Origin of the sequence: Streptomyces sp. NPDC058198 (genome assembly GCF_042882605.1) — a bacterium.
In the GTDB taxonomy this organism is placed as follows: Bacteria; Actinomycetota; Actinomycetes; order Streptomycetales; family Streptomycetaceae; genus Streptomyces.
This window is the reverse complement of the sequence record NZ_JBHVVP010000005.1, coordinates 271243-327230: the sequence shown is the minus strand read 5'-3', so window position 1 is coordinate 327230 and position 55988 is coordinate 271243. Positions and strand designations below refer to the sequence as shown.

Genomic DNA, 55988 nt, shown 5'->3' with positions numbered 1-55988 from the left:
GCGCACGCCGTGGGCCTGCATCTGGACCGCGACGAACTGACCGCGGTCCTGGTGGACCTGGCGGGTCTGCCGGTCGCCGTACGGAGGATTCCGCTCGACCTCGGCGCGGGCGCGGAGCGGGTCGTCGAGGCGGCGGCGGAGCAGGTGGAGGCGGTACGGGGGGCCCGCGACCAGGGCGCCGGGGAGGTGCTCGGCGTCGGCGTCGCGATGCCCGGCCCCCTCGACCACGCCACCGGGGTGCCGCAGCGCGTCACCGGCTTTCCGCAGTGGGCCGGGTTCCCGCTGCGCGATGTCCTCGCCGCCCGCCTCGGCCTCCCCGTCGTACTCGACAAGGACACCAACGCCGCCACCCTCGGCCTCGCCCTGCGCGGTCCGGGCGACTCCTTCGCGTATCTCCATCTCGGTACGGGGCTGGGCGCCGGTCTCGTCCTCGGCGGTGCGCTCCACCGCGGTGAGCGCACCGGAGCGGGCGAGTTCGGGCATCAGGTCATCCAGCTCGACGGGCCCGTGTGCGACTGCGGAAACCGCGGCTGTATCGAGGCGCTCTGTCTGGCCGCGGTGGCCCGGGGTGATCTGGCGGAGGCGGCGCGGGTGCTCGGCGAGGGGGCCGCCAACCTCGTCGGGCTGCTCGACATCGACCGCGTCCTGCTCGGCGGCCGGACGATCGCCGCGAACGAGGAGTGTTTCGTACGGGGCGTGGGCGCCGTCGTCGCCGAACGCGCCCGGGGCGCGGGCGTCCCGGTGAGCGCGGCCGAGGGCGGCGCGCACCCGGTCGCGGAGGGCGCGGCGCAACTGGTTCTCGCACCGGTGTTCGGTCGCCGACGGGGCTCGGAGCTGGGCTGATGGAGTGTGTTTATGCGATTTTGTGGCCGTTCGCGGCCGTAGCGCCCAGCACAGACCGTCGGTACGTGGCAGCGTCAGGAGTCTGCTGACGGTCGACCGGGTCGGCCAGGCACCTGTGTTCCGACCGCTTCGCGCTTCGTGATCAGCAAAGGCCGTGCCGCCCATGCGCCTGCGTCATGCCCTCGCCATCGGAGTCACCGCAGCCGCGACGATCGCGCCGACGGTGGCGCTCGCGGACGGTGCCGAGGCCGAGTCCGGACGGTTCGGACCCGAGTCGGTTCCTGATGCCCCTCGGCAGTCGACGTGCGGCAAGACGTCGGATCCGAACCTTCCGATCAAGACCCGTATCCATGGCGGACCCGCCGCCTACCTGGCCGGGGGCGACACCGGGAACTGGAACATCGATCTCACCAACACCACCCGTGAGCCGTGCCGCACCATCTATCCCGTTGTCGTCCTCGTCGACCGGAACCACGAACTCGCCACCTCGCAGGTCACGTTGGAGATCGTGGACGGCGAAGGGCACCGGCGGCCCATGACGCTGGAGTCGACCGATCAGGACGAGATCATCGGCGTCCTGGATGATGGCTCTCCCGGATTCGCCGTACCGGCGGGCCGAACCGTCACCGTCCGCGCGCGGCTCGCCTTCGCCGCGCGTACGCCACCCAACAAGGTCCAGGTCAGTGCCGCGACCGTGCAACGGCGGGGTGACGACGGCGACTGGGTCGGAAGGTCCGACGCGTACCGCCTCACCATCGTGGACAACGCGGTAAAGGCAGACAGGGACAACGAGGTCGCCAGCGGCAGCGGTAACGCCGTCGCGGGCGCCACCCGCGCACTCGCCGGCACCGGCACGGGCCCCGGCGATCTCCTCGGCCGGCTGATCGCCGCCGGTGCCCTGCTGACGGCCGGCGCCGCCCTGATCACGGTCCTCCGCCGACTGCGCACCGAGCACCCCTGACCGCCCGCCCCGCCCGCCCCGGCCCCCTCACCCCTGCGCGTATTCCCTTGCCTGTCGCCCTGCATGGACGGCCGTACCGTCCACCGCGGGCCCTGGTTAGTCTGGGCGTGTCGGACAGTGTCGGACAGCGGATCATTGCCCACCGCAGAGCGGAGAACAGTCCCGTGGCAGAGCGCAAGCCGGTCGAATCCTGGCTCACCGACATGGACGGTGTCCTCATTCACGAAGGGATTCCGATCCCCGGCGCCGCCGAGTTCATCAAGCGACTCCGGGAGTCGGGCAAGCCCTTCCTCGTCCTCACCAACAACTCCATCTACACCCCGCGGGACCTGCAGGCCAGGCTCGCCAGGATGGGCCTCGACGTGCCCGTGGAGAACATCTGGACCTCGGCGCTCGCCACTGCCAAGTTCCTGGAGGACCAGCGGCCCGGCGGTACGGCGTATGTCATCGGCGAGGCCGGGATGACCACCGCCCTGCACGACATCGGCTACATCCTCACGGACCACGAGCCGGATTATGTGGTGCTCGGAGAGACGCGTACGTATAGCTTCGAGGCCCTGACCAGGGCGATCCGGCTGATCAACGGCGGCGCGCGGTTCATCTGTACCAACCCCGACGAGACCGGCCCCTCGGCCGAGGGGCCGCTGCCCGCCACCGGCGCCGTGGCCGCGCTGATCACGAAGGCGACCGGCAAGGCGCCGTACTTCGCGGGCAAGCCGAACCCGCTGATGATGCGGACCGGGCTCAACGCCATCGGCGCGCACTCCGAGACCAGCGCGATGATCGGGGACCGGATGGACACCGATGTACTGGCCGGTCTGGAAGCCGGAATGGAGACGTTCCTGGTGCTGACCGGGGTGACGACCCAGGCGGACATCGACCGCTATCCCTTCCGGCCCTCCTCGGTCGTTGACTCGATCGCCGATCTTGTCGATCGCATCTGAGCACGTCAGAGAGGGATACGGGCCGGTGGTCGCCCGCTGAGGATGCGAAAGACCGGCGCGCGAGTGAGTCTCTTGATCAGGAGGTTCACGATGCGTTCAGGTCCGCTCGCGCTCCGTGCCGCAGGGGTGGCGGCCGCATTGACGGCAGCCCCTGTCCTCGGCGCCACCGTCGCTCTGGCCCAAGACTCCGAGGTGGTCACCGGCACCCCGTCATTGGCACCGGCCGGCGGTACGGGGACACCGGCCGCGGACGAACGACCGGACGAACGGCGCGGTGAACGGCGCGATGAACGACCGGAGGAAGAGCCGGGTGAACGGGCCGACATCCTGGAGACCGGACCTGGAACCCCGCACGCCGTGATCGGCCTGGTCCTGGCGGGTGTGGCCGCGGTCGCCGTGGCCCTGAGGAGCGCGCGACGCCAGCGTACGGCCGCGCGTGACGCGGACTGATATGGCCTCCGGGGCGCGTCGCGCGTTCGCCGGCGCCGGCAGGCTCGCGGCCGGCGTGGCCTGGGCCGTACTGCTCCTCGCCCTGTGGTTCTGGGGCCGCGATGCCGTCGAGGGCCCCTTCGGCAACTCCGCTCCGACCATAGGAGATGTGGCGGCCGTCGGCCGTCCGCTGGGAGCGGCGCTGCCGCCGGCCCGCTCCCCGCTGAGGCCGGCGAAGCCGCAGCGGGTGGACGTCCCGGCGCTGGGGATCGCGGCGCCCGTCGAGGCCCGCGGGCTCGGTGGCGCGGGGGCGGCGGGTCCGCCGGCGCACGGGGCGCCGGACACGATCGGCTGGTACGGGACCGGCGTCGAGCCGGGCGCGGTGGGCACCGCCGTCCTGGTGGGCCGTGCCGACAGCGATGCCGGACCGGCCCTTTTCCACGGGCTGAGCTCGGCGCGGGTCGGCGGGAAGGTACGGGTGAACAGGGCCGATGGCTCGATCGCCGAGTTCACCATCGACGATGTGCGCGTCCTCGACCGGGACCGCTTCGACGCGAAGAAGGTCTACGGCTCCGGCCAGACGTCCCGCGCCGAACTGCGGCTGATCACCCGTGCCGACAGCGACGGCAGGACGGCCGGGTCCTCCTCGGTGAACGTCGTGGTGTCGGCGTATCTGACCGGCGTGAGCGAACCGCGCACCGGCTGACGGGGCACTGACCGCGCACCGGCTGACGGGTCGTCGGCCGCGCGTCCGGCCGGCGCCGCGCTTTCCGCCGGAGCCGCCGGAGCCGCCGGAGCCGCCCGAGCGGCTCGGACCGGTATGCCAGGATTGGTTTCGACCGGTCCTGTCCGGGCGAGACGCCGGGGGGCGGCCGCGGACACAGTGCACCAAGGGGGAGTGGATGTACGGCAGTTATTCCGGTCGTGTCCGGGCGGGGCTGAGCGCGGGGGCCGCCGCGACGGGGGCGGTGCTGCTGCTGGCGGGCTGTTCCTCCGGCGGTGACGGAGGCGATGACGCGAAGGCGCCGCCGTTGAGCCAGCGGCCCAAGGCGGACGTTCCGTACTGGGTCAACCCCGACGGCAGGGCCGCCCGGGAGGCCGCCGCGTACGCGGGCAAGGGCGACGACAAGAACGCCGGCCTGATCAGGAAGATCGCCGAACAGCCCGCCGCCGAGTGGATCGGCCCCGACAACCCGGAGGAGCAGGCCAAGGGCTTCACGGAAGCGGCCGCGAAGGCCGACCGGGACACCCTGCTGGTCCTCTACAACATCCCGCACCGCGACTGCGGCCAGTTCTCCAAGGGCGGCGCCGCGGACGGCGACGCGTACCGGACGTGGGTGGACAAGGTCGCGAACGGCATCGGCGACCGCCGGGCCACGGTGATCCTGGAGCCGGACGCCGTACTGCACCTGGTGGACGGCTGCACCCCCGACGCGTTCCACGAGGAGCGGTACGACCTGCTCAAGGGCGCCGTCCAGCGGCTCAAGCAGCAGCCCGCCACGACGGTCTACCTGGACGCGGGCAACGCCGGCTGGCAGTCGCCCGACGCGCTGTTCGGACCGCTCCAGCGGGCGGGCATCGCCGAGGCGGACGGCTTCTCGGTCAACGTCTCCAACTTCTACGCCACGGCGACGAGCAAGGACTTCGGCACACAGCTCTCGGCGAAGGTCGGCGGTAAGCCCTTCGTGATCGACACCAGCCGCAACGGCAACGGCCCGTACACCGGAGGCGGGGGCGACGCCGACGAGAACTGGTGCAACCCCCCGGGCCGCGCCCTCGGAGAACGGCCCACCATCCAGACAGGTGACCCCCTGGTCAAGGCCTACCTGTGGATCAAGCGCCCGGGAGAGTCGGACGGCGCCTGCAAGGGCGGCCCCAAGGCGGGTGACTGGTACCCGGATTACGCCCTGGCCCTGGCCCGCGACGCCACATAGCGAGCGTCCGCGTCTACGGGATCTCGACCCAGACGCCCTCGGACGGGGTGCCCTGGGTGTCGGTGACGAAGAGCATGTACCAGCCGGGCGGGACCAGGGCGGAGTTCTTCGGGACGGTGACCTCGATGCCGTTCGCGGTCCGCTTCAGGTCCAGGGCGATCGAGCGCTGTTCGACGTCGGTGACATGGGTGACCGCGCTCGGGCGCATCAGTTTCGCCGTCCTGATCGAGGCGGGGTCCTTGGTCTCGAAGGCGCCGGTGCCGCCCCGTTTCAGGGACTTCGGGCCGCCCGAGAGCGCCGGGCGTGAGTCACGGAACAGATAGGGCGGGGTGTAGATCTCGATCCGCTGCTCGAAGACGCCCGGCTTGGTGTTGGCGCGGTCGGCGTAGAGCGAGTCCGAGCCGAAGATCATGACCCGGCCGTCGGGGAGCAGGACCGAGCCCGAGTGGTAGTTGCGTCCCACCGCGGGGTCGGCCACCCGCTGGTACGTCCCCGACTCCGCGTCGTACATCCGCGCCTGGAGGATGTCGGAGCCGCCGCGTCCCCGGTAGTCCGCGGAGCCGCCGGTGACCAGCACGGAGTCGTCGGGCATCAGGGAGGCGCTCGGGTAGCGGGTGCCCTTGTCGAGTGAGGGGCCGTCCTGGAAGCGGGGCTCGGGGTCCTTGAGGTCGACCAGCCGGGACTTCTCGCTGGCCTTGTCCGACTCGCCGACCCCGCCCCCGCCGATGACCATGAACTTCTGGTCCTGGGCGGGCGGCAGCATGACCGTCGCGGAGGTCTCCATCCGGTCCGGGTCGCTCAGCCCCGGGATCTTGTCGAACTTATTGGTCTTCAGGTCCCAGATCCCCGGGGCGCGGCCGACCTCGGCCGGGCCGTAGCCGGCGTTGGAGCCGCTGTAGAAGAGCTTGCCGTTGTCCATCAGGAAGATCGCCGGGTAGGTGGGGAACTTCCTGATGATCCCGGTGTACTCCCAGGACTTGGTCTCCGGGTCGTAGATCTCGTCCTTGCCGGGGACGATCTGGCCGATCTCGTCGAGTCCGGAGAGGGCCAGGACCTTGCCGTCCTCGAGCGTGGTCAGCGTCGGGTACCAGCGGGCCTCCTTCATCGGGTCGACGGTGATGTACTTCTCCGCGACCGGGTCGAACTCGAAGGCCTCCCTGATGCCCTGGAAGTCCTTCTTGTCGAGCGCGAGCTTCTGCGCGATGCCGTAGACATTGCGGGCGTCGGTGCCCTTCATGCCCCGCACCCGGTAGTTGTCCTCGGTGCCGGTCTCGTACTTCGTGCCGGACTTGCGGGCCTCGACATAGATCCGGCCCAGGCCGGGTTCGGTCCGCAGGAACGCGCCGGTCTGCGGGTCGAAGATCTTCTCGGCCTTCTCGACGAGGACGGGGTCCTTGGAGACGAACGTCTTGCCGTTCTCCTTGCCGGTGAACATCGTGCCCGCGGGCAGGGTGATCGGCTTGTCCGGGTCCTCGTTGTGGACGATCATCAGGCCGCCGGCCTTGGTGACATCGCCCTTGAGCTTCTCGTACCGCTTGGTGCCGCCCGCCACCAGCAGCTTCCCGTCGGGCAGTTGGGTGTGCCCGGAGCAGAACATGTCCTTGGGCGTCGGGATCATCTTGTACGTGTTGGTCTCCGGATCCCAGAGCACCGACTCGAACTTGCCCGCGTCGAAGTTCTTCTGGTTGTTGCCGGAGCCCGCGATCAGCAGCACCTTGCCGGTGTGCAGCAGGGAGGCGTGGATGCTGTTGATCTTGAATTGGGCCGGTACGTCGAGGAAGTCCCAGTGGCCGTTCGCGGCCTTGTACTCGGGTCGGTTGATCTTGTAGTCGTGGTACTGCTCCGAGCCGAAGCGGTAGAGCGCCGGCCCGTTCACCCCGGCCACCACGAGGGCCACCGCGGCGCCTATCGCTATGCGGCGGGCGCGGTTCCTGCGGTGGTTCTGCCGGACGGGAATCGCGCTCATTTCTTACGTCCCCCAAGGGATATCCGCATGGTCTGGTCGTCGGTCGCCGGGCGTACGTGATCCTCGGCGCCAGGGCCCCGGCCCCCGTCATCAGGTCCTCGGACCTCGTCGCCAGGCCCTCGGCCCCCGCCGTCCGGTGCCGGCCGTCCGTCGCCGCGGTGGGCGCCCCGCTTCTTCTTCTTTTCCTGGCGCATGGACCAGCGCCAGACGAAGACCGGCGCCGCCGTGATCAGCATGGCCAGCGTCGCCCACGTGATCATCGCCGGGTGGTCGTGCCCGAAGTAGAAGGAGGAGCCCAGCGATCCACCGAAGACCAGGATGAAGAAGAGATGGATCCGGAACGTGCCGAAGAGCGTGTCCGGGCTGGAGGAGTCGCCCTTGGGCGTCACCACGAAACTGCTCTTGCGGCGCAGGACGGCGTCCATCAGGGAGCGGGCGTAGAGCGGCGCGGACATCGCCGACATCGCCATGCCGGCCAGCCCGCCGGAGCCCTCGGGCTCGTGCGGCGAGACGTTGTGGCGGCGGTTCCAGACGTACAGGCCGATCTGGAGGGCCGAGGCATTGCCGTACAGCATCATCCAGATCGCCGGGTCGATCTGCACACCCGAGGCGCCCATGCCCAGGAACAGCGCGCAACTCAGCGCCGCCAGGATCCAGTTGAGGGCCGACATCGGGTAAAAGATGATCATCATCGTGTAGTTGAAGAGCTTGCCGGGGGGCAGTGAGGAGAAGCCCCTCCAGTACTGCTTGAGGATCGTCTCGTACGTGCCCCGCGACCAGCGCAGCTGCTGCGTGAAGAAGTCGGTCCAGGCGGTCGGGCCCTCGCCGACGGCCAGGACGTCCGGGGTGTAGACGGAGCGCCACTTGTTGCCCGACCGGGGGTTCCTGGCGCGGTGCATCTCGAAGCCCGTCGCCATGTCCTCGGTGATCGAGTCGTACAGACCGCCGATCTGCTTCAGCGCCGTGATCCGGACGGCGTTGCTCGTGCCGACGAACATCGGGGCGCCGTACCGGTTGCCCGCGCGCTGGATCAGCGCGTGGAAGAGGAACTGCTGCGACTCGGCGGCCTTGGTGACGAACGAGTCGTAATTGCCGTACACCTGCGGGCCGATGACGAAGCCGACATCCGGGTCGCGGAAGTAACCGAGCATCCGCTCCAGGTAGTTGGGCATCGGCACATGGTCGGTGTCGACGGAGGCGAAGAAGTCGTACGCGTCGCCGTGCGCGTCGAGCCAGGCGTTGTAGTTGCCGTGCTTCGTCCTCGCGCGGTGCGCGCCCTTGGCCTGGTTCCACCTCGCGACGCCCTTGCGGGAGAAGTGGTGTACGCCGAGGCCGGCGCAGACCTCCTTGACGGCGGGGTCGTCGCCCTCGTCGAGCAGCCAGACGTGCATCAGCCCGCGGTGCCGGATCCGTACCGCGGCCTCCAGTGTCTTCGTCACCATGGCAAGGGGTTCCTTGCCCGGTACGAAGGAGGTGAGGAAGGCGACCCGGGTGCCGCTCTCCGGCACCACCGGGACGGGGTCACGCGCCACCAGCGTCGCGTGCGCGTTGGAGAGGACGTTCAGCGTCCGGAACAGCTCGATCAGTCCGATGGAGACGAGCATCACGATGTCGAGGACGAGAAGGGTGTCGTTCTTGAGGTTCGGGTCGCGCTCGGTCCAGTGCTGAGGCTGCATCAGCCAGGCGAAGAGCCCGAGCGAGAGGAGCGGCGCGGCGCCGAGCAGCAGGGCGGCCCGGATACGGTGCGGTTCCTGGGAGAGCAGCGAGCGGTACCGCACGGTGTACGGCTCGGCCGGGTCGGGCTGCGTGAGCGGTCCCGCGAGCCTGCTGTAGTGCTCGTAGTCGTACGTGGGCAGGGCCGGCCGGGCCGGCCTCTGGGGCCGCGGCCTCGCTCCACCGTCTCTGAGGTGCGAGGGTATCCGGAGCTGCGTGGTCCGGGACGCGTCGTCGTCCTGCCGGGCGCCGTCTGGCGTCGACGTCATGGGTCATCCCCCCGCACGCACGTTCGCTGCGTGATTGGTCGGTTGTTTCGTCCGGAATGGCCCCCCTCGGCCATCACCCCGGGCGCGTCAATTGCGGCCATCTTCCTCATGGACAGGAAGCGGCGGCCGTCCGGTTGCATGATGCCGGTCGCGCCAGGCACGCACGGACGGGGCACCCCCGCCCCCACCGGACCACCGTCGGGGCATCCCCTCGCGCCGCGTCCAACTGTTCGGATCACGTGCCCCATTGGAGTCAATGCGCTCAGGATAGGTGTGTTGGCGTGCATACGCCACGCTCCGTTTGAGCGCACGGAACGCGGGGTCGTCGGCGCCGGAACGAGCGAAGCCCCCTCACATGACGTGAGGGGGCTTCCACTGTGCGTGCGCCGCCAGGGACTCGAACCCCGGACCCGCTGATTAAGAGTCAGCTGCTCTAACCAACTGAGCTAGCGGCGCCTGCTGACCTGGAGAACTCTACCCGATCGGCGTGGATGGTCCCGACCATTTGATGGGTGTTGCGGCCTGTCGGATTGTCCTTTCGTACCTTCGATCCGTCAAAATGTGATTTGTCCGGACAGTTGAGGCGCCGGCGCCCGTGCGGCCGAGTCGAAAGATCTTGATAAGTGTGGAGGGGATCACATGACCGTCCCGGTCTTCGAGGAGTACGAACCCGCTCCCGACTGCCCCTGCGCCGGATGTGCCGAGCGGCGCCGCGAGCGGGCCAGGGGACTGCCGGTACGGGCCGGCGGTCACCCGGCCGCGCGCGGCGCGCGGCGGGCGCTGGTCCTGGCCACCGCAGCCGGGGTCGCCCTCGGCGCGACGGGCTTCGCACACGCGGACACGGTCGCCGGCCGGGTCGCCGACGTGGACACCGGCCGGGCCGCCGATCCGGACGTCAATCCGGATCCGGCCACCCCGCAGGGCGGGAGCGGTCCGCTGCACGGGCAGCCGCTGCCGGGCCCCGGATCCACCCCCCAGGCGCCGATGCTGCGCCCGTCCACCCGGGCCGACATCATCAACCGCGCCAAGCGGTGGGTGAACGCGAAGGTGCCGTACAGCATGGACACGTACTGGTCCGACGGATACCGCAAGGACTGTTCCGGCTTTGTCTCGATGGCCTGGAATCTCGTCGGGAACGAGTGGACCGGCAGCCTGGCCCAGTTCGGCGTGAAGATCGCGCGGGAGGACCTGGAGGCCGGCGACATCCTCCTCTTCCACAATCCGTCCGACCCGAACAAGGGGTCGCACGTCACGGTCTTCGGCGGCTGGACCGAGTACACGCACACCTATTACCTGGCGTACGAGCAGACCCAGCCGCACACCCGCTCGCAGTCCACGCCGCTGGCGTACTGGAGCAACTCCGACCTCTATGTCGCGTACCGCTACAAGGGGCTGAACGAGGGGCTCGACGGCAAGGGTCCTGGGGCGGGGACAGGGGCGGGGACAGGGACAGGGACAGGGGCGGGTCCGGGCACGTCGGCGGCATCGGCGGCGTATCCGGGAGCGGGGTCCTTCGGGCCCGGCGCCACCAACAAGCACGTCACACGGCTCGGCGACATGCTGGCGAGCCGGGGCGGCAAACGCTTCTACGGCCAGGGCCCCGGACCGCGCTGGGGCGACGCGGACCGGCGGGCCACCCAGGCGTTCCAGCTCGCGCAGGGCTGGCGGGGCACGGCGGCGAACGGCCTGCCGGGGCCGGCCACCTGGCGATATCTGGTGAACCACCTGGGCAAGGACATCCCGGCCGCGGGTAAGGCCGGGAGCGGTACGGCTGCGACCGGAGGCAGTGCGGCTGCGACCGGAGGCAGTGCGGGCGCGGGCGGGAACAGCGCGGGCAGCGGTACGGGTGGCGGTACGGGCAGCGGTACGGCGAAGACCCCGCCGTTCCCCGGCGCCGAGTTCTTCCGTCCCGGCCGGTCCAGCACGTACGTCGAGCAGCTCGGCAAGCAGCTCGTGAAAAAGGGCTTCGGCAAGTACTACGTCACAGGCCCGGGCCGGCGCTGGGCCGAGGCCGACCGGCGCAACGTCGAGGCATTCCAACGCGCCCAGGGCTGGCGCGGCACCTCGGCCAACGGCTACCCCGGGCCACAAACCTGGCGGCGACTCTTCGCATGACGGAGGCAAGGATGACGACGACCTCGCAATCGAACGACGACGGCAAGGCGTGGTGGGACGCCCTCGGGGTGCGCCCCGCGTCGGCCCCGGCGGACGACGAGCACGGGCCCCCGCACGACGCCCGGCAGAGACCGGAGACGTACGACGGCCCACCCCCTCGCGTTTCCGCTGACGCCCCGGACGCGCCCGTGTCGGCGCGGTCCGAGGAGGACGCGGGCGCGGACCGGTCGGCAGGTTCTGCGGGTCCGGTGGGTCCGTTGGGTCCGGCGGGTCCGGCGGGTCCAGCAGGTCCAGCAGGTGGTCCGGCAGATGCGGCAGGCGGTCCGGCAGTTTCGGCATCCGGCCCGGAGGCGGCAGAACCGCCGGTCGAAGAGGTGTTCGACCAGTTGGCGATGCCCCCGGTCTCCGGCCACGAGAGGTCCGAGGCGGGCGCGGCCCGGCCGGACGAGCGGAGGGCCGGGGGTGTCGCCGTGGCCGTGGTGACGGCCACGGCCGTGGCCACGGAGGGACCGGTCCGTACGGATTCCGGCCCGGCGCTGTTGGAACCGTCGGGCGGCGACGCACCCGCACGGCCGCCGGTGTATCCGGTGCCCGGTTCCGAAGCGACCGCTGATGCCGGGCCGACTCCTCCCGGGCCGACTCCTCCCGGTCCGGCCGATCCCGGGCCGACCGCCTCGGGGCCGGCCGATGCCGGTCCTGTCCTCGTGCGGGAGGTACTGATCGCCGGGGGCGACGCCCCCGCGCACGCCGTCCGGCCGGTGCGTGTGGTGAACGACCCTCAGCCCGCGAAGCTCTACGGCGAAGCCGCCTCGCGTCGGCGGGCACGCCCCGCCCCCGTCCGCCCCACTCCCGCCAACGACGCCCCCGTGAGCGCCGAACCGTCCGGTCATGGCGGCTCGCAGACGGCGGTGCCCGTCGTCCAGGACCACGGCGCCGCGGACGCCGGCCGCGCGCCGCGTGCGGACGTCGTCGCCGGGGCGCGGGCGACCGACGGCGCCCCGGGCCCCAGGGCGAGGGCGACCGAGCTCCGGGCCGAGCCCGAAGCGCACGTCGAGCCGGACACGTACGTCGAGCGCGAAGTGCATCCCAAGTCCGAAGCACCCGCCAGGCCCGAAGCGCGCCCCAAGCCCGAAGCACACGCCGGGCCCGAAGCACACGCCGGGCCCGAAGCACACGCCGGGCCCGAATCACGCCCCGAGCCCGAAGCGCGGCCCGAGCCCCAAGCCCATCCCAAGTCCGAAGCACACGCTGGGCGCGAGTCACGCCCCGAGCCCGAAGCGCACGCCAGACCCGAAGCACACGCCGGGCCCGAATCACGCCCCAAGCCCGAAGCGCATCCCAAATCCGAAGCACACGCCAGGCCCGAAGCCCATCCCAAGTCCGAAGCGCGCCCCGAGCCCGAAACACACGCCAGGCCCGAAGCTCGCCCCGAGCCCGACGCCCACGCCCGGTCAGGACCGTCGCCGACGAGCGGCGGCCCCGCGCCGGCGGCGGCCCGGGAGGTGTTCGTCAAGCCGAACACCGGTGGCCCTGTCCGTACGGCCGGTGGCGGCGAGACCCCCCGGTGGAGTCCGCTCATCGTGGGGGAGACCACCCAGGAGATCCCCGTACACCTCCTCTTCCGCGACGAGGCCAACGCCCTGGAGGCCGCCGGGGGCCCCACCAGACCGCCCGCCGCCACCCGGCGATGGGGGACCGGGGAGCAGCCCCGGATCCGGCGCGGGTCCGCCCCCGCTCCCGTGCCCGCCGCGCCGCCGCGCGCCGCGCCGCCCGTGGATCCCAGGCTCGCCGAGCGGCCCGGCCCGGTGCTGCCCGGCTGGGCCGCGGCGCTCGTCGGGTTCGCGGCGCTGCTCGTGTGTCTGGCGGTGGTGTCCTGGGCCGGGGCCGTGCCCGACGCGGTGACGAAGACGTTCCGGCTGCCCTCGAATCCGTACCACGGCATCGGGATCGGACAGTGGGCGCTGCTCATGTTCGGCGTGACTGTCATGCTCTTCGCCTTCGGCGGGCTCGGCCGCGGGCGGGTCGGCCAGGCTTGGGTACTGACGCTCTTCGGTGACTACCGGGGGAGCGTGCGCCGTACCGGACTGCTCTGGGTGAGCCCGCTGCTGCTGCGCCACCGGGTGGACGTACGGCTGCGGCACTGGCGCAGCGAGCCGCTGCCCGCGGTCGACTCGAACGGCACCGCGCTGCGGGTCGTCGTCCTGGTGGTCTGGCGTGTGAAGGACACCGTGCGCGCGGCCCTCGGTATCCAGGACTACGAGGAGTATCTGCGGGAGCAGGTGGAGGCGGCGATGGCGCGGGTGCTCTCGCAGCTGCCCGCCGACGCGTTCCACGACGAGGCGCCGACGCTGCGCAACGCCGAGGCGGTCGGTGACGCGCTGACCCGGATGCTGTCGGCGGAGTGCCTGCCCATCGGCGTCGACATCTTCTCCGCGCAGCCGACGCGGATCGAGTACGCGCCGGAGATCGCCACGGCGATGCAGCGCAGCCGGATCGCGGCCCTCGACGCCAAGCACCGGGACACCGTGCTGACCGCGGTGGTGGACGCCGTGGACGACACGGTGCACCGCCTGACGTCCCGTGGACTCGTCGAACTGGACGACTACGAGCGTAAAGCGCTGGTCAAGGACCTCACTGTCGCCTTCTACACAGGTCGGCAGGGGAACAACGAGAGATTGTGATTGGTCTGGACCGCGCTTGTTATGGACACGGTCAAGTTCCGTTAATACTCTAGGGCTTGGTCTAGACCGCAGATTGCTCTCCCTGCACGCGTGCAGTACGGCTCACCGAACTCCCCACGTTCTCTGGAGCGAAGCATGCGAAAGAAGATTGGCGCGGCCGTGGTCGGCCTTGCGGTCGCGGGCGTTTCCCTGCTCGCCACCGGCAGCGCAAGCAGCCATGGCTACACCGACAACCCCCTCAGCCGTCAGAAGCTCTGTGCCAACGGCACGGTGACGAACTGCGGCAACATCCAGTGGGAGCCGCAGAGCGTCGAGGGGCCCAAGGGCTTCCCGGCCGGCGGCCCCGCCGACGGCAAGATCTGCTCGGGCGGCAACAGCCAGTTCGCGCAGCTCGACGACCCGCGCGGCGGCACTTGGCCCACCACCAAGGTCTCCGGAGGTCAGAGCTACAACTTCCGTTGGCAGTTCACCGCCAGGCACGCCACGACCGACTTCAAGTACTACATCACCAAGAGCGGATGGAACCCGTCTCAGCCGCTCACCCGGGCGGCCCTGGACTCCCAGCCGTTCCTGACCGTGCCGTACAACAACCAGCAGCCGCCGGCAACGCTCTCGCACTCGGGCACGTTGCCGTCGAAGTCCGGCCGGCACATGATCGTGGCCGTCTGGACCATCGCTGACACGGCGAACGCGTTCTACTCGTGCTCCGACGTCCAGTTCTGAGCACGGAGCACTGAGTACGGATCACGGATCACTGAGCGCTGAGTTCTGAGCACTGAGTCCTGAGCGCTGAGTTCCGACCAGGTGGCCGACGCGTAGTCGGTCACCGACCGTAAGACCCCTCGGGGAGCGTGGTTCCGCCGGTCCGCTGCCGCGCGGTCCGCGCTTCCCGAGGCGCACTTCACTCCCGTACCCCGGCCGGCTCCACCGCCGTGATCCTCCGCGTGATTCCCCGCGAGATCACCGGCCCCGTCGACCGGGAACACATCGGTCAACTAGGGACGGACCCATCAAGTAGTGCCGTCTGATGATGTGTTCAGCGTACGAAGGGGTTTCCTGAAGCCGCGATTTGGGGGACCATTCCCGCGGCGGTCATCGCGCGTAGACCCGTGCGACAGCCGTGCCGTTCAGCCTTAGGGCGCTCCATGCCGCCGGGCAGGGAGCATCTCCCCCCATTTCCCTTCCGGAGGATTTCCGCCATGCGCCGACTTCTGGCTCTGCCGCTCGCCGCGGCCATACTCGCCCTTCCCGCCGCCCTGCTGACGGCCAGTCAGGCTGTGGCCGCGCCGGCCGACAAGCCGCAGGTCCTCAGCAACTTCACCCAGGGCACGGCCGGCAGCTACAACTCGTGGGTCGCGGCCCGCGGCAACCAGGGTGCCTGGTCGGCGTACGGCTTCGACTGGTCCACGGACTACTGCTCGTCGTCGCCCGACAACCCCTTCGGCTTCCCCTTCCAGACCGCGTGCGCCCGCCACGACTTCGGCTACCGCAACTACAAGGCGGCCGGTTCGTTCGACGCCAACAAGGGGCGGATCGACTCCGCCTTCTACTCGGACCTGAAGCGCGTGTGCTCGGGGTACTCCGGCGCGACGAAGGCCTCCTGCGACGCCACGGCGTGGACGTACTACCACGCGGTCGACATCTTCGGCGTGACGCCGATGGTGGACGGCAACAAGTCCGTCGTCTGAGACACGGACGCACGGACACACACGGACACACGAGTAAGGGCCCCTCGCTCTCGCGAGGGGCCCTTGCCCTGTCTGTGCGCCGCCAGGGACTCGAACCCCGGACCCGCTGATTAAGAGTCAGCTGCTCTAACCAACTGAGCTAGCGGCGCCTGCTGACTCGAAAATAATACCCGGTGCTCCAGGGTGCTACGGACCACGCTTCCTTGACGGGGTGAGTGGTCAGAGCACCGCGCCGAGGAACTCGCGCGTACGGTCGTGCTCCGGATCGGTGAACATCTTCTCCGGTGATCCGGACTCGATGACCTTGCCGGAGTCGAACATCATGACGTCGTCGGAGATGTCCCGGGCGAAGTTCATCTCATGTGTGACACAGAGCATCGTGATGTCCGTGGTGCGGGCGATGTCCCGCAGTACGTCCAGCACACCGGCGACGAGCTCGGGGTCGAGCGCCGAGGTGACCTCGTCCAGCAGCAGGACCTGCGGCCGCATCGCCAGCGCGCGGGCGATGGCCACGCGCTGCTGCTGCCCGCCCGAGAGCTGTGTCGGCTTCGCCTGGCACCGGTCGCCGAGGCCGACCAGGTCGAGCAGCTCACGGCCGCGCTGCTCGGCCTCGTCCCTGCTCAGGCCGAGCACCCGGACCGGGGCCTCCGTGACATTGCGCAGCACGTTCATGTTGGGGAAGAGGTTGAACTGCTGGAAGACCATGCCGATGTTCTTGCGCACCTCGCGGACATGCTTCTCGTCGGCGGGGAACAGCCGGTCACCGTTGACCGTGATGGTGCCCTCGTCCGGCTTCACCAGGGTCATCAGCAGCCGCAGGATCGTCGTCTTGCCGGAGCCGGACGGGCCGATCAGGGTGACGTGCCTGCCCGGCCGCACCGAGAAGCACAGATCGTCCAGGACGGTGTTCCCGCCGAACCGCTTGGTCACATTGTCGAAGCGGATCAGCTCGGCGGCCGGGTCGGGTGCGGGGGACGCGGCGGATATACCGGCGCTCTTGGCGGTAGGGGTGTCAGCGGACAAGACGACGCTCCAGGGCTCGCATGAGAAGAGAAGCCGGGTAGGCGATGAGGATGAAGGCCACACCGACCACGGTCAGCGGCTCGGTGTACTGGAAGGTGGTCGCGCTCTCCAGCCGGGACTGCTGGAGGATCTCCAGCACGCTGATCCCGGCGAGCAGCGGGGTGTCCTTCAGCATCGAAATGACGTAGTTGCCCAGCGCCGGCACGATCCGCCTGATCGCCTGCGGAAGGATCACCGACACCCAGGTCCGGCCGACCGGCAGGCTGAGCGCCGTGGCCGCCTCCCACTGTCCCGCGGGCACCGCGTCGATGCCGGCCCGGTAGACCTGTGCGGTGTACGTCGAGTAGTGCAGGCCGATCGCGATCGTGCCGGTGGTCAGCCCGGAGAACTGCACACCCCACTCCGGCAGGACGAAGAAGAAGAAGAACAGCTGCACCAGCAGCGGGGTGTTCCTGATGAACTCGGTGATGACGTTCACCGGCCAGCGGACGAAGCGCGTCGGGGCCCGGAATCCGATCGCCCAGACCAGGCCGAGCGTGAAGGAGAGCAGCGAGCCCAGCACCAGGACCTGCAGGGTGAGGAGCAGGCCGTCCCAGAAGCGTGGCATGAAGTCCGCCACCGCGGACCAGTCCCAGCCGTTCATCGGGCGCCTCCCGGCGTCGTGGCGATGCCGATCCCGGCCTTGGTCCTGCGTTCGAGGGACCGCATACCGCGGGCGAGGACGAACGCGATCACGAAGTAGATCACCAGCGTCACCGAGTAGATCTGGGCGCTCTCCTGCGTGGCCAGGCGCACCAGATAGGCGGCGAACGACACATCGGCCACGCCCAGCAGGGAGACCAGCGCCGTGCCCTTCAGCAGCTCGATGAGCAGATTGCTGAACGGCGGGATCATCTCGGGCACCGCCTGCGGCAGCATGATCAGCCGCATACGCTGCCAGGGGGTGAAGTTCAGCGCGATACCGGCCTCACGCTGCGCCGGTGCCACGGAGTTCAGCGCGCCGCGCACGACTTCCGCTCCGTACGCTCCGTACGACAGCCCCAGCGCCAGCACGGCCGCCCACATCGGGACGAGGGCCCAGCCGAACAGGCCCGGCATGACGAAGAACAGCCAGAACATCAGCACCAGTGCCGACGTGCCGCGGAAGATCTCCGTGTAGAAGCCCGCGAGGAAGCGGACGAAGCGCGAGCGGTGGGTGCGGGCCATGCCCACACCGAAGGCCACCGCGGTGGCCAGGGCGGCGCTGTACAGGGTGAGCTGAAGGGTGATCCAGATGCCGGGGAGTACCCAGTTGGTCCAGAGGCCGGCTGTCATGCGCACAGCTCCTCTGCGGTCAGTGTGGTCATCTCCGACTCGGTGAAGCCGAACGGCTTCAGGACGCGGAACAGCTCGCCGCTCTTCTTCATCTTGTGGATCTCGGTGTTGAAGGCGTCCCGCAGACCGGTGTCGGTGGGGCGGAAGGCGAAACCGCCGCCGTCGATCTTCTTCTTGCCGTCCACGAGTGGCGCGAACGGCTTGGTCGCCTCGGCCTTCCGGCTCTTCTTCACCACTTCACGCCCGGTGAGCGCGGTGCCGGCGAATACGTCGACCCGGCCGGACTCGACGGCGTTCAGCCCCGCGACGGGGTCCTGGAGAATGATGATCTCCTTCTCGGGGATGCCCGCGGATATCGCGTAGTCGATCTCCGCGTAGCCGGTGCCCGTGGCGATCTTCGCCTTGGCCCGCACCACGTCCTGGTACGAGTTGAGCCCCTTGGGGTTGCCCTTGCGCACGATGAAAGAGTCGAGCATCTGATACTCGGGATCGGCGAAGATGACCTGATCACAGCGCTCTTTGTTGATGTACATCCCGGCCGAGACGACATCGAACTGCTGTGAGTTGAGGCCGGGGATCAGCGAGGAGAAGTCGGTGGCCACGGGCTGTACGCCGCCGATGCCCAGCCGCTTGAAGATCACTTTCGCCAGCTCCACCGCCTCGCCGGTGAAGTCGCCCTGCTCGTTGATGAATCCGTACGGCGCCTCACCGGCGATGCCGAGCCGCACCGTACGTTGCGACTTCAGCCGGGCGAGCGTGTCACCGGAGGGAACTCGGCCGCAGCCGGCGGCGCCGAGGGCCCCCGCGGCGCCCAGCACCGCCGTGCCGAGCAGCACCGATCGGCGGCCTATGGGTCGTTTTGTGGTTCTTTCCGTGTCGTGCTCTGGTGGTGGAGCCATGGGCGCGCGGCTACCCGGCTCCATTCGGGATATGCACATCGGTTTGAGCCGATCATGTGCCCTTGACTCAACGGATCAGATGAGGACGATGAGGAGATGACCGACCGATTTGTGACTGTGTCGCTGGACAAGCGCGGGGTGCAGTGCACCGCGAAACTCCTGGATGACCGGGCTCCGGTCACCTGCCAGGCAGTGTGGGAGGCACTGCCACTGGGCTCGGACGTGTACCACGCGAAGTACGCGCGCAATGAGATCTACGCGCTGTTTCCGGCCTTCGCCGCCGAGGAACCACCGCTGGAGAATCCGACCGTGACCCCCATTCCGGGGGATCTCTGTTACTTCACCTTCTCCGACACGGAGCTGGGCACCTCGTCCTACGGCTATGACGAGAAGGCCGTCAGCGGCCGCCGCACCGTCGTGGACCTCGCCCTCTTCTACGAGCGCAACAATCTCCTGATCAACGGCGACATGGGCTGGATCCCCGGCATCGTCTGGGGCACGGTGGTCGACGGCCTCGACCGGATGGCCGAGGCCTGTCAGGACCTCTGGCGGGCGGGCGCCATCGGCGAGACGCTCAGCTTCCGCCGGGCGTAAAGACCCGCCCGCCCCTCGGCCCGCTTCCTCGCTCGCTCGCCCGCCCGCCGGCCCGCCGCTCAGCTGGCGGCCGGCGCCGGGATGCGCGCCGCGCCCGACTCGTACAGCGCGTGCGCGGCGCGCATCACCAGCGCGTCCGCGTGCCGGGCGCCGACCAGCTGAAGCCCGATCGGCAGCCCGTCCCCGTCGACCCCGCACGGCACGGTGGCGGCGGGCTGCTGGGTCAGGTTGAACGGGTACGTGAACGGGGTCCACGCCGTCCAGCGGCGCTGGCCCGAGCCGACGGGAGTCTCCCGCCCGGCCTCGAACGCGGTGATCGGCAGGGTCGGGGTGACCAGCAGGTCGTACGACGCGTGGAACCGGCCGAGGCGCCGGCCCAGCTCCATCCGCGCGTCCACCGCCGCCAGATAGTCCAGCGCGCTGTAACGCGCGCCCTCCTCGATGATCTCCCGCAGCCCCGGGTCGAGCAGCTCACGCTGCTCCGTGCCGAACGCCTGCACCAGCCGGGCCGCGCCGCTGAACCAGAGCGTGTGGAAGGCCTCCACCGGGTCATGGATGTCCGGGTCGGCCTCCTCGATGTACGCCCCCAGATCAGCCAGCCGGCTCACCGCGCCCCGCACGGCCGCGGCCACCTCGGGGCGCACCGCGACCTGCCCGCCGAAGGACGGGGAGTACGCGATCCGCAGCCCCTTCACGCCGTCCGTCAGCGCGCCGCTCATGGTCGCCGCCGGGGCCAGCTGCGACCAGTCCCGCCAGTCCGCGCCGCTGATCACATCCAGCAGCAGCGCGGCGTCCGCCGCGTCCCGCGTCATCGGCCCGGCGTGCGCGAGCGTGCCGAAGGGGCTGGACGGATAGAGCGGCACCCGGCCGTACGTCGGCTTGAGCGCGAAGATCCCGCAGAAGGACGCCGGGATACGGACCGAGCCGCCGCCGTCCGTACCGATGGACAGCGGGCCCGCGCCCAGCGCCACCGCCGCCGCGCTGCCGCCGCTGGACCCGCCCGAGGTCCTGGACAGGTCGTACGGATTGCGCGTCACCCCGTTGAGCGGGGAGTCCGTGACGCCCTTCCAGCCGAATTCCGGAGTGGTCGTCTTGCCGACGAGCACCGCGCCGTGCTCGCGCAGCCGCGCCACGGCCGGCGAGTCCTCGTCCCAGGCGCCCTCGGCCGATACGGCCCTGGAACCGCGCAGGGTGGGGCCGCCGCGCTGCAGGAAGATGTCCTTCACCGAGACCGGCACCCCGTCGAGCAGTCCCTGTGGCTCCTTGCCGCGCCACCGCCCGGCCGCCGCCTCCGCCTGGGCGAGCGCCGCCTCGGCGTCCACCCGGACGAAGGCATTGACCAGCGGCTGCACCGTCTCGATCCGTTCCAGCACCGCGCGGGTCGCGTCGACGGGCGAGAAATCGCCCTTCTCGTAGCCGGACAGGAGCTGCCGTGCGGTCAGGTCGGTCAGGAACGCGTGATCAGTCATGCATGGGGACGTACCCACGTTTCTTGTCCACCACGTTCGGGAGCGGCTTTCCGGCGGCCCAAAGTTCATACAAGTCAACGAATTGCTCGGCCAGCCGGTCGCGCCAGCCGACCGTGTCGCCGCTCATGTGCGGGGACACGATCAGACCGGGGACGTCCCACAGCGGACTCTGCGCTGCCAGCGGCTCCTGCTCGAAGACATCGAGCGCCGCGCCCGCGATCCACCGCTTGGACACCGCGGCGACGAGATCGTCCTCGACGACGAGCTGGCCGCGGCCCACATTGATGAAGTGCGCGGAGGGCTGCATCAGACCGAAGAGCCGCGCGTCGAACATCCCGCGCGTCGCGTCGGTGAGCGGCGCCGCGCAGACGACCCAGTCGGCCCCGGTGAGCAGCCGGTCCAGCTGGTCGGCTCCATGGACGCCGGGACGCGCCGTACGGCCGGTGACGGCCACCGTCACCCCCAGCGCCCGCAGCGTGGCGGCGATGGCGCGGCCGATCGGGCCCGCGCCGACCACGACCGCCTTGCTGCCCGCGACCCGCAGCCCCTCGCGATGGCGCCAGCGGCGCTGGCGCTGGAGCTCCAGCGTCCCGGGGATGTCCTTCGCCATCGCGAGGACGAGCCCTGCCACATATTCGGCGATGGGTTCCTCGAATATGCCCCGGGCGTTGGTGACGATTGTCTCGGAGTCGATCAGTTCGGGGCAGAGCAGCCGGTCCACCCCCGCGCTGGCGGTGTGCACCCAGCGGGGCCGCGGGCCCTCGCCGGGCCAGGCGTTCCGTACCGCGTCGGAGGTGAAATCCCACGCCAGCAGCACATCGGCGAGTGGGAGCTGAGCCGCGAGGCTGTCCTCGTCGGCATACTGGATCCGGGCCCGTCCGGTGAGTCGGCCGAGCCGCGGCGGCGGGTCCGCCTCCAGGACGAGCAGGGTGGGTGCTGGCATGGGGAAGAGCCCTTCTGCCGGTACGGTTCTGCCGGTTTGCCAGTGCGAATACGCTGGTCGGACGGGGTGAATCCGCCGGTTCGGCGGCGCCCGGGGCATTTCGCCCGGGAAAATTCCGTGCAACGTCTGAGATGCGCGGATTGACCAAGCTCGCACCTGGCTCCTACCGTCGTCAATAACAGGCTAAGGGGGCCAGACTTGCAAGTCTCCTTTCTCGGTGGACCGCAGCCGCAGCGTGGTGTCGGTGTGGTCGCCCCATTCGATTTCGCGCTGGATCGCGAGTTGTGGCGTTGGGTGCCCGACGAGATCTCGCTGCGGGTGACCAGAACGCCCTACGTTCCGGTCGAGGTCTCCCTTGACCTCGCCCGGCTGGTCAGCGAGCACGAAACGCTCGGTGAGGCGGTCAGGGCGCTCGGCGCGTCCGAGCCCGAGGTGATCGCGTATGCCTGCGCCTCGGGCAGTTTCGTCGGCGGTCCGGCCGGTGAGCGGGCCATGTGCGAGGCGATGACCCGGGCCGGCGAGGTGCCCTCGCTGACCACCTCCGGCGCGCTGGTCGAGGCGCTGGAGGAGCTCGGTGCCGGCCGTATCGCGCTGGTCACGCCCTATACGGAGTCGGTCACCCAGTCGCTGGAGGACTATCTCGGCGAGGTCGGGGTAACGGTCACGGGTCGCGCTTTTCTGGGACTGACCCGGCACATCTGGAAGGTGCCGTACCGCTCGGTCGTGGACATGGCGCGGCAGGCCGTCGTAGGGGCGGCCGACGCGCTCTTCATCAGCTGCACGAATCTCGCCACGTACGACGCGATTCCGCAGCTGGAGGCCGAGCTGAGGATGCCGGTGCTGTCCGCCAACCAGGTCACCATGTGGGCGGCGCTCCGCAGGCTCGGCGCGCATGCCGTCGGTCCGTACCAGGGGCTGCTGCTCGACCGGCCGGCGCAGACGATCCTGCCGATCCCTCCGGTGGAGGTGTTGCCGTCGGTGGAGGACCTGCCGCCGGTCGCTCCGATGGCGCCCATGGCACCGATGGCACCGATGGCGCCGGTCGGGCCCGCGCCGGTCGGACCGGCGCTGGAACTGCCGCCGGAACCGAAGCCGGATGAACAGGAAGGCTGGACATGACCACCGTCGGACTCCTCTATCCCGGGCACTCCGCCGAGGACGAATACCCGCGCATGGAGATGCTGCTCGGCAGCGGCTTCAGACTGGCCGTCGTCCACACCGACATCGGTGAGGACGCCCACCGCGTGGAGGCACTCCTGCGGATGGGCGCGCCGGAGCGGCTCGCGGAGGGCGTGGAGGAGATCCGGCTGGCAGGGGCCCAGTCCGTGGTGTGGGCCTGCACGAGCGGAAGCTTCGTGTACGGATGGGAGGGCGCGCACGAGCAGACGCGCGCCCTGGCCTCGGCGGCCGGGCTGCCGGCGTCGAGCACGTCGTTCGCCTTCGTCCACGCCGCACGGGAGCTGGGCGCGCGGCGGGTCGCCGTCGCGGCGACCTATCCCGACGATGTCACCGGGTATTTCACCGCCTTCCTGAAGGCGGCGGGGTTCGACGTGGTCGCGGACCGGGCCAGCGGGATCATCACGGCGGCCGAGGTCGGCACCTGGGGCTGGGAGCAGGTGCTCGAACTGGCCCGCGCGGGCGACCACCCGGACGCGGACGTCGTGCTGATGCCGGATACGGCCCTGCATACGGCGGGGTATCTGACCGAGCTGGAGGAAGCGCTCGGCAAGCCGGTGCTCACGGCGAACCAGGTGACGGTCTGGGAGGGCCTGCGGCTGGCGGACCGCCGGGCCTGGGCGCCGAAGCTGGGCACGCTGTTCGCGACCCGGGTCTAGGCCGTGTCCGCAAAGTAGCGCCTGGCCGGCGGTGGCGGCGGCTCTCCGTTACTGTCCACGCCTCCTCCCGGCAAGGCGGGCCGGGAGAAGGCGTGGAGGGAGATGTCAGCCCCCGTCATGCCCCTGCCACGACCGGACAGGGCCTAGGCTTGGGCGACCCGCTCGGCGATCCCCTTCTTGATCGTCACTTCAACCTTCATGCCGCCGTCCTTCGCGGCCATCTCCAGCTCCTCGGCGGTGCAGCTCTCCAACGCCGGAGTCTCGGGATCACCGCAGATCTCGCCGCCCTGGATCTGTGTGTCCTCGGCGAGGTAGAAGGGACGGCCGTCCACTTCCAGCTTGCCGGGTGCCAGATAGGTCAGCGTGCCGGTGACCGTACCGTCCTTACGGTTCTTGGCACTGGCTTCCGTGTCGCCGGCGCCCCCGCCCGCTCCGCCGACGATCTTGGTCGCTATGCCCTTCTTGATCTCCACCTCGGCCTTGACCGTCCCGGTCTGGGCCGCCTCCTCGGCCTCGGCGGGGGTGCAGCTCTCCACCGCCGGAGTCTCGGGATCACCGCAGATCTCGCCGCCCTGGATCTGGGTGTCCTCGGCGAGGTAGAAGGGGCGGCCGTCCACCTCCAGCTTGCCGGGCGCCAGATAGGTCAGCGTGCCGGTGACCGTACCGTCCTCACGGTTCTCGGCACTGGCGTCCGTGTCGCCGGCAGCATCGGCGGGGGCGTCCGCGCCGGAGGAAGCGCCCGCACTGGAGGAAGCGCTCGCACTGGAGTCGGCAGCGGAATCCTCGGGGCCGCACGCGGTGAGGAACAGACCGGTAGCGGCCAGGAAACCGACGGCGGCGAGCGTACGGGGACGGGTGCGGTTGAGCGACATTTGAGAGTGCCCTTTCGGCGTCGATTTCTTGTGACCTTAGCCCGCGAAACGCCGTACGCAGCAAGCCTGTTGGTCGGCGCCCGCCTCTGTTGCACAGCCGAGGTGAACCGGTGGTATCTGTTACAGGGCGCCGTTCCGCTGTGACCATCCAGAAGCACACGGGAGGGCTGCGGGCAGCCCTTGGGGAATAACCGGAGAGGCCCTCCTGTTGAAAGCGGTTCGTACTGTCTTCATGCGCAGGAGGGTCTGACCGGTGGACGACGCGAGTCGAGGCACGACGGACGCGATTCGAGGCACGGCGAACGGAACCGCTCCCGTACCGCTGTCCGTACTGGACCTGGTCACGGTGGGCACCGGCTCCACCGCCACCCGGTCCTTGCGGACCAGCGTGGAGCTGGCGCGGCTCGCCGAGCGCAGGGGCTACCACCGGCACTGGGTCGCCGAGCACCACTCCATGCCGGGCGTCGCCTCGTCCTCGCCGGCGGTGATCCTCGCCCATCTCGCCGCCCACACCGAGCGCATCCGCCTCGGCTCCGGCGGCGTGATGCTGCCCAACCACGCGCCCCTGGTGATCGCCGAGCAGTTCGGCACCCTGGAGGCACTCGCCCCGGGCCGTATCGACCTGGGCCTGGGCCGCGCGCCCGGCACCGACGGGGCGACGGCCGCGGCGCTGCGCCGCTCCGACCGGCTGAACGAAGGCGCCGACGACTTCCCTGAGCAGCTCGCCGAACTGACCCGCTTCCTGGACGACGACTTCCCGGACGGGCATCCGTACTCCCGTATCCACGCGGTCCCGGGACCGGTCCAGGGCCCCGCCGCCCGCCCGCCGATCTGGCTGCTCGGCTCCTCCGGCTTCAGCGCCCGGCTGGCCGGCGTGCTCGGACTGCCCTTCGCCTTCGCCCACCACTTCTCGGCGCAGAACACCATCCCGGCGCTCGACCTCTACCGCGACTCCTTCCGCCCCTCCGCGGTCCTCGACGCCCCCTACTCCGTCATCGGCGTCGCGGCCCTGGCCAGCGACGACGAACGCGAAGCCCGCCGCCAGGTGCTGTCCGGCGCCCTCTCCATGGTCCGCCTCCGCACCGGCCGCCCCGGCCTGGTCCCGACGCCGGAGGAGGCCGAGGCCTACCGCTTCAGCTCACTGGAGCAGGAGTTCGTGAACACCTGGCTCACCAACATCGTCCACGGCACCCCGGACGCGGTCCGCGACGGCCTCAACGACCTCCAGAAGCGCACGGGCGCCGACGAGCTGATGATCACCGCCAACGCCCACGGCGGCGAGGCCCGCCTCCACAGCTACGACCTGATCGCCGACGCCTACGGCTTCCCGGCCTGACGCGTCCGACTCGTCTGACTCGTCCGACCCGGCCTGGGCCGGCCGGCCCGCCCGGGGTGGGCGGGCCGGGGGTGTCAGGGGTGGGTGGGGGTGATGGCCTGGGGGTAGTGGAAGAGGGCGGTCGGGTCGTAGCGGCGTTTGATGTCGGTGAGGCGGGTGTAGTTGGCGCCGTAGTAGGCGTTCTGCCAGCGCCGCAGGTCGGGGTCGGGGAAGTTCACATAGGCGGCCGAGGTCTGCAGCTGGCGGCTCAGGGTGTGGTGGATCGCGCGCGTCTGGTTCACCAGCTCGTTCGACTCGGCGGTCGGGGTGTCCGCCGTCCAGCGGGCGCCGATGTCGATGACATACGTGGCGTCCCGATGGGGGTAGGCGGTCTCGCGCGGGCCCGGGCTGTCGCTGTGCGCGCCCATGGCGAACAGGGTGACGTAGCCGGTGCCGCGGGCCGGGCCGGGACGCCAGTTCCGTACCCACTCGACGATGCTCTCGACCGAGTGCCTCGGCAGCCACCGGTTGGGGACCAGTGACTTCGACGCCATGGCGCCCACTGCGGCCGCGGACATCAAATAGTCCTGGGCCGCCCAGAACTGGCGCTGCTCGATGAACTTTTTTACGGCTTTCAGCTCCAGCACACCGGCCAGGGCCTTCCTCAGCTGGTCCGCCGTGCCCAGCCGCTGCCCCAGGACATTGATGGTGCCCTGTCCGCTTCCGGGGTGGGAGAAGCCGACCCGGACGTCGAAGTCGCCCGCCCGGTCGTGGTCGAGGGTCTCCTGAAGCGCCGCCATCACGCGGACGCCGGCGTCGAGACGGAAGGTCAGGTCGAAGACCGTGGCCCGCCGGCCGCCGATGGGGACGGCGTGGAAGACGAAGCCGGTGTTGATACCGAAGTTGCCGCCCGCGCCGCCCCGGCAGGCCCAGAACAGATCGGCGTTCTCCTCGGCGCTCGCCCGCACCAGCTCGCCGTTGGCCAGCACCACGTCGGTGGCCTGGAGCCGGTCGCAGGTCAGGCCCCATTTGCGGTCGTTGAAGCCCAGGCCGCCGCCGAGCGTGAGCCCGGCCACCCCCACCCCCGGGCAGCGGCCCCCCGGGAAGTACAGGTTCGCGGCTCTGGCCGCGTACACGTCCGAGTTGGTGGCCCCGCCGCCCACCCGGAGCGTGCGGCTGCCGGTCACCTGTACCTGACGCATCCGGCGCAGCTGGATCAGCAGGCCCCGGGTCGTGGAGTAGCCCGCGTAGTTGTGGCCGCCCGAACGGGGCACCAGCGGGACGCCGTGCGCGGCCGCCCAGCGGACCGCGGTCTGTACGTCCCGCTCGGTCACGCAGGCCACGATTCCGGCCGGCCGGATGTCCGCGTACCGCAGATTGTCGGGCGGTGCCAGCCGTCCGTACTCGCCCTCGCCCGGCCGGTAGAGACCGGCCGCCGGGCTGAGGAGCCGGCGCAGTTCGCGCCAGGCGGCCCGCTCCGGCCCCCGCGCGGCGGCAGCGGAACCGGCAGCGGGAGGGGAGAAGGGAGATGAGGCGGGGGGTGTGAAGGGGGGTGCGGCCTGGGCCGTGGCGGGCGCGGCCACCAGCCCGGCCGTCAGTCCCGTCGCTGTCGCTCGCGTACCCAGGCGCAGCACATCACGTCGACTGGTCACAGTCGGAAGCCTTTCTTGAGTCACCCGTACGTCCGGGGTCTTCTCCGGGAGTACCACGTCAGCCAGGAATCTGCTACGCAGCGTGACCATCATGGCGAATTCGGGTGACACAAGGTCACCGGCACACCGGGCCGGTGCGGATCCGTCGGCTCAGAGCCTGTCGGGTGGCCTTCGATCGGAGAGCGGACGCGGTCTGGTGCGTGCGATTCCAAGGCGTCGGGATGTCCTCGTAGCGGAGCTACTAGGGCATTTCGGCAACGCGGGAAGCGTGCGTGCCAGGGCGTGGCCGCCCGATCAGAGGTCATCCGACAGGCTCAGGCTTCCAGCGGGCTGACGGCGATCATCTCCGCGATCCGCTCCGGTGCCACCGGGCGCGAGAACAGCCAGCCCTGCCCGGTGTCGCAGCCGATCCGCTGAAGCCGCGCCGCCTGGCCCGAGGTCTCCACGCACTCCGCGGTGACCGTCAGCCCCAGCCGGTGCGCGAGCTGGACCATGGCCTCGACGATCGTCTCGTCGGCCGGGCTCGGATGGACCCCTTCGTCGTACCGGAAGCCGCGGACGAACGAGCCGTCCAGCTTGAGGACCGAGACGGGCAGTCTGCTGAGATACGCGAGGTTCGAGTAGCCGGTCCCGAAGTCGTCGATCGCGATCCGTACGCCCATGTCGCTCAGCGCCTGGAGCGCCTGGAGGGGCCGGCCCGCCGAGCCCATCACCGCGGACTCCGTCAGCTCCAGTTGCAGCAGCTGCGGCGCGAGACCGGTCTCCGCGAGGATCTCGGCCACGTCCGCGACCAGATCGGAGTCCCAGACCTGGCGTACGGCGACATTGACGCTGACGAAGAGCGGCCGGACGCGCGGATGGTCCTTCTGCCACTGCCGGGCCTGGCGGCAGGCCGTACGCAGCACCCACCGGCCGAGCTGCACGATCGAGCCGTCCTCCTCGGCGATCCCGATGAACCGATTCGGCGCGAGGGTGCCGAACTGCGGGTGGTTCCAGCGGACCAGCGCCTCCACGCCCCCCACGATCCCGTCGGCCATCCCCACCAGCGGCTGGTACTGGAGTACGAACTCGTCGCGCTCGATGGCCGGGCGCAGTGACGAGGTGAGCGCCTGCCGGGTCATCCGGTGCGCGTTGCGCTCCGGGTCGAAGAGGGTCCAGCGGGCCTTGCCGTCGGCCTTCGCCCAGTACAGCGTGGTGTCGGCGGCCTGCATCAGACCGGTCGGGGTGGTGCCCGCCGTGCTCCGCTCCACGACCCCGATCGACGCCGAGACCGAGAGCCGCTGCCCGGCCAGATCGAAGGGGCGCTGGAGTGCGCTGAGCACGGAGCGGGCTAGGTCGGCGAGTTGCTCCGTACCGGTGGAGTCCTCGACGAGGATCGCGAACTCGTCACCGCCGAGCCGGGCGACCAGATGGCCGCCGCTGCGCGTGTATCCGTCGTGGTCGGCGCATTCGGTGAGCCGGCTCGCGACGGCGGCCAGCAGCCGGTCGCCGGTGCGGTGGCCGAGGGTGTCGTTGACGGCCTTGAACCCGTCGAGGTCGAGGTAGCACAGGCCGATCCGCCCTGTTCCGCCATCGCCATCGCCATCGCCGGTGCCGGGGCCGCTGCCGGTGTCGGTGCTGTCGCCGGGGCCGGCGCCGTCGGGGTGGGACGCGCCTTCGACGTACGGTCCGCCCTCCACGTACGAGGCGCCCTTGACCTGCGCCGAAGCCTCCAGCGCCGAGGCGAGCCGCTCGAAGAACAGCGTGCGGTTCGGCAGCCGGGTCACCGGATCGTGCATCTGGAGATGGCGCAGCCGTGCCTGCAGCTCGCGCCGGTCGCTGATGTCCGCGATCGACAGCAGCACGGTCGGGCTCTCCGGCACGGGCGAGACGGTGATCTCGGCCCAAAGTGCGTGCCCGCTGGAGTGCTTGAGGCGGCGGGTGCAGCGGAACCGGGAGCGCCGGCTGTCCAGCACCTCGCGGTAGGCGTGCCAGGTGCGGGGGTCGGATTCGAGGTCGACGAGATCGGCCGCGGCCTGAGCGGAGAGTGCGGCGGGCTCGATGCCGAGGAGCGCGGCGAGCGCGTCGTTTGCGCTGATGACCAGGCCCTCGCGGTCGAGAACGGCCATCGCCAGATGGGCGGCCCGGAACGCGGCGCCGTAGTCGCGCAGCTCGGCGGCGGTTCTACCGAGGGTATGACGCTCCGTGACCGGTGGCCGTACGGTGCCTGGCGCCGCGACTGTCGCGGAGTGCGGCCCTTCGGGGGTTCCGCTCACGGCTCGCTCCCGCGGTGCAGTGGTGTCGTACAGGGGTGGTCGGAACGGTCGGCCAGGGAAAGTGTGCCGATCATAGAGGGAGGCCGGGCGGCCATTCCAGCTCCGCGCACGGAACAGGACCGCGAAAAGCCGCGGGAATGTCGCCGGACGATCGTTTATGCCTGCCTGTGGCCCTGGGCGAGCCCCTCGTGATCGGTTGTGACTTTCCGTGATTCACCGGGGTGTCGCAGCACGGCGGACGCGGTCACCGCGGGCCGGGGATGTCGCGGGGCGAACGGGCGGGTGGCGGGCGGGTGGCGGGCTTCTCGGGGATATCCGGGCTCCTCACCCGTGTGGGGCAGCGGAACAGGGCGTCTCACCACAAACCAGCACAAGGTGGGTGAGGTGTCCCCCAACCGCAGCCGGAGGTCCATGTGGAGCGTCAGCAGCCACCCGGGGGAGTGGACCGGCCGCGCCTGCGCAGCGGCGCCGCCGCCCTCACCTCCCTCGTGGCGCTCGCCGCCACGTCCCTGGTCGCGGGGCCCACGCTGGCCACGGCCTCCGAAGGACCCTGCGCCCTGCCCCGTACCCCCGCCCATCACTCCCTCGGCCTCGACACCTGGAACACCGCCTACCCGCGCCCGGACCGTGACCTCGACGCGGTCATGGTCTTTCTCTCCTTCCCGGACTCCAAGCCGCTGACCGATCCGCGGGAGCTGGCGGCCGATCACTTCCCGGCCACCAGCCGCTTCTACGAGCGGGCCTCGTACGGGAAGTTCACGCTGCGGGCGCACCCCGAGCTCCAGTGGCTGCGGATGCCGCGCACCTCCACCTCGTACGGGATGCGGCGTGACTGGAACCCCAAGCGGCGCACGGCCTATCTGCGTGACGCGGTGAAGGCGGCCGATCCGCTGGTCGACTTCTCCCGCTACGACGTCGTCTACCTGGTCGCCGACCCGGACGCGCCGGGCGTCGACTCCGACGCCACGAAGGTGGTGAATTTCGAACGGCCGATGAGGGCGGACGGGACGGACATCAAGCGCATCGTCACCGTCTTCGAGCGGCATCCGCCGGACCGCAATGTCCTGGCCCACGAGAGCGGGCATGTCTTCGACCTGCCGGACCTCTACCACCGGCCGGCGGACGGCAAGGGCGACTGGGACACCTATGTCGGGGACTGGGACGTGATGGGCAGCCAGTTCGGTCTCGCGCCCGATCTCTTCGGCTGGCACAAGTGGAAGCTGGGGTGGCTGGACCGGCGGCAGGTGCGCTGTGTGGACCCGTCGGGTACGAGTCTGCTCACCCTGGAGCCGATCGCCGCCGCGCCGGCGGTCGGCGGGAGCAGCGGGACGAGGCTGGCGGTCGTCAGGACCGGCGAGGACACCGCCCTCGCCATCGAGGCGCGCGCCGCGACCGGCAATGACGCCCACACCTGCACCGAGGGCGTGCTGATCTACCGGGTGCGGAGCCGGACGGCGTCGGGCGGCGGGCCGGTCGAGGTGGTGGACGCCCATCCGCGCAGTGAGGCCTGCTGGGACCAGTCGGTGTACCCGCCGCTGGCGGACGCGCCGCTGGAGGTCGGCGAGACCTTTACGGTCCCGGGGGAGCGGACGAGGGTGGAGGTGGCGGACCGCACACCAGCGGGCGCCTGGACGGTCAAGATCACCCCGGGGGCGTGACACGAAAAAGCCCCTCGCGAGAGCGAGGGGCTTTTCCCGTCTGTGCGCCGCCAGGGACTCGAACCCCGGACCCGCTGATTAAGAGTCAGCTGCTCTAACCAACTGAGCTAGCGGCGCCTGCTGACGTCGTAGACCTTAGCACCCGGATCGGCGCGAGGAAAAATCGATATACGGAGGCCGGGTCCGGGGCCGTTTCAGGTGGTCAGGAGCGTGACCGCGGCCCTGGCGCGGGGTACGGCGCCGGCCCGGGGGCGGGGGGTACGTGCCGTCGCGCGGGCCACCCGCACACAGGCCCAGAGCAGCACGTCGGGCCCCGGCAGCCACGGATGGCGGGTGTCGGGGGCGACCACCCAGCGCGGCCCCGACGGGGCGCCGGCGGCGAGCGCCGGTACGGTCACCGCGTCGCCGGTGCCGTGACAGAGCAGGGGCGGTACGGCGCCGGCCCGCCCGCCGGGCCCTGAGTCGCCGGGTTCTGAGCAACCGGCTCCTGGGCTGCCGGGCCCCGAGTCGACAGGTCCGGAGTCGGCGGGCCCTGAGTCGTCAGAGTCACCGGGCCCTGAGCCATCGGCCCCCGGGGTGCCCCACTCCTCCCAGGAGAGCAGGGCCGGTAACCGCTGGGCGGTGCCGGGCGCGGCGAAGAGCAGCATGCGGCCGTGGTGCGCGGCGACCGGCCCGGAGCCCGGTCCTTCGGACCACAGCCGGTTCAGCATGCGGCGGCCGAAGATCGCCGGGACGTTCACCACATCGAAGGTGGAGCCGCAGGGCAGTACACCGGGAGCGGTCGGGTGCGCGGCCCACAGGGAGAGCGTGGAACGGGGATACGGTCCTGCGGAGGCGAGCCAGTCGGCGCCGGCCGCGGTGACCTGCGCGGTGTGATGGCGCCCCTCGTCACGGAGGAGGCTGAAGATGTCGGTGCGGCGTTCGTCGTCGCTCGTGCCGGGGGTCAGCGGGGATTCATCTCGTAGCCATACGCTCATGACACTCAGGTCTACCGGCAGTAACGGTTCTGTTCCGGAGAGTTCGCGGAAACCGGGACAGGGCAGGGCGGAGAGGCGTAACCTTCGCCCCGGCATATGCCATATGCCTGGCGCTCTGCCCCTCAGCGGGATATTCGGGAGCGGTCCCGGCGCTCGGGCCGGGACCGGCCACCCCCCTGATGAGGCACTACGTCCCGGACAGGCCGTCGCCGCGCAGCAGGTCCCGCCCGAACTCGACCATCTTCTTGGCATAGTCCTCGGTCCACTCCGCGCGCCGCGCGATGTCCGCGACCGTGAGCCGGTCGAAGCGGCGCGGATCGGCGAGCTGGGCGGCGGCGACCGCCTGGAACTCGACGGCCCGGTCGGTCGCGGCACGGAACGCGAGGGTCAGCTCGGTGGCTCTGGCCAGCAGCTCCGCGGGGTCGTCGAGGGATTCGAGGTCGAAGAAGTGCTCGGGGTCGGCGACCGCCTCCGAGGGCTCGAAGAGCAGCGGTGCGGGCCGTAGCCGCCGCTCGCTCCGCTCGGGATCCGGCATCTGATTCCTCCTGCTCGTGCGTGTACAGGCCCCTGGGCCACCGTCCATTGTCCCGCCCACCGCAAGTGGGCCTCCGGGGGCGTGCGACGCCCCGCGTGCGCGGGGGCCGCACGCGGGGCGGGAACCCCGGCGTCCAGCTGCCCCGCGTGCGGCCCCCGCCGCTCACGGCTGCAAGCTCACCACCCGCCGCTCACGGCCGCCAGCTCACCCGGTGCTCCGACAGCCGCGCCAGGACCGCGTGGTTCGCCTCCCAGCCGTCCGGGAACTTCACCGTGACCCCCAGCTGGACCGGCTCCGTCGACGGGTGCTCGTCGAGCAGCTCCGCCACGCCCGCGCGGCACACCACGACACAGGCGTGCCGGTGGCGGGAGGCGAGCACGCACAGCCGGCCCGTCTCCAGATGGAACGCCGTCGCGTCGGGCCGGCCGGAGAGCGGGTGCAGCACCACGGTGACATCGAACTCACGGCCCTGAAGCCGGTTCGCCGTGTCCACGGCGACCCCGCTCACGCCCAGCTCCGTGAGGGCCGCGCGGACCGCCGCCGCCTGGTCCCGGTGGGCCGTGCCGACCGCGACCCGGTCGGCGGTCACCGGCGCCGGGTCGGGGGAGCGCTCGCTCGTCGCCACGCCCCCGCGGTCCAGCAGCCTGCGGACCACCAGGGCCACGGCCCGTACCGCCTCGGGGTCCGTACGCGGCGTACGGCGGGCGGGCAGCTCCAGCAGCCCCCAGCCCGACTCGGCCGCTTCGTCGAGCACCCGGTCGGGGCCCGAGCCGTCGGACGCGACCCCGAACGTGAGCCGCCGGTCGCCGGGGCCCGTACCGCTGCGGAACGGGGTGTACGGGTAGAACGCATCCGACACGAGGGGCGCGGCGGACGCCGGCAGCCGCCAGGAGACGGGCAGCCGGTGCTGGGGCAGCTCGGGGTTGTGCGCGAGGAGCGTGGAGACCGCGCTCGCGGACGGGTCGTACGACAGCCCCGCCCACTGGTCCGCGCCCACCACGCTGAACGGGTCCAACTGGCCGGGGTCGCCGACGAACAGCGCGTGTTCGAAGAGGCCGGCGACGGCGAGCAGCGCGTCGGAACGCATCTGGTACGCCTCGTCCACGATGGCGTGCCGCCAGGGCTCGACGCCCTGCACATGCGCCCATTTCGCGGCCGTCGAGATGACGACGTCGAGGCCCGCCAGGTCCGCCGCCTTCGCGGACTTGCGGACGTTCGGCAGGTCGTCCAGCGCTTTGTCGTACGGGTCGGGGTCGTTGCTGTGCAGCCGGCCGACCGGCAGCCCGGGATCCTTCTCCGCGAGCCGCGCGACCAGGTCGTCCACCTGGGCGTTGGTCTGCGCGACGACCATCAGCGGCCGCCCCGCCGCGGCCAGTTCCCGGGCGGCCCGCACGACGAGCGTCGACTTGCCCGCCCCGGGCGGCGAGTCGACGACGACACCGCGGTGCGCGCCGTGCAGGGTGTCACGCAGGATCGCGTCGGTGGCACGGGTGGCGGCGGCGCCGGGGTCGAAGACGGCGCGGACGGGTGCGCTCGGGTGGGGTGCGGCCGTATGGGGTGCGGCCGGATCAGAGGCGGCCGGATCGGATGCGGCGGGCGCGGTCACAGGAAGTCCTCCTCGGTCACGGGGTCCGGGCCGGTGCCCGCGTTCTCGCCGGTGGCGTACGGGCCCGGAAGCGCATCCGGAACCGCACCTTCCGCACCTGGGGGCCCGCCGTGGGTCCAGGGCGTCTCTTCCGGGTCGGGCAGTTTCGGGCCGCCGCGCTGGTCGTGCTCGAAGAGCGTCCAGGCGATCCGCTCGCCCTTCTCCGGCACGGAGCCGGGCGCGGGCTCCTTGCTCCTGCCCATGCGGTCGGTCAGCCGCAGCACCAGCACGGCGCCCTCGCCCGACTCCTCGTACCGCACGAACTCCGCCGACTGCGGTTTGCCGTCCAGCGAGCGGTACACCTTCGTACGCTCGCCCAGATGCGGCAGGTCGTCGGTGCGGACGGTGACCAGCGGACGCGGCGAGGGGCGCTTGCTCTCGCTGTACGCCATCACCACCTCCGTCACCTCACTCAGGAACGCCTCCCCGGACAGCCTGCGCCCGGCGAGCACCAGCGGGTCGTCGAGCGCCTCCTGCGCCTCCAGCTGCGCCTGCGCCGTCTCGCGCGAGGCGAGCTTCTGCGCGGCGGTCACCGCGTCGTCCCTGCGCGGCTGCGGCGGCTCCCCGGCGCGCACCCGGTCGCGATGGCCGGTGAACGACCAGCGGTCGCGCGTCCAGCGGTCGGTGACCCGCGCCCCCTCCGGCAGCTCCCGCAGCAGATCCAGGCCGCGCCACACCGCGTCCCAGGTCGGCCGCATGACGCCCGCGAGCAGCCGGCGGATCTCCCGCTCGGCGGCGGTCAGCCTGGCCAGCTGCTCCTCCGCGCCCGGACCGTCCTCGGCCGCCGCGAGCGCCTGGCGGGCCCGGTCGTACCGCTCGATCGCGGGCGCCAGCAGCCTGTTGTCGAACGCCGGGTCCGTGGCGGGACCGGCCGGCGGACACACCAGCTGCCCGCCCCGGTCGCGCTCCAGCTCAGCCCGGAGCGCGGCCTCGGCGCCGGAGAGACTCTCCGGCGGATCGGTCCAGGCGAGCAGCGCGCCGAGGTGCTGGTCCTCCAGGCTGGACTGCCCCGTCGCCCAGTGACGGTTCAGCAGATCGGTCGTCGCGAGCAGCAGCGAGGAGCCGGGCACCCGGGCGCGCTCGCCGTAGTGCGTCAGCCAGCGGCCGAGCAACGGCACGCGCGGGGGCGCCGGATAGGGCGTGTCCGGGTCCTCCTCGGCGGTACGCCGGAACCGCATCGACCGCCCCAGCAGCCGGACGAACTCGATGCCTGGCCGGCTCGGCACGATCAGCTGCGGCGCCTCCACGCACAGCTCGACCTCGACCTTGACCCGCTTCCCGGTCTCCGGGTCGGTCTCGTTGCGCTCGGCCGGTTCGATCACGTCGGCGTACGCGTCCAGATACGGCAGCACGGCCTCGGCCAGCTCGCCGAGGAACGCGAACCGCAGATCGCGGTCGCGCGGCTGCGCGACGGTCAGCAGTCGGGGCGCGTCCCGGTCCGTGCCGACGAGCGCGCCGAGCGGGGCGCCGGCCTCGCCCGCGGTGGTGAGAGGCACGAGCACGAGCGGCCGGTCGGAGATCCGCCGGTGCCTGACGGTGGCCAGCGGCTGGGCCTGCCCGCTCGCCACGGCCTCCAGCCGCGCGAGCGTACTGATCAGCGACATCCGCCCTCGCCCTCCGTCCGGACCTGTCCCGGCACGCCGCCCCGCGCCGAAGCACCGGCCGCCCCCGCGCTCCCCGTGCCCCGCGCACCGTCCGGCACCCGCTTGCCGTCGGGCGGCCGCTCGCCGTCGGGCATCTGCGTTCCGTCCGGCACCCGCTCGCTGTTGCGCGGCCGCGCGCTCGCCAGGGCTTCCGCCCGCAGCTCCGCCGCCCTTCGCAGGGCCGCGACCGTCGGGTCCGCCGGGTCGCCCGCTTCGCCGTGGGCCGCCGCCAGGACCGCGGTGACCGTGGTCAGCCCGCCCAGTTCGCCCCGTACGCTCCGGCCCAGCGCCTCCACCGCCTCCGCGGTGCGGGCCCGGGCGCGGCAGTGGAAGGCCAGCTCGCAGGCGGCCAGGCACTCGGGGGCGTAGGCCGCGGAGACCGACTCGACGGCGGCCGTCAGCTGCTCGCCCGAGCAGTGGTCCACATCGAAGGTGGTGCCTTCCGGCAGCGCCGCCGCGATGTCCTCGATCCGGGTCAGCCTGGTCAGCTGACGGCGCGTCACCGACAGCTGCTTGCGTACGTCGACGACCGAGGCGGCCGGCAGATTGGAGAAGTCCTTGGGGCAGACCAGCAGGACGCGATGGCCCACCTCCGCGCCCGTCGTGCGGACGGCGACCCGCTCCAGCGCCAGCACATAGACCGCGGCCTGCCGCGCCGCCGCGCCCACCTTCGCCGCGTCCGCGGAACCGTCGATCATCGGGAAGGACTTGATCTCCACGACCGTCCACCGGCCGTCCGGGTGCACCACCACCGCGTCCGGCTCCAGATAGGCGGGCGAGCCCGCCACCTCGAGGGCGAGCAGCGGATGGTCCAGCAGCGCCCAGGCCCCCGCCTCGGTGGCCTCGCGCAGGGCCAGCGCCGTACGCGCCGTGCGCCCCTCGGGGCCGGCCGCCGACAGATCGGGGACGAGGACCTCACCGGGGGCGGGCGCGGGTGACTGCCCGCCGAGCCGCTCGGAGACCAGCCGCATCAGTTCCGTACCGCCGTCGGCCTTGACCTTGGCCTCGAACGCGTTCCCCCGCATGAACGCGAACTGCGACTGGCCGAACGGGGCGGGCGAGCCGAGCGCCGTCGCGAGCGCCGCCTTGTCGACCCCGGCGCCGTCCAGCAGAGCGCGCCGTCGGCAGCCGGGGTTCGCCGCGAGGGCGGCCAGCGCGCGGGCATCGAGCGGATGCGGCGCGACGGCCGGGCCGCGCAGCTCAGCGAGCCGTCGCCGGAGTGTCGTCTGCGGAGGAGGTGCTGGTGCGGGTCCGCTGCCCAGGGAATCGCTCACCCGCGGAAGTCTCGCATCCGCTGCTGACAATCGGGGATGTGCGGGGTGACGGGGACGTACCGGGCACCCGCTCGGCCTGGAAGCGGGCCGCGGCCCGTATCCGGTCGGCGGCCCGCATCGTGGGCCCGGTCAGCAGCGCCCCGGCGGCCATCACCGCGGCGCCCGCGACCGCGTCGAGGAAGTAGTGGTTCGCGGTCCCCATCACCACCACCGTGATCACCAGCGGATAGGCGACGCCCAGCCACCTCACCAGCGGGGTACGGGCGTGCCGCCACAACAGCACCCCGCACCACAGGGCCCAGCCGACATGCAGGCTCGGCATCGCCGCGTACTGGTTGGTCATCCCGCCCAGACCGCGCGGCGCGCTCGCCTCCGTGCCCCACCAGCCGTACATGCTGTACTGCGCCATCGTGTCGACGAAGCCGTGCCCGGCGTCCAGCAGCCGGGGCGGGCAGGTGGGCAGAAGCGTGAAGCCGACCAGGCCGAGGAGGGTGGAGAGCATCAGCCAGGTGCGGGCGGCCCGGTACTGGACGGAGCGGCGGCGGAAGATCCAGACGAGAATGGCCGGGGTGACGAGATAGTGGAGCGAGGCATAGGCGAAGTCGGCGGGTATGCCGAGGGCCGGGGTGCTGGTGAAGAGCCGGTTGAGCGGGTGCTCGGCGTTGAGGAAGAGCGCCTTCTCTATGCGCAGGATCGCCAGTCCGTGGTCGACAGCCGTCGACACATTGCCGCGCGCCAGCAGCCGGCCGGCCGAATAGGCGGCGTAGACCGCGACTATCACTATCAGCTCGGCCCACCAGCGAGGCCGGGGTCGCGGCCGGTACGTCTCGCTGGCGCTGTTCGGCATTCGGACGATCTCCATCATGTTTTCATGCGGCTTTCGGCCGACGTTCAACCGTACGGTGTTCGCGGTCGGATCCTTCGGCCGGGTGTACCCCCGAAGTCACGTTCGACAACCTCACCCCCCTGACGGAGAGTGGGACGCCGAGATCCCCCTGGGGGTTGCCCTTCGTTCAGGTGAGCGATGATGGGACGGCACCCGTTGTGAACTTCAGGGAGAGCCTCCATGGCACCGCGCATGCTCCTCGCCCGGCATGGCCAGACGGCCTGGTCGCTGTCCGGTCAGCACACCGGCAGGACGGACATACCCCTGCTCGACGAGGGCCGTCGCGGCGCCAAGCTGCTGGGCGAGCGGCTGCATCGCGCGCCCTGGTCGGGGCTGGCCGGCGCGGAGGTACGCACCAGCCCGCTGGCCCGTGCGAGCGAGACCTGCGAACTGGCGGGCTTCGGAGACAGGGCCGAGCCGTGGGACGCGCTCATGGAGTTCGACTACGGCGCGTACGAGGGCATGACCCCGGCCGAGATCAAGGCGGCGCGCCCCGACTGGTTCATCTGGCGCGACGGCGTCCCGGACGGCGAGAGCCTGGCGCAGGTCTCCGCGCGGGCCGACGAGGTCGTCGCGTGGGCGCGCTCGGCCGACCGTGACGTGCTGGTCTTCGCCCACGGCCACATCCTGCGCGCGATCGGGGCGCGCTGGCTGGGCGAGGACATCTCCTTCGCGGCCCGTATCCGGCTCGATCCGACGTCGGTCTCGGTGCTCAGCTGGGCGTACGACCTCCCGGCGATCCAGGTCTGGAACGACACGGCGCACCTGGCGTCCTGACCGGGCCCGGGGATCCCTGACCGGGCCGGGGGATCCCTGACCGGGCTGGGGATTCCTGACCGGGCTCACTGCCCCTGACCCGGCTCCGGCGGTTCGCGGGCGGGGACCGGCGCTCACTTACCGGGGTTCGTCCGGGGGTTCGTCGAGGCGTGGCGGTCCAGGAACGCGCGCACGTCCGGCTGCCGCCGCTGGGGCAGCAGGACCCGGACGGTGGCCGCGAGCCGCGCGTGGATACGGGACGACTGGACCTGGTCCAGCAGGTCGAGCACCTGATGGCCGGCCGCCGCGGCCTCGTCGGGCGAGCCCGCGTGGGCCAGGTCGGTGGCCAGCTCCGCGCGGTAGAGGGCGAGATTGCGGGTGAAGTGCGGATCCTGGAGGACCGTGGCGCGGTAGGCGTGGCGGGCCGCCCGCGACCAGTCGCCGAGCGCCGCGTGGCACAGCGACTCCAGCGCTTCGAGTTCGGGTTCGCCGAAGAAGGACATCCACTCGGGGTCGGCGTCCGAGGGCCCTTGGTCGAAGAGGCCCTGGGCCTGGCACAGGGCCTGCTCGCAGTTCGTACGATCGCCGAGCCCGGCCCAGCCGCCCGCCTCCCGCAGGGCGAGCAGCGACAGCAGCCGCGGCGACGACAGATGCCGGGCCGCGCGCCGCCCCGCCTGCGCGGCGCGCACCGCTTCCCGGTGCCGGCCGGAATCCCCGGCCAGGAACGACGTATTGCAGAAGGCGTGCGCCTCCAGCGCGGGATCGCCCGCCACCCGCGCGGTCGCCAGCGCCTCCGCGTAGTGCGAGCGCGCGTCGTCGTAACGGCCGGAGTCGTGCGCGAGCCAGCCCACCGAGATCGACAGCTCGCCGGCGCCGGAGTGCAGCCGGTCCGCGGTGGAGCGGTGGGTCGCCGTCCCGGCGTCGAGCAGCGCGTGCGCGGCGCGCAGCGGCTGGGCGGCCCGCCGGTAGAGCCCGTCGGCGCCGTGCCGGTCGTCGAGGAGTCTGATCCGCCGGACCGCCTCTTCGACGGCGCTCACCTCGGCCTCGCCGACCCGCCGCGGTCGGGGTACGGCCGCGGCGGGCCTACCGCCGAGACCGAGGGACGCGGCCGCCATCGTGAGGGGGCCGCCGGTCATGAATGCGCGACGCAGCACGTCGCTCTCCTCGCTGATGTCGCTGACGTCGCTGACGTCCGTGAAGTGAGTCGGAGTCGGAGTGGGAGCCGGGATCGGGACGGAGATCGGGGTCGGGATGGACATCGGGGCCGGGGTGGAAATCGGAGTCGGATTCGAGATCGGGGTGGGGGGTGCGCCGGGGAGGGGCCGCGCCGCCCGGCCACGTACCTGTTCGCGGGCCGAGAAGCCCAGGTCCGTCAGGGTCAGCCCGGGGAACATATGCAGGAAGACCCGTTCGTACGCGTAGTTGGGGCAGCGGATCTCGCCCGCCTCCACCCGTCCGATATAACGCGCGTCGCAGGCGACCTGTTCACCGATCTCCCGCGCCGCCCTGCGTACGGCGGCGGCGAACTCCCCCGGCGAGCGCTGGGCGCGCAGTCGGCGGAAGGCGAGGTTGGGAACTGCCCGAGACGACGCCATGCCGAGCCCTCTCCTGGTACAGCCGGTGGTGCTGCCGGCCGCCCGGCGCACGGTGGTGCCCAACTCCGGTTCTTCCGGCGGGCAAGAAGGTACCCGCTGCGACGGGTCGCATACACAGGGTTTGCCTACAAAGGGGATATCTCACCCACGATCTGCCATGAACTGCCACCCTTTGCGGCGGTGCGCCGCCGTAGCTGTTGACGCCGCGCCGCGTTGAACCATGTGGAGACGCCCAACGCGTCTGCGCTCGGTGAGGAGGGGTTCCCGTGGTGGAGTCGGAGGTCGGTGTGGAGGCCAGCGATGGCGCACGGACGACTGCTCAGCACACGACCGGCCAGGAGGACGACTCGCCTCCCGGTGATACCGGGGAAGCCTGTGATCTGGTGACCGTTCCGGCCCGGCAAGGGCTCGAAGCGGTCGACATCCTGCGGCGCGGGGCCACGCCGGTGGTGGGACCTGTACTGCACGACGGGCCCTGCGACACCCTCGGCTTTCTGGTGCCGCCGGGTACGGCGGCGGCCTGGGACATGCCGGGCAGCGCCTGTACCCGGACGAACGGCCGCGGCCTGCGCATTCCCGCCGAGCCGCCGGTCACCGGCTCGGGCTGGCTCCTGCCCCCCGACGCGACGGGCCCGGTCACGGACCCGGAGGTCCTGCGGGAGGCGCTGGGCGAGGCGGCCCGCCTGATCGAGGCCGCCGACCGCTGCAGCTAGCGGCCCGCCCCCGGCGAGTGAGCCCGAAGGGGCGCCGGCGCCCCGTCTCCACGACCGCCGGCGAGTGAGCCGAAGGGGCGCGCCGCTGTCGAAAGGGAGAACGCGCACAGGCCCCGAGGAACGAGGGGCCGAGCACGATCGACCGTCGACAGGGGCATAAAGCGCCCCGGAGGCGAACCGAGCCCTAAAAAAAGAGGGGGTCGAGCACGGTCGACTGTCGACAGTGGCATAAAGCGCCCGGAGGCGAACCGAGCCCTTAAAAAACACCCCGATACTGGAGGGGTGGCAAAGAACAAGGGCCGTGCGCGGCCCACGGCAGAGCCCGTGGTCGAGACCGTCGACGGCGGGATCGCCGAGCTGATACCCGACCGTGAGCGGTCCCGCGCCTGGACGCTGCTGATCGACCGCGCCCCCCAGTCGCATGTCGATCTCGACGACCCCACGTATCTGTCCTTCGAGTACCAGCGCAGACTCGGCCATGTCGCCGATCTCGTCGCCCCCGCGAACCAGCCCCTGCACGTCGTGCATCTCGGCGGCGGGGCCTTCACCCTCGCCCGCTATGTCGCCGCCACCCGGCCCCGCTCCACCCAGCAGATCGTCGAGTTGGACGCGGCCCTCGTCCAATTCGTCCGCAAACAGCTCCCGTTGGATCCCAACGCGCGGATACGGGTCCGCTCCACCGACGCCCGCAGCGGGCTCGGCAAGGTGCCGGAGGGCTGGGCGGATCTGGTGATCGCCGATGTGTTCGCCGGCGCCCGCACCCCCGCGCATCTCACCAGCTCCGAGTTCCTGATGGACGTACGGCGCGTGCTGAAGCCGGACGGCTGCTACGCCGCCAACCTCGCCGACGGCCCGCCGCTCAGCCATCTGCGCGGCCAGATCGCCACCGCCGCCGGGGTCTTCGGGCAGCTCGCCCTCGCCGCCGATCCGACCGTGCTGCGCGGCCGCCGCTTCGGCAACGCCGTACTGCTCGCCTCGGACCGTGAACTGCCCATCGCCGAGCTGACCCGCCGCGTCGCGAGCGATCCGCATCCGGGGCGGGTGGAACACGGCCGGGCGCTGGCCGACTTCACCGGCGGGGCGCCTTCGGTCACCGACGAGAGTGCCAGGCCCTCACCGCCGCCCCCGGCCGGTGCGTTCCACGAGGTCTGACGGCCGGCGCCACTGTGAGCGGTCGGGCCGGCGCGGCTGAGCGATCCGACGCGCACCTCAGCGGTCGTAGAACTCCACCATCGGCGGATGGTCGTTCCAGGTGCAGAACACCGAGACTTCCCGGCCGTTCCGCGTGAACGTCACGCGGATCCACGCCGGTTGCGTCCAGACCTGCATCTGCCAACCCGCGGCCGGCGTCGCCGAGACCAACTCCGCCGTTTCCGCGCCGATGTCGAAGACGACCCGGCCGCCGTCGACCGTATAGCTCTTCACCTGGCCGGATGGGGGCGGTTCCGCGCTCCGGGCCGGGCTCTGCTCCGGTTTCGCGGCGGGTGGGTTCGTCGAGGGCCGGTGGCTCCTGCCCGGCGTCGCCGTCACCGGCCGCGCCGGCTTCGCGGACGGGCTCGCGGGCCGCCGGGTCGAGGCGGCGACGGGACTGGCGCGCTGCTCCGCCGCGCTGCCCGCGGGGAGCGGGAGCGCGCGCGGCGGGTCGTACGCCGTCCCGGCCATGACCGTGTGGACGCCCCACCACGACAGCGTGACCGCCGCGCCGGTGGAGAGCAGCCACGCCAGGGCGTGCAGGAGTCCTCTGCGCATCCGGAGCATCCTGGCCATAGTGCACGACCCGCGCCTCCGCTGTCCCGCGAGTCCGGCTTTCGGGGTCCGGCATCCGGGGAGGCGTGCGGGGGCCGGGAGTTCGGCGTGCGGCGTTCTCCACGGACCGTACGGAGTCGCCTTCCCCCGTCCCCCGAATGGCGTACGGTGCCGCCCATGCCCAGTGTGCTCGTGGTCGAGGACGACCAGTTCGTGCGCTCCGCCCTCATCAGGCACTTGACCGAGGCCTCCCACACCGTACGGAGCGTCGGTACGGCCCTGGAGGCGCTGCGCGAGGTGGCCCACTTCCGGTTCGACGTGGTCATCCTCGACCTCGGTCTGCCCGATCTCGACGGTTCCGAGGCGCTGAAGATGCTGCGCGGCATCACCGACGTACCGGTGATCATCGCCACCGCGCGGGACGACGAGACGGAGATCGTCCGGCTGCTCAACGACGGCGCGGACGACTACCTCACCAAGCCGTTCTCCGTGGAACATCTGTCGGCCAGGATGGCGGCCGTCCTGCGCCGCTCGCGCGCCACCACGGGTGAGGCCCCGCCGCCGCGCGTGATCCGGGTGGGCGGGCTGTCCATCGATCCGCTGCGCCGCCAGGCCGAGCTGAATGGGACTCAGCTGGACCTGACTCGACGGGAGTTCGACCTGCTGACGTTCCTGGCCGGGCGCCCCGGGGTGGTCGTACCGCGCAAGGAGCTGCTCGCCGAGGTGTGGCAGCAGTCGTACGGCGACGACCAGACCATCGACGTCCATCTGTCCTGGCTGCGGCGCAAGTTGGGGGAGACGGCGGCCAGGCCGCGCTATCTGCACACCCTGCGCGGCGTCGGGGTGAAGCTGGAGCCGCCCGTACAGCCGCCCGTACAGCCGCCCGTACAGCCGCCCGTACAGCCACTCGTACCGGAGCCGCCCGTATGAGATGGGCGCTGGTCAAGGTCGCCGTGGCCGTCACGGTCATGGTCGTCGTGGCCTTCGCCGTACCCCTGGGCCTGGTCATCAAGGAGATGGCCGGCGACCGGGCCTTCTCCAACGCCGAGCGGCAGGCCGCCGCCATCGGCCCCACCCTCTCCATCACCACCGACCGCGACAATCTTGAACGGGCCGTCGCCTCCACCCAGGCCGGTGCCGACGGGCGGATGGCCGTGCATGTCCCGGCCACCGAGGAGCCGGGCAGCCTGCCGCTGGAGATCGGTACGCGCCGGGCCGCCGAGAAGGACCTGCGGACCGTACGGCGGCTCGGCCGCGCCTCCATCACCGAGGTCGCCGGCGGCTCCGCGCTGCTCCAGCCGACCGCCATCGGCTCTTCCCTCGGCTCGGCCCCGATCGCGATCGTCGAGGTGTACGTCCCCGAGAAGGAGGTCTCCAACGGGGTCACCACCGCCTGGCTGATGCTTGCCGCTGTGGGCGTCGCGCTGATCGTCGGCTCGGTCGCCGTCGCCGACCGGCTCGGGCTGCGGATGGTCGAGCCCGCGCAGCGGCTCGCGGGCGCCGCGCAGGCCCTGGGCGAGGGAAAGCTCGGGGTGCGCGTCCCGGAGGAGGGGCCGCCCGAGCTGCGCTCCGCGGCGGTCGCCTTCAACTCCATGGCCGACCAGGTCGTCCAGCTCCTGTCCAACGAAAGGGAGTTGGCGGCCGACCTCTCGCACCGGCTGCGTACCCCGCTCACCGTGCTGCGCCTCAACGCCGCCTCGCTCGGGGAAGGACCGGCCGCCGACCAGACCAGGGCCGCGGTCGCCCAGCTGGAACGGGAGGTCGACACGATCATCCGTACCGCCCGCGAGGCCAAGCCGCCGATGACGGCGGCGGGAGCGGCCGGGGGCTGCGACGTCTCGGAAGTCGTCAGGGAACGCATGGACTTCTGGTCTGCGCTGGCCGAGGACGAGGGCCGTACGGTACGGCTCGCGGGCGTAGGACGGCCGGTACGCATCCCGGTGGCCAGGACCGAAATGGTGGCCGCGCTCGACGCCTTGCTCGGCAATGTCTTCCGCCACACCACGGAGGGCACGGCCTTCTCCGTCGATGTGCACAACGGCGAGGACGCGGTGATCGTCCTGGTCTCCGACGCGGGCCCCGGTATCGCGGACCCGCGGGCCGCGCTCGCCCGGGGCAACAGCGGGGGCACCGAAGGCTCGACCGGGCTGGGCCTCGACATCGTGCGGAGGGTCGCGGAGTCGACGGGCGGGGATGTACGGATCGGGCGCTCGGTGCTCGGCGGCACCGAGGTGCGGATCTGGATCGGGCTCGACGGGTGGCGCTCTCCGGGCACCTCGCGGGGCCACCGGCCGCGCCGCCGCAAGCGCGGGGCGGCCGGCCGCAGGGCCGCAGAGGTCTGAACGCGTCCGAACCCATCGCAGGCATCGCACGGCTCGATGAACGTATTTGAATTTATATTCTGCAATTAAATACTGAGCCCCTCTCATTCACCTGAATGCATTGCCGCTCCGGCGCGCTTTTATGCGTAATATGCCAGCACGGAATCGGCGCTACCGCCGTGCGGGAACGAGAAAAGCGGATGCGAGCAGTTGTGACGGGAAAGGCCGGGTGGGGCTGTGCCGAGTGGCGTTGAATCGACGGATGTGAAGGAATGGGAGCGCGCCGGAGATGAGCCGGCCGCGCGGGAACGGTACGAGGAATCGCGCGCGCCCGGCGGGCTTTCCGGACTGTCAGGACCGCTGCGGGCGGGACTGGCGGTCGCCGTGGTCCTGTGTCTGGCAACGTCCCTGGTCCATGTGATTCTGGTCTTTCTGCACGTGGCCCCCTCGAATGCCGTCTCGCAGCGGTACAGCCAACAGGTCAGTGCGTGGGTCTATCCGCTGTTCGAGCAGAATTGGCGGCTCTTCGCCCCGGATCCGGAGTCGGTCAACCGGCAGATTTCGGCGAGAACCCTGCACACCACCCCGGACGGCGATGAACAGGTGAGCAGCTGGTTCGATCTGACCGCCGTGGACGATTCCGCGGTCGAGCACGACGTGTTCCCGAGCCATACGTCACAGAACATGCTGCGGCGGGCCTGGACCTCCTACCTCGAATTGCACGGCGGCGAGGACCAGCCACGGTCGGAGCGCGCCCTGATGCTCCAGCGGTATCTGCGCAACATCGCGGTGAACCGCGTCGCCGCCCATCGCACCGGCGCCTTCGAGTCCATCCAGCTCCGGGTGCTCACGCTGCCCATCGCCCCGCCCGGCGCCGGCCCGGCCACGGCCGCTCCCGCGCCGGTCGATACCCGCTATCTGCCCTGGTGGAAGGTGACCTCCCATGGGAACTGAGCAGGCGCCGATCGAGGCACCCGCATCGCGACGACCCACCGGCCGGCGGACGTACGCGAGCACAGCGCGGCGAGCGCTCGCCCGGATCAGCGGGTTCCTCGCCACCCTGACCGAACGGCCGGTGTCCCTGTACGCCGCGGCCGTACTGCGTATCGGCTACGGACTTCTCTATCTCGGCTTCCTGCTGCGGGAGTTCCCGTACCGCGACGAGATCTGGGGCCCCGGTTCGGCGTGGACGCCCGAGCTGGCGAAGCAGCTCTTCGACCAGACCGGCTGGGCCAGCCTCCTCACGCTGTCCGAGAGCCGCGCGTACTTCGAACTCTGTTACGTCCTGGCCCTCGTGGTGGCCACGCTGTTCATGCTCGGCTGGCGGACCAGGGCCGTATCCGTGCTCTTCGCCGTCATGGTGGCGTCGTTCCACGCCAGGTCGATCTTCATGACGGACGGGGGAGACAACCTCATCCTTCTGATGGCCCTCTACCTCGTCTTCACCGCGTGCGGGCGGCGCTGGTCCCTCGACGCGCGCAGGGCCCGGCTCCGGGCGCTCCGGGCGGCGCCTTCGCCAGCGGGGCAGGGTGCGGCCGCGCCGGGGGGTCTGGCGGGCGTGGCGGGCGTGGCGGGCCTGGTGGGCCTGGTGGCCCAACTCCGGGACGCCCGGACCGTGCTGACCGCGGTGATGCACAACTGCGCCATGTTCGTCATCGCGGCCCAGGTCTGCTTCCTCTACGGATCCGCCGGGCTGTTCAAGGTCCAGGGCGGCACCTGGGGCAACGGGACCGCTCTCCACTACGTCCTGAACCTCGACCTGTTCCGGCCCTGGCCCGCGCTCTCCCTCCTGGCGGACGAGCACGCGGTGCTGCTCGCGGTCGTCGGCTATCTGACGGTGCTGATTCAGGTAGCTTTCCCGTTCGTCCTGTTCGGCAGGCTCAAATACCCGGTCCTCACCCTGCTGTTCGGCATGCACCTCGGTATCGCGGTGATGCTGGGCCTGCCGCTCTTCTCCGGCGCGATGATCGTTGCCGACGCGGTGTTCCTCCCGGACCGCTTCTTCCGGGCCCTGGCCCGCCTGTGGCGGCGCGCGGCGCGGCGTACGGGTATCTGGCAGCCGGAGCCGCGGCAAGGTCCTGATGCCGTGGCGGTGCCTCCGCAGGCCCAGCCCGGCAGGCTCGCGACCAGGACCTGACAGGACCTGACGTACCGTCCCGGAAAGGAATGATCCCCTGACCCGTTGTCCCAGGTCAGGGGATCACTGTGTCGATCCGGTGTGGCCGGAGGACGCCGCGCGGCCATGCCGGGTCCGATTGTCGGGCATCCTCTGCTGGACGAGCAGACGGCCCGGGACGATGGCGCGCCCCGGCCCGCACCCGTGAGAGCAAAGGACCGAAACCTCATGACAGACCACAACGCCCTGGTGGCGTTCGTCCGGGCACGCCTCGACGAGGAGGAACAGATCGCGAAGGCGGCCGGCGGCGACACCTGGCGCTGCCCGCCCGAGCTGCCGGGCGAGGTCCACGACCGCACCGGCGGCATCTCGTACAGCGTCAAGACGGAGGGCTACGACCAGCACATCGCCCGCCAGGACCCGGCGCACACCCTCCGCCGCATCGAGACGAGCCGGGTCCTCCTGGACGAGTACGCGGAAGTGGCCCCCATGGACACCGACCGCCCGGCCCACGACTTCCCGGCCGGCCGCGCGGTCGGCCTGGGATTCGTCGTCCGCCAACTAGCCGCGGAACACGCCGGCCACCCCGACTACCAGGTGAAATGGCTACCCCGCTTCGCCAAGTAACCAGCCGCGGCCGGCCCGCGCGCGAACCTGTTCAGGGGTGGTCCCCGTGCCGTACCCGTACGGCTCGTACGTGACGTAGTCGCCGCTTCTCATGGCGTCGGCTCCGCTCCGGCGAGATCCGCTCCGTAGCGTGTCAGCAGCCACTCGCAGTCGAGGCTGAGTTGCCGTACCTGGACGTGCGCGGCCAGCGGCGCCACGGCGAGACCCTCCGCGGTGTCCTGCCGGATGCTGTCGAGGCGCGAGACGAGGGTGTACCAGGCGGTCCCGCCGCGCCACAGCTGATCGGCGTGTGCCTGTGCGGCGGGGAGCAGGGCGGTGATGTGGGTACGGAGCCGCCCGGCCAGGTCGGCCAGATCGGCGCGGGCGCCGATGCCCCGGCCGAGCGAGTGGGCCTGGTCGATGACGGCCTGGATGGTGAGCGCGGTGGCGGTCAGCCCGCCCACCGGTGGACTCTCACCGGCCGCCGCGCTGTCGGGACGAGCGGCTTGGGTGGCCGTCTCGGACTGTGCTTTGGCGTACACGACAACCCCTGTCGTTGATTCAGGTAAGCAAGGGACGACCTGGGCAAACGGTGTACGCCCCGCGGATATGCATTGATGATCGGTTTGCAGATCGGGTGCGAACCAGGTCGTGGAGTGGCCATCCGTGGCCACGTGGCGGCCGTGGCCGGGAGCGTGGACGATGACACCTCACACTGGGCTCATGAGTCGCAACGATGCGTTGAGGGCCGCTCGGCTTCGTCGAGGGTGGCGGACGATCGAGTCAGCCGCTGTCGCGCTCCAAGAGCACGGGCAGCGGCTCCTCGATGACTGCCAGTTCACCGTGTCCGCCCGCACGTGGCGGCGCTGGGAGGGTGATCGTCCAGGCTGGCCGGCGGAGGAGACAGCGATCGTTCTGCACGATGCGCTCGGACGCTGGCCCGAGGACCTTGGATTCACCACGCCGCCGGGCTGGATCCGGCCCGAACACCACGAAGAGGCCGACGTGAAACGCCGCGCGTTCGTGTCCGTCACCGCTGCGGCACTCGTCGCCGGGCCTATGGCCCCGCAGCACGTCGACCCTGCGCTGATCGACTACTTCCAGCAGCAGTTGGAGGGGCACTATCGAGCGGACATGTTCCTGGGCCCGCACGACCTGATCGGCACTGTCAGCGCGCAGTACCAGCTCATCGACAAGCTCGTGCGCTCAGCGCTGGGTGAGACGCGCCGTGGTCTGCTGCGGGTCGGCGCTGCATACGCGGCGCTCGTCGGCTGGTTGTACCAGGATGCCGGCGACATGGACGGAGCCAGCTTCTGGCGGGGGGTGACACAGGAAATAGCCATGCGATCACGAGACCCGCACTTGATCGGCTACTCGCTGGTCAATCAGGCGCAGGTGCGCACCGACTTGGGGGACGGATACGCGGTCATCGACCTGTGCGAAGCGGCCCTCGGCGATGCGGGCCGGCTGGTGCCGAAAGTGAGGGTGATGTCGCTTCAGCAGCAGGCCCACGGAGCCAGCCTCGTTGGCGACCGCGCGGCGGTGGACCATCTCATCGATCAGGCGGACGGGCTCCTGCCAAGGGTCGATGACGATCTACCTTGGGGCAACGCCTGTAGGCGGACTCCCGCCTACCTGGAGGTCCAGCGAGCCACCTGTTACGGGCGGCTCGGTCTGGGCGCGGAGGCCGGCGCTCTGTGGACGCAGGTCTTGACTCTTGTCCCGGAGACCGCGCGCCGTGACCGTGGGGTATACATGGCCCGGCACGCCACAGCGGCTGCGGCGGCATGCGAGCCTGATCACGCCCTGGAGATCGCCCGCACCGTCGTCGGCATTGCGGTCGAGACCCGGTCTGCGCGGATGCGCAGGGAACTGGTTGCCCTGGAGCGTGCGATGCGGCCGTGGCAGGATGCCCCGGTCGGCCGGGACCTCGCGGAGGTGCTGGCGCCCGTGACCGAGGGGAGCTGACGATGCCGAGTCCGGGACCGCTGTCGGAGGAAGAGATCGCCGCGGCGTTGGGGACCGCGCCGGGATGGGTGAGGTCGGGCGACGAGATCACCCGGACGTTCGGGATCCGGTATCACGGTGGCGTGGCGATGATCGTGCACGTCGCCGATGTGGAGCGGCTGATCGGCCATCACGCGGACATCGATCTCCGCTGGGATCGGGTGAGGTTCGGGATCACCACGCACGATGCCGGCCACAAGCTGACGGCCGCGGACTTCGATCTCGCGCGGCGCATCGACGCGATTGCGCAGGCGCACGGGGCGGAGCCGCTCCGCGAGGGCTAGGTCCGCCGGGGCAGCTGCTTGGATCCGGCTGCGGCAGTCGGAGCGAACGGATGCGGGATCCGGGCCGCTCGCGTCCGGTGAGCACCTTGCCCTCTCGTCAGGCCGGCCTTCGCGCTGGTTGGATCTCGCGTTATGACGACTCGACCCGTGCACATGCGTAACCACTGGTGGTGGCGGCCCGGATGGAGTGTGGGGCGGCGCTTCTATACCTGGCATCTCACGTTCGGTGGGCAGACGGACGTGCACCGCTTTGCCGGGCAGTACCGTGCCGCGCTGGCCGGGGTCGGTGGGCTGGATCCGATTCCTGATCAGTGGCTGCACCTGACCATGCAGGGCATCGACTTCGTCGACGAGGTCGAGCAGGCGGACGTGGACGCGATCGTCGAGGCGGCCCGCAGCCGCCTCGCGGCGGTGCCGGCCTTCGATGTCACGCTCTTCGCGCCGGTCATCGACCCCGAGGCCGTCCTCGTGCCGGTGAAGCCCGACGAGCCGGTGCGTGCGGTCCGTGATGCGATCCGGGCGGCCATCGGTGATGTGCTTCCGGATGTGCCTGAGGACGCCGCGGGGTTCCGGCCGCACGTGTCGGTGGCGTACAGCAGCGGCGACGGGCCGGTCGCGCCCTTGGCCGGGGCTCTGGAGGCGGTCGACGCCGCACCGGCCGTCGCGCGGATCGAGTCGGCCGAGCTCATCGTCCTGCACAGGGACAACCGCATGTACGAGTGGCAGCCGTACGCCAGGGTGCCGCTCGGCTGACTCCATGGACAGGACAGGACAGGGACCGGGGCATGAAAAAGGGCCAACCCGATTCCGCAGGGTCAGCCCTTGATCACTAAGGGTGAGTAACGGGACTTGAACCCGCGACATCCTGGACCACAACCAGGTGCTCTGCCAGCTGAGCTATACCCACCATGTGCCGGTCATCTTCCCGACCAGCCGAGAAAAAGTGTACAGGGTCCGCGAGGGTGCTCGCGCCCGTATTTGTGCGGGGGGCGACAGCGGCCCTGTACTGGCCTCATTCCGCCTTGAGCACGTGCTTCGCGGCGATCTGTTTGGCCGTGTCGGAGTCCGGGCCCGGCTGGGGGACGAAGACCGCCTCGCGGTAGTAGCGCAGCTCCGCGATGGATTCGCGGATGTCGGCGAGCGCGCGGTGGTTGCCGCTCTTCTCCGGGCTGTTGAAGTAGGCCCGCGGGTACCAGCGGCGGGCCAGTTCCTTGACCGAGGAGACGTCGACGATGCGGTAGTGGAGGTATCCCTCCAGCGTCGGCATGTCGCGGAACAGGAAGCCGCGGTCGGTGCCGACCGAGTTCCCGCACAGCGGCGCCTTGCCGGGCTCCTTGACGTGCTGGCGTACGTACGCCAGGACCTGTTCCTCGGCGGCGGCCATCGTGGTGCCGCCCGCCAGCTCGTCGAGGAGACCCGAGGCGGTGTGCATCTGCCGCACCACCTCGGGCATGGTCTCCAGCGCCGCGTCCGGCGGGCGGATCACGATGTCCACCCCGTCGCCGAGCACGTTCAGTTCCGAGTCGGTGACCAGCGCGGCCACCTCGATGAGTGCGTCGTCCGCCAACGAGAGCCCGGTCATCTCGCAGTCGATCCACACCATGCGATCGTTCATGCGCCTTACCCTACGGGGCGCTCCGCTGGCCGGGCAGACTCGGACGGCCCGAACCTGTTGCGTACATGTCGGAACCAGGCTTGACGTGCTCGGGCATCGCCGACGAGGCCGATGCCTGACCGTGGGTGCCGGCCGCCGCCGTCCGCCGGGAGTGCGGGGACGCCTGGGCCGGTACGACCGGCTCCATGGCCCCCGACTGCATGGACTCGCCCTGCGGGCGCCGGGCCCGGTAGGCGGACCGGTAGGCCGCGGGGGAGGAGCCCAGCTGACGCCGGAAGTGGCCGCGCAGCGCCACCGGGGAGCGGAAGCCGCAGCGGCCCGCGACCTCGTCCACCGAATAGTCGGAGGTCTCCAGCAGCCGCTGCGCCTGCAGCACCCGCTGGGTGATCAGCCACTGCAGCGGAGCGCTCCCGGTGAGCGAGCGGAACCGCCGGTCAAAGGTGCGGCGGCTCATGTACGCACGGGCCGCGAGCGTCTCCACGTCGAACTGCTCGTGCAGATGCTCCAGCGCCCAGGCGACGACCTCGGCGAGCGGGTCGGAGCCGATTTCTTCTGGTAAAGACCTGTCCAGATAGCGCTCCTGGCCGCCACTGCGCCGCGGCGGTACGACCAGCCTGCGGGCGAGCGCCCCGGCGGCCTCCGCACCGTGGTCGGTCCGGACTATGTGCAGGCACAGGTCGATTCCGGCCGCCGTGCCCGCGGAGGTGAGCACATCGCCGTCGTCGACGAACAGCTCCCGCGGATCCACGTGGACGGACGGATAGCGCTTGGCGAGCGTCGGCGCGTACATCCAGTGCGTGGTCGCCGGGCGGCCGTCCAGCAGACCCGCCGCGGCGAGCACGAACGCGCCGGTGCACAGACCGACGATTCTCGCGCCCTCCTCGTGGGCGCGGCGCAGCGCGTCCAGTGCCTCCGGTGGTGGCGGCGAGGTGATCGACCGCCAGGCCGGTACGACCACCGTGCCGGCCCTGCTGATCGCCTCCAGGCCGTACGGCGCGCTGAGTTCGAGCCCGCCGGTGGTGCGCAGCGGTCCGTCCTCCCCACCGCAGACGAGCAGGCGATAGCGGGGAACCCCGGCGTCCTGGCGGTCGATTCCGAACACGGAGAGCGGGATGGAGCTCTCGAAGATGGGGCCGCCGCTGAACAGCAGCACGGCGACGACTTCCCGGCGTCGGCGCCCGGAAAGCTTCCGTGCTGACTCCGGTGCGGCAGTGGAGTCCTGGCTCATGGTGCTAAGCCCCCCTCGGTGTTCGCGTCTCCCCGTTCTTGTCGGGCCTCTCGCTCCTGCACGATTCCCCTCGGTTTTGCACGGGTCCCCAGCCTTCGCTACTCATGATCGAATCTACTGTGTCCCGTGGTGCCGGCGTGACAAGTTCTCCATCCGGCGTTATGTCGACAAGGCAACTTGGCGCGAAGCATTCGATCACGAAGCGTTCCACTCACGGGCCGCGAGTGGAAGTGGGCCTCGCGTGCATGGCCCGTCCCCGTAGGGTGCGGAGGACAGGTGCGGTCCTTTCTTCCCTGGTGGCAAGGGGGTTGGCAGGCCATTTCGGCAAGGATGCCATCCAACTGTGAAGTTGGCTGAAAAGCGATGGGTGCGTCTGTGCGAAGAGCGCAAATCTCCCGGCGCACTACCTTCACGCGCGCGTGCGCCGCGGAGCGCCCCCGGCGCCTTCGGGAACGCCGGCTTCCGGACGTTCGGTACGTTCCGCACATCATCGCCTCCTCGGAAGCCTCCCGCGAAGCTGCTCCGAAGCCTCCCCCGGACGCGGTGGTGCGGCGACGCGCTCGGACCGACGCGACGGCGGCCGGCGGGTCGGGTCGTGGCGGGCGGACCGAGGGTGGTCCGCGACCCGGCCGCCGAAGGGCCCGCCGTACGCCGGGAGAACCGCGCGGACCAGCGGACGGTCGGCCGCGGCCCGCCCGGCCGTCGTCCCCGCCGACTCCGCCGGCGGCCGCACGGCGGGCACGACGGACGCCCAGGACGGTCGGCGAGACGCTTCCCGGCCGATCCCCGGCCGCCTTCGTCGCGAAGTGGCGACAGGGGTCCGCGTGCTCGACGGCGCGGGCGTGGGAGCGCTCCAGGAGGCCGCGCAGCGGGCGAGGGGCGTCGGGGGAGCGGAGTTGTCCGGCCATGCCCAGGACGGCTGTAGAGGCCATCCGGCGTTGCGATCCTGGGCGGCCTCGTGCATGCTCCCTGGAACCCCCGCGTGTGGGGCGGCCAACTCTGGGAATGAGAGGAGTGTGGCCGTACCCTTGGGGGTATGGGGTTGGGAAGATGATTCCCGGACACAGCTCAGCTCCGCCCGCCCTGCCCATTGTTGTTCCTTCCCAAGAGGATCTCCTTCGCCGAGACGCCAATGGCCGGTCACGAAATTCCCGAACCCGCTGACCGCAAGCAGGTAGCCGACCCGCTGTCGGACCTGCAAGCGGCGGAACAGACGCGCGCCTCCTGCGATCCGGTCTTCCGGCACGGAGTGGTGGTCGGCTTCGACGGCTCCACCTCCAGTGAGCGGGCGCTCGCGTACGCCATCGGCATGGCCAGGCGGCTGGGCTCCGGCCTGATCATCGTCCATGTCGCCAACCGGCTGCCCACCACGGTCTGGGCGGGCTGTGAGCCCCCGGTCTTCGTGGATGTGCCCGACCACCGCACCGAGGTGCTCGGTCTCGAACTGGCCTGCGCGGACTACCTCGCCGAGGTGCCGTGGATCCTGGTCGAGCGCGGCGGCGACATCTGCCACGAACTCGAAGAGGTCGGCCAGGAGTACTCCGCCGACGCGATCGTCGTCGGGTCCACCCACGGCATCGTCGGGCGGATCTTCGGCTCGGTGGCGGGGCGGCTGGCGCGGCGCGCGCAGCGGCCCGTCGTAGTGATTCCGTAGCCCCGCGAGCCACCCGCATTCCACCGCCACTTAGTTGAGCCGGTGTCAACTTCCTTGCACCCAGCGTGAATTTACTCACGCGTAGAGGTGGATTGCGCGCTTGTGAAGGGTACATAACGGTCGCTGGGACACAGCATAAACGCCCATCGTGAAGGGAGCCCGCCGTGGACAACGACGTCTCTGCGGGAAGCGTTACCTCAACTTCGGTTCTCGGTCATCTCGCCCTCGGACTCACCCTGTTGGCCTTCGGCGTCGGCAGCACCGGCGTCATCGACGGGGTGACGGCGGCCGATGCCGTCACCCTCGCGCTGTACGTCGGCGGCGTCGCGCTCTTCGTCGCGGGCCTGCTCGAATTCCGCGCGGGCAACTCGTTCACCGGTACGGCCTTCGCGGGCCTCGGCGCCTTCTGGTTCACCTGGGGGACCGGAGCCGGCCACCCTGTCGCCGCGGACGCGGCCGGACTCTTCCTGATCCTGTGGGCGCTGCTGGCGCTCAGCCTGACCATCGGTGCGGCGGGCTCGGGGCCGATCGTCCAGGGCACCTACGGGCTGTTCTTCGTCGCGCTGCTGCTGCTCGCCGTCGGCCAGTTCGCCGACAGCGCGGGCATCGCCAAGACCGGCGGCTGGATCGCCGCCCTCGCCGGCCTCGCCTCCTGGTACGGAGCGACGGCCGCGCTCGCCAAATGGCCGACCGCACTGCCGCGCCGCCGTGCTGCCGGCCGGGGAGTGACGGCCACCGGCTGAGAGTGTGCCGGGTGACCTTCGCCCGATCAGAGGTCGCCCGACAGGCTCTGAGGCAGCTGCGGGCCGGCGCCCGGGCAGCGCCGGCCCCTCCGGAGAGCGTCTCCAGTGCGATGGGTGGCACGCACTGGGGGCGCTCTCGCCGTACGTCAGGGGCCGGGCCCGGCGTACGGGGGACAGCCCCGCGTACGCAGGCCGGCTCGACGGCCCCGCCCGGCACACGCGGGTCCGGCCGGCCGCCTATTCGACCGTGACGGACTTCGCGAGGTTCCGGG

Annotated in this window: 51 protein-coding genes and 4 tRNA genes (2 of these 55 only partly in view); 28 read left to right on the top strand and 27 right to left on the bottom strand. The window is 71.0% G+C overall.

Annotation, left to right across the window (positions count from 1 at the left end):
* From ACFVWW_RS20380 to ACFVWW_RS20355, 6 genes are all read left to right on the top strand, one after another.
* Positions 1–843: the 3' portion of an ROK family protein gene (locus ACFVWW_RS20380; RefSeq protein WP_386877645.1), read on the top strand. It extends 273 nt beyond the left edge of the window; 843 of the gene's 1116 nt are visible here — the last part of the coding sequence; the start codon falls outside the window, past its left edge; it ends in the stop codon at positions 841–843.
* 163 nt (positions 844–1006) lie between these two features.
* Positions 1007–1804, top strand: a complete 798-nt coding sequence (locus tag ACFVWW_RS20375) for a hypothetical protein (RefSeq protein WP_386877644.1) — start codon at positions 1007–1009, stop codon at positions 1802–1804.
* 164 nt (positions 1805–1968) lie between these two features.
* On the top strand, positions 1969–2748 hold the full coding sequence (locus tag ACFVWW_RS20370; protein WP_384332785.1) for an HAD-IIA family hydrolase: 780 nt from the start codon (positions 1969–1971) through the stop codon (positions 2746–2748).
* 90 nt (positions 2749–2838) lie between these two features.
* Positions 2839–3198 carry a hypothetical protein gene (locus tag ACFVWW_RS20365; protein WP_386877643.1) on the top strand — a complete coding sequence of 120 codons (360 nt, stop codon included), beginning with the start codon at positions 2839–2841 and terminating at the stop codon, positions 3196–3198.
* Position 3199: 1 nt separating this feature from the next.
* Positions 3200–3883 (top strand): sortase domain-bontaining protein, encoded by a 684-nt coding sequence (locus tag ACFVWW_RS20360; RefSeq protein ID WP_384332941.1) that lies wholly within the window; start codon positions 3200–3202, stop codon positions 3881–3883.
* Positions 3884–4079: 196 nt separating this feature from the next.
* Positions 4080–5111 (top strand): glycoside hydrolase family 6 protein, encoded by a 1032-nt coding sequence (locus ACFVWW_RS20355; protein WP_386877642.1) that lies wholly within the window; start codon positions 4080–4082, stop codon positions 5109–5111.
* A gap of 13 nt (positions 5112–5124) precedes the next feature.
* Here ACFVWW_RS20355 and ACFVWW_RS20350 read toward each other — a convergent pair whose 3' ends face one another.
* From ACFVWW_RS20350 to ACFVWW_RS20340, 3 genes are all read right to left on the bottom strand, one after another.
* Positions 5125–7077: a galactose oxidase-like domain-containing protein gene (locus ACFVWW_RS20350; RefSeq protein ID WP_386877641.1), complete on the bottom strand. Its 1953-nt coding sequence runs from the start codon at positions 7075–7077 to the stop codon at positions 5125–5127.
* On the bottom strand, positions 7074–9059 hold the full coding sequence (locus ACFVWW_RS20345; protein WP_386877640.1) for a glycosyltransferase family 2 protein: 1986 nt from the start codon (positions 9057–9059) through the stop codon (positions 7074–7076). Before ACFVWW_RS20345 ends, ACFVWW_RS20350 begins: the two co-directional genes overlap by 4 nt.
* A gap of 382 nt (positions 9060–9441) precedes the next feature.
* A tRNA-Lys gene (locus ACFVWW_RS20340) sits at positions 9442–9515 on the bottom strand.
* A gap of 183 nt (positions 9516–9698) precedes the next feature.
* Between ACFVWW_RS20340 and ACFVWW_RS20335 the strand changes: the two genes are divergently transcribed.
* The 4 genes from ACFVWW_RS20335 (at position 9699) to ACFVWW_RS20320 (ending at position 15543) form a co-directional block, all read left to right on the top strand.
* Complete coding sequence (locus tag ACFVWW_RS20335; protein WP_386877639.1) at positions 9699–11174, top strand: peptidoglycan-binding protein; 1476 nt, start codon at positions 9699–9701, stop codon at positions 11172–11174.
* Positions 11175–11566: 392 nt separating this feature from the next.
* Positions 11567–13855, top strand: coding sequence for an SPFH domain-containing protein (locus ACFVWW_RS20330; RefSeq protein WP_389679910.1), 2289 nt, complete (start codon positions 11567–11569; stop codon positions 13853–13855).
* Between the two features lie 135 nt (positions 13856–13990).
* On the top strand, positions 13991–14578 hold the full coding sequence (locus tag ACFVWW_RS20325) for a lytic polysaccharide monooxygenase (RefSeq protein ID WP_384184858.1): 588 nt from the start codon (positions 13991–13993) through the stop codon (positions 14576–14578).
* Positions 14579–15054: 476 nt separating this feature from the next.
* Positions 15055–15543, top strand: coding sequence for a phospholipase (locus ACFVWW_RS20320; protein ID WP_384184855.1), 489 nt, complete (start codon positions 15055–15057; stop codon positions 15541–15543).
* Between the two features lie 75 nt (positions 15544–15618).
* Here the strand turns inward: ACFVWW_RS20320 and ACFVWW_RS20315 are convergent.
* From ACFVWW_RS20315 to ehuB, 5 genes are all read right to left on the bottom strand, one after another.
* Positions 15619–15692, bottom strand: a tRNA-Lys gene (locus ACFVWW_RS20315).
* A 70-nt stretch (positions 15693–15762) separates the two neighbouring features.
* Complete coding sequence (gene ehuA, locus ACFVWW_RS20310; RefSeq protein WP_386877731.1) at positions 15763–16530, bottom strand: ectoine/hydroxyectoine ABC transporter ATP-binding protein EhuA; 768 nt, start codon at positions 16528–16530, stop codon at positions 15763–15765.
* A gap of 25 nt (positions 16531–16555) precedes the next feature.
* Positions 16556–17209 (bottom strand): ectoine/hydroxyectoine ABC transporter permease subunit EhuD, encoded by a 654-nt coding sequence (ehuD, locus tag ACFVWW_RS20305; RefSeq protein ID WP_384184852.1) that lies wholly within the window; start codon positions 17207–17209, stop codon positions 16556–16558.
* Entirely contained in the window at positions 17206–17880 is a 675-nt protein-coding gene (gene ehuC / locus ACFVWW_RS20300) for an ectoine/hydroxyectoine ABC transporter permease subunit EhuC (protein WP_384184849.1), read from the bottom strand. Before ehuC ends, ehuD begins: the two co-directional genes overlap by 4 nt.
* Positions 17877–18779: an ectoine/hydroxyectoine ABC transporter substrate-binding protein EhuB gene (gene ehuB / locus ACFVWW_RS20295; RefSeq protein ID WP_384184846.1), complete on the bottom strand. Its 903-nt coding sequence runs from the start codon at positions 18777–18779 to the stop codon at positions 17877–17879. The genes ehuC and ehuB overlap by 4 nt, the downstream gene beginning before the upstream one ends.
* Positions 18780–18875: 96 nt before the next feature.
* Between ehuB and ACFVWW_RS20290 the strand changes: the two genes are divergently transcribed.
* A complete protein-coding gene (locus ACFVWW_RS20290; protein ID WP_384184843.1) occupies positions 18876–19373 on the top strand; it encodes a DUF3830 family protein in 498 nt (165 codons plus the stop codon).
* A 59-nt stretch (positions 19374–19432) separates the two neighbouring features.
* On the opposite strand, the gene ACFVWW_RS20285 is transcribed toward ACFVWW_RS20290, so the two are convergent.
* Entirely contained in the window at positions 19433–20842 is a 1410-nt protein-coding gene (locus ACFVWW_RS20285) for an amidase (protein WP_384184840.1), read from the bottom strand.
* A complete protein-coding gene (locus tag ACFVWW_RS20280) occupies positions 20835–21785 on the bottom strand; it encodes a D-2-hydroxyacid dehydrogenase (RefSeq protein WP_384184837.1) in 951 nt (316 codons plus the stop codon). The genes ACFVWW_RS20285 and ACFVWW_RS20280 overlap by 8 nt, the downstream gene beginning before the upstream one ends.
* Before the next feature lie 198 nt (positions 21786–21983).
* Between ACFVWW_RS20280 and ACFVWW_RS20275 the strand changes: the two genes are divergently transcribed.
* Complete coding sequence (locus ACFVWW_RS20275; protein WP_384184835.1) at positions 21984–22904, top strand: decarboxylase; 921 nt, start codon at positions 21984–21986, stop codon at positions 22902–22904.
* Complete coding sequence (locus tag ACFVWW_RS20270) at positions 22901–23620, top strand: decarboxylase (protein WP_384184832.1); 720 nt, start codon at positions 22901–22903, stop codon at positions 23618–23620. The genes ACFVWW_RS20275 and ACFVWW_RS20270 overlap by 4 nt, the downstream gene beginning before the upstream one ends.
* Positions 23621–23763: 143 nt before the next feature.
* On the opposite strand, the gene ACFVWW_RS20265 is transcribed toward ACFVWW_RS20270, so the two are convergent.
* Positions 23764–24492, bottom strand: coding sequence for a hypothetical protein (locus ACFVWW_RS20265; protein ID WP_386877637.1), 729 nt, complete (start codon positions 24490–24492; stop codon positions 23764–23766).
* Positions 24493–24745: 253 nt separating this feature from the next.
* Here ACFVWW_RS20265 and ACFVWW_RS20260 point away from each other — a divergent pair, with 253 nt between their 5' ends.
* Complete coding sequence (locus ACFVWW_RS20260; RefSeq protein ID WP_384184827.1) at positions 24746–25828, top strand: LLM class flavin-dependent oxidoreductase; 1083 nt, start codon at positions 24746–24748, stop codon at positions 25826–25828.
* A 74-nt stretch (positions 25829–25902) separates the two neighbouring features.
* Here ACFVWW_RS20260 and ACFVWW_RS20255 read toward each other — a convergent pair whose 3' ends face one another.
* On the bottom strand, positions 25903–27459 hold the full coding sequence (locus ACFVWW_RS20255; RefSeq protein WP_386877636.1) for an FAD-binding oxidoreductase: 1557 nt from the start codon (positions 27457–27459) through the stop codon (positions 25903–25905).
* Between the two features lie 314 nt (positions 27460–27773).
* The gene (locus tag ACFVWW_RS20250) at positions 27774–29714 is read right to left on the bottom strand and encodes a putative bifunctional diguanylate cyclase/phosphodiesterase (RefSeq protein ID WP_384332822.1); all 1941 of its coding nucleotides are present in this window, start codon (positions 29712–29714) and stop codon (positions 27774–27776) included.
* A gap of 413 nt (positions 29715–30127) precedes the next feature.
* On the opposite strand from ACFVWW_RS20250, the gene ACFVWW_RS20245 reads away from it, so the two are divergent.
* Complete coding sequence (locus ACFVWW_RS20245) at positions 30128–31372, top strand: M6 family metalloprotease domain-containing protein (RefSeq protein WP_384187100.1); 1245 nt, start codon at positions 30128–30130, stop codon at positions 31370–31372.
* Positions 31373–31415: 43 nt separating this feature from the next.
* Here ACFVWW_RS20245 and ACFVWW_RS20240 read toward each other — a convergent pair.
* From ACFVWW_RS20240 to ACFVWW_RS20210, 7 genes are all read right to left on the bottom strand, one after another.
* Positions 31416–31489: transfer RNA gene (locus ACFVWW_RS20240), tRNA-Lys, on the bottom strand.
* Between the two features lie 77 nt (positions 31490–31566).
* Positions 31567–32349, bottom strand: coding sequence for a hypothetical protein (locus ACFVWW_RS20235; RefSeq protein ID WP_386877635.1), 783 nt, complete (start codon positions 32347–32349; stop codon positions 31567–31569).
* 187 nt (positions 32350–32536) lie between these two features.
* Entirely contained in the window at positions 32537–32884 is a 348-nt protein-coding gene (locus ACFVWW_RS20230; protein ID WP_384187105.1) for a hypothetical protein, read from the bottom strand.
* Positions 32885–33074: 190 nt separating this feature from the next.
* A complete protein-coding gene (locus ACFVWW_RS20225) occupies positions 33075–34358 on the bottom strand; it encodes an AAA family ATPase (protein ID WP_384187274.1) in 1284 nt (427 codons plus the stop codon).
* Between the two features lie 128 nt (positions 34359–34486).
* On the bottom strand, positions 34487–36133 hold the full coding sequence (locus tag ACFVWW_RS20220) for a hypothetical protein (RefSeq protein WP_384332831.1): 1647 nt from the start codon (positions 36131–36133) through the stop codon (positions 34487–34489).
* On the bottom strand, positions 36124–37446 hold the full coding sequence (locus ACFVWW_RS20215; protein WP_386877634.1) for a hypothetical protein: 1323 nt from the start codon (positions 37444–37446) through the stop codon (positions 36124–36126). The genes ACFVWW_RS20220 and ACFVWW_RS20215 overlap by 10 nt, the downstream gene beginning before the upstream one ends.
* On the bottom strand, positions 37373–38293 hold the full coding sequence (locus ACFVWW_RS20210; RefSeq protein WP_384187113.1) for a phosphatase PAP2 family protein: 921 nt from the start codon (positions 38291–38293) through the stop codon (positions 37373–37375). Before ACFVWW_RS20210 ends, ACFVWW_RS20215 begins: the two co-directional genes overlap by 74 nt.
* A gap of 219 nt (positions 38294–38512) precedes the next feature.
* Here ACFVWW_RS20210 and ACFVWW_RS20205 point away from each other — a divergent pair, with 219 nt between their 5' ends.
* Positions 38513–39109, top strand: coding sequence for a histidine phosphatase family protein (locus tag ACFVWW_RS20205; RefSeq protein ID WP_384332837.1), 597 nt, complete (start codon positions 38513–38515; stop codon positions 39107–39109).
* Between the two features lie 113 nt (positions 39110–39222).
* Here ACFVWW_RS20205 and ACFVWW_RS20200 read toward each other — a convergent pair whose 3' ends face one another.
* Positions 39223–40683: a tetratricopeptide repeat protein gene (locus tag ACFVWW_RS20200; RefSeq protein WP_386877633.1), complete on the bottom strand. Its 1461-nt coding sequence runs from the start codon at positions 40681–40683 to the stop codon at positions 39223–39225.
* A gap of 287 nt (positions 40684–40970) precedes the next feature.
* Here ACFVWW_RS20200 and ACFVWW_RS20195 point away from each other — a divergent pair, with 287 nt between their 5' ends.
* Together ACFVWW_RS20195 and ACFVWW_RS20190 are read left to right on the top strand one after the other, a co-directional pair.
* Positions 40971–41396, top strand: coding sequence for a hypothetical protein (locus tag ACFVWW_RS20195; protein WP_384187277.1), 426 nt, complete (start codon positions 40971–40973; stop codon positions 41394–41396).
* A 282-nt stretch (positions 41397–41678) separates the two neighbouring features.
* Positions 41679–42548: a spermidine synthase gene (locus ACFVWW_RS20190; protein WP_386877632.1), complete on the top strand. Its 870-nt coding sequence runs from the start codon at positions 41679–41681 to the stop codon at positions 42546–42548.
* Between the two features lie 57 nt (positions 42549–42605).
* On the opposite strand, the gene ACFVWW_RS20185 is transcribed toward ACFVWW_RS20190, so the two are convergent.
* Complete coding sequence (locus ACFVWW_RS20185) at positions 42606–43145, bottom strand: hypothetical protein (protein ID WP_386877631.1); 540 nt, start codon at positions 43143–43145, stop codon at positions 42606–42608.
* A gap of 174 nt (positions 43146–43319) precedes the next feature.
* On the opposite strand from ACFVWW_RS20185, the gene ACFVWW_RS20180 reads away from it, so the two are divergent.
* The 5 genes from ACFVWW_RS20180 (at position 43320) to ACFVWW_RS20160 (ending at position 48206) form a co-directional block, all read left to right on the top strand.
* Positions 43320–44072, top strand: coding sequence for a response regulator transcription factor (locus ACFVWW_RS20180; RefSeq protein ID WP_386877630.1), 753 nt, complete (start codon positions 43320–43322; stop codon positions 44070–44072).
* Complete coding sequence (locus ACFVWW_RS20175; protein WP_386877629.1) at positions 44069–45484, top strand: sensor histidine kinase; 1416 nt, start codon at positions 44069–44071, stop codon at positions 45482–45484. Before ACFVWW_RS20180 ends, ACFVWW_RS20175 begins: the two co-directional genes overlap by 4 nt.
* Before the next feature lie 243 nt (positions 45485–45727).
* Entirely contained in the window at positions 45728–46417 is a 690-nt protein-coding gene (locus ACFVWW_RS20170) for a DUF5819 family protein (protein ID WP_389679871.1), read from the top strand.
* The gene (locus ACFVWW_RS20165; protein WP_386877628.1) at positions 46407–47600 is read left to right on the top strand and encodes an HTTM domain-containing protein; all 1194 of its coding nucleotides are present in this window, start codon (positions 46407–46409) and stop codon (positions 47598–47600) included. The genes ACFVWW_RS20170 and ACFVWW_RS20165 overlap by 11 nt, the downstream gene beginning before the upstream one ends.
* 207 nt (positions 47601–47807) lie before the next feature.
* A complete protein-coding gene (locus ACFVWW_RS20160; RefSeq protein WP_384187138.1) occupies positions 47808–48206 on the top strand; it encodes a DUF6221 family protein in 399 nt (132 codons plus the stop codon).
* 89 nt (positions 48207–48295) lie between these two features.
* Here the strand turns inward: ACFVWW_RS20160 and ACFVWW_RS20155 are convergent, their stop codons facing one another.
* Entirely contained in the window at positions 48296–48727 is a 432-nt protein-coding gene (locus ACFVWW_RS20155) for a DUF6415 family natural product biosynthesis protein (RefSeq protein WP_386877627.1), read from the bottom strand.
* 181 nt (positions 48728–48908) lie between these two features.
* Here ACFVWW_RS20155 and ACFVWW_RS20150 point away from each other — a divergent pair, with 181 nt between their 5' ends.
* The 3 genes from ACFVWW_RS20150 (at position 48909) to ACFVWW_RS20140 (ending at position 51229) form a co-directional block, all read left to right on the top strand.
* On the top strand, positions 48909–50153 hold the full coding sequence (locus ACFVWW_RS20150; RefSeq protein ID WP_386877626.1) for a Twin-arginine translocation pathway signal: 1245 nt from the start codon (positions 48909–48911) through the stop codon (positions 50151–50153).
* Positions 50154–50155: 2 nt separating this feature from the next.
* Complete coding sequence (locus ACFVWW_RS20145; protein ID WP_384187147.1) at positions 50156–50476, top strand: 4a-hydroxytetrahydrobiopterin dehydratase; 321 nt, start codon at positions 50156–50158, stop codon at positions 50474–50476.
* Positions 50477–50608: 132 nt separating this feature from the next.
* Positions 50609–51229: a 2'-5' RNA ligase family protein gene (locus ACFVWW_RS20140; RefSeq protein WP_386877625.1), complete on the top strand. Its 621-nt coding sequence runs from the start codon at positions 50609–50611 to the stop codon at positions 51227–51229.
* 81 nt (positions 51230–51310) lie between these two features.
* Here ACFVWW_RS20140 and ACFVWW_RS20135 read toward each other — a convergent pair.
* The 3 genes from ACFVWW_RS20135 to ACFVWW_RS20125 form a co-directional block, all read right to left on the bottom strand.
* Positions 51311–51383 (bottom strand) — tRNA-His (locus ACFVWW_RS20135).
* A 105-nt stretch (positions 51384–51488) separates the two neighbouring features.
* Positions 51489–52091 carry an oligoribonuclease gene (orn, locus tag ACFVWW_RS20130; RefSeq protein WP_384187152.1) on the bottom strand — a complete coding sequence of 201 codons (603 nt, stop codon included), beginning with the start codon at positions 52089–52091 and terminating at the stop codon, positions 51489–51491.
* A 10-nt stretch (positions 52092–52101) separates the two neighbouring features.
* The gene (locus ACFVWW_RS20125; protein ID WP_384187155.1) at positions 52102–53319 is read right to left on the bottom strand and encodes a GlxA family transcriptional regulator; all 1218 of its coding nucleotides are present in this window, start codon (positions 53317–53319) and stop codon (positions 52102–52104) included.
* A gap of 1132 nt (positions 53320–54451) precedes the next feature.
* Between ACFVWW_RS20125 and ACFVWW_RS20120 the strand changes: the two genes are divergently transcribed.
* Together ACFVWW_RS20120 and ACFVWW_RS20115 are read left to right on the top strand one after the other, a co-directional pair.
* Entirely contained in the window at positions 54452–54973 is a 522-nt protein-coding gene (locus tag ACFVWW_RS20120; protein WP_384187157.1) for a universal stress protein, read from the top strand.
* Positions 54974–55137: 164 nt separating this feature from the next.
* Positions 55138–55716, top strand: a complete 579-nt coding sequence (locus ACFVWW_RS20115) for an acetate uptake transporter (RefSeq protein WP_384187160.1) — start codon at positions 55138–55140, stop codon at positions 55714–55716.
* 237 nt (positions 55717–55953) lie between these two features.
* Here ACFVWW_RS20115 and glmS read toward each other — a convergent pair whose 3' ends face one another.
* Positions 55954–55988 carry the 3' portion of a glutamine--fructose-6-phosphate transaminase (isomerizing) gene (glmS, locus tag ACFVWW_RS20110; protein ID WP_384187163.1) on the bottom strand. Its footprint extends 1795 nt past the window's final position, so the window shows 35 of its 1830 coding nt (coding positions 1796–1830); its start codon lies off the right edge, out of view; it ends in the stop codon at positions 55954–55956.

Excerpts from the sequence above, each read along its gene's own strand:
- ACFVWW_RS20375 (WP_386877644.1), top strand. The coding sequence starts at position 1,007 with ATGCGCCTGCGTCATGCCCTCGCCATCGGAGTCACCGCAGCCGCGACG.
- ACFVWW_RS20365 (WP_386877643.1), top strand. The coding sequence starts at position 2,839 with ATGCGTTCAGGTCCGCTCGCGCTCCGTGCCGCAGGGGTGGCGGCCGCA.
- ACFVWW_RS20360 (WP_384332941.1), top strand. The coding sequence starts at position 3,200 with ATGGCCTCCGGGGCGCGTCGCGCGTTCGCCGGCGCCGGCAGGCTCGCG.
- ACFVWW_RS20355 (WP_386877642.1), top strand. The coding sequence starts at position 4,080 with ATGTACGGCAGTTATTCCGGTCGTGTCCGGGCGGGGCTGAGCGCGGGG.
- ACFVWW_RS20350 (WP_386877641.1), bottom strand. The coding sequence starts at position 7,077 with ATGAGCGCGATTCCCGTCCGGCAGAACCACCGCAGGAACCGCGCCCGC.
- ACFVWW_RS20345 (WP_386877640.1), bottom strand. The coding sequence starts at position 9,059 with ATGACGTCGACGCCAGACGGCGCCCGGCAGGACGACGACGCGTCCCGG.
- ACFVWW_RS20335 (WP_386877639.1), top strand. The coding sequence starts at position 9,699 with ATGACCGTCCCGGTCTTCGAGGAGTACGAACCCGCTCCCGACTGCCCC.
- ACFVWW_RS20330 (WP_389679910.1), top strand. The coding sequence starts at position 11,567 with ATGCCCCCGGTCTCCGGCCACGAGAGGTCCGAGGCGGGCGCGGCCCGG.
- ACFVWW_RS20325 (WP_384184858.1), top strand. The coding sequence starts at position 13,991 with ATGCGAAAGAAGATTGGCGCGGCCGTGGTCGGCCTTGCGGTCGCGGGC.
- ACFVWW_RS20320 (WP_384184855.1), top strand. The coding sequence starts at position 15,055 with ATGCGCCGACTTCTGGCTCTGCCGCTCGCCGCGGCCATACTCGCCCTT.
- ehuD (WP_384184852.1), bottom strand. The coding sequence starts at position 17,209 with ATGAACGGCTGGGACTGGTCCGCGGTGGCGGACTTCATGCCACGCTTC.
- ehuC (WP_384184849.1), bottom strand. The coding sequence starts at position 17,880 with ATGACAGCCGGCCTCTGGACCAACTGGGTACTCCCCGGCATCTGGATC.
- ehuB (WP_384184846.1), bottom strand. The coding sequence starts at position 18,779 with ATGGCTCCACCACCAGAGCACGACACGGAAAGAACCACAAAACGACCC.
- ACFVWW_RS20290 (WP_384184843.1), top strand. The coding sequence starts at position 18,876 with ATGACCGACCGATTTGTGACTGTGTCGCTGGACAAGCGCGGGGTGCAG.
- ACFVWW_RS20285 (WP_384184840.1), bottom strand. The coding sequence starts at position 20,842 with ATGACTGATCACGCGTTCCTGACCGACCTGACCGCACGGCAGCTCCTG.
- ACFVWW_RS20280 (WP_384184837.1), bottom strand. The coding sequence starts at position 21,785 with ATGCCAGCACCCACCCTGCTCGTCCTGGAGGCGGACCCGCCGCCGCGG.
- ACFVWW_RS20270 (WP_384184832.1), top strand. The coding sequence starts at position 22,901 with ATGACCACCGTCGGACTCCTCTATCCCGGGCACTCCGCCGAGGACGAA.
- ACFVWW_RS20265 (WP_386877637.1), bottom strand. The coding sequence starts at position 24,492 with ATGTCGCTCAACCGCACCCGTCCCCGTACGCTCGCCGCCGTCGGTTTC.
- ACFVWW_RS20235 (WP_386877635.1), bottom strand. The coding sequence starts at position 32,349 with ATGAGCGTATGGCTACGAGATGAATCCCCGCTGACCCCCGGCACGAGC.
- ACFVWW_RS20230 (WP_384187105.1), bottom strand. The coding sequence starts at position 32,884 with ATGCCGGATCCCGAGCGGAGCGAGCGGCGGCTACGGCCCGCACCGCTG.
- ACFVWW_RS20220 (WP_384332831.1), bottom strand. The coding sequence starts at position 36,133 with ATGTCGCTGATCAGTACGCTCGCGCGGCTGGAGGCCGTGGCGAGCGGG.
- ACFVWW_RS20210 (WP_384187113.1), bottom strand. The coding sequence starts at position 38,293 with ATGCCGAACAGCGCCAGCGAGACGTACCGGCCGCGACCCCGGCCTCGC.
- ACFVWW_RS20205 (WP_384332837.1), top strand. The coding sequence starts at position 38,513 with ATGGCACCGCGCATGCTCCTCGCCCGGCATGGCCAGACGGCCTGGTCG.
- ACFVWW_RS20200 (WP_386877633.1), bottom strand. The coding sequence starts at position 40,683 with ATGGCGTCGTCTCGGGCAGTTCCCAACCTCGCCTTCCGCCGACTGCGC.
- ACFVWW_RS20185 (WP_386877631.1), bottom strand. The coding sequence starts at position 43,145 with ATGCGCAGAGGACTCCTGCACGCCCTGGCGTGGCTGCTCTCCACCGGC.
- ACFVWW_RS20180 (WP_386877630.1), top strand. The coding sequence starts at position 43,320 with ATGCCCAGTGTGCTCGTGGTCGAGGACGACCAGTTCGTGCGCTCCGCC.
- ACFVWW_RS20175 (WP_386877629.1), top strand. The coding sequence starts at position 44,069 with ATGAGATGGGCGCTGGTCAAGGTCGCCGTGGCCGTCACGGTCATGGTC.
- ACFVWW_RS20165 (WP_386877628.1), top strand. The coding sequence starts at position 46,407 with ATGGGAACTGAGCAGGCGCCGATCGAGGCACCCGCATCGCGACGACCC.
- ACFVWW_RS20160 (WP_384187138.1), top strand. The coding sequence starts at position 47,808 with ATGACAGACCACAACGCCCTGGTGGCGTTCGTCCGGGCACGCCTCGAC.
- ACFVWW_RS20150 (WP_386877626.1), top strand. The coding sequence starts at position 48,909 with ATGAGTCGCAACGATGCGTTGAGGGCCGCTCGGCTTCGTCGAGGGTGG.
- ACFVWW_RS20145 (WP_384187147.1), top strand. The coding sequence starts at position 50,156 with ATGCCGAGTCCGGGACCGCTGTCGGAGGAAGAGATCGCCGCGGCGTTG.
- ACFVWW_RS20140 (WP_386877625.1), top strand. The coding sequence starts at position 50,609 with ATGACGACTCGACCCGTGCACATGCGTAACCACTGGTGGTGGCGGCCC.
- orn (WP_384187152.1), bottom strand. The coding sequence starts at position 52,091 with ATGAACGATCGCATGGTGTGGATCGACTGCGAGATGACCGGGCTCTCG.
- ACFVWW_RS20125 (WP_384187155.1), bottom strand. The coding sequence starts at position 53,319 with ATGAGCCAGGACTCCACTGCCGCACCGGAGTCAGCACGGAAGCTTTCC.
- ACFVWW_RS20120 (WP_384187157.1), top strand. The coding sequence starts at position 54,452 with ATGGCCGGTCACGAAATTCCCGAACCCGCTGACCGCAAGCAGGTAGCC.